This is a genomic window from Lentzea sp. NPDC004789, from assembly GCF_053601075.1.
In genome coordinates this window covers 1-57,447 of sequence record NZ_JBSGBE010000002.1, presented here as the reverse complement: position 1 = coordinate 57,447, position 57,447 = coordinate 1, and the positions used below count along the sequence as shown (strand labels likewise).

Annotated in this window: 47 protein-coding genes (1 of these 47 only partly in view); 15 read left to right on the top strand and 32 right to left on the bottom strand. The window is 70.1% G+C overall.

Annotated elements, in window-relative coordinates:
• The 4 genes in view from ACWEIJ_RS04585 to ACWEIJ_RS04570 are tightly spaced (at most 23 nt apart) and all read right to left on the bottom strand, a layout consistent with a single transcriptional unit that may run on beyond the window.
• Positions 1-673, bottom strand: the 5' portion of a protein-coding gene (locus tag ACWEIJ_RS04585; protein ID WP_449835791.1) for an SIS domain-containing protein. The gene continues 242 nt to the left of window position 1, outside the view; only the first 673 of its 915 coding nucleotides appear in the window; it begins with the start codon at positions 671-673; the stop codon falls past the left edge of the window.
• 23 nt (positions 674-696) lie between these two features.
• Positions 697-1,503 (bottom strand): carbohydrate ABC transporter permease, encoded by an 807-nt coding sequence (locus tag ACWEIJ_RS04580; RefSeq protein ID WP_449835790.1) that lies wholly within the window; start codon positions 1,501-1,503, stop codon positions 697-699.
• Positions 1,500-2,390, bottom strand: coding sequence for a carbohydrate ABC transporter permease (locus ACWEIJ_RS04575; protein WP_449835789.1), 891 nt, complete (start codon positions 2,388-2,390; stop codon positions 1,500-1,502). Before ACWEIJ_RS04575 ends, ACWEIJ_RS04580 begins: the two co-directional genes overlap by 4 nt.
• Complete coding sequence (locus ACWEIJ_RS04570) at positions 2,387-3,652, bottom strand: ABC transporter substrate-binding protein (protein WP_449835788.1); 1,266 nt, start codon at positions 3,650-3,652, stop codon at positions 2,387-2,389. Before ACWEIJ_RS04570 ends, ACWEIJ_RS04575 begins: the two co-directional genes overlap by 4 nt.
• Positions 3,653-3,826: 174 nt before the next feature.
• Between ACWEIJ_RS04570 and ACWEIJ_RS04565 the strand changes: the two genes are divergently transcribed.
• Entirely contained in the window at positions 3,827-4,675 is an 849-nt protein-coding gene (locus ACWEIJ_RS04565) for an endo alpha-1,4 polygalactosaminidase (protein ID WP_449835787.1), read from the top strand.
• 7 nt (positions 4,676-4,682) lie between these two features.
• On the opposite strand, the gene ACWEIJ_RS04560 is transcribed toward ACWEIJ_RS04565, so the two are convergent.
• From ACWEIJ_RS04560 to ACWEIJ_RS04545, 4 genes are read right to left on the bottom strand one after another with little or no spacing between them, the layout of a single operon-like run.
• Positions 4,683-5,729 (bottom strand): FecCD family ABC transporter permease, encoded by a 1,047-nt coding sequence (locus tag ACWEIJ_RS04560; RefSeq protein WP_449835786.1) that lies wholly within the window; start codon positions 5,727-5,729, stop codon positions 4,683-4,685.
• Entirely contained in the window at positions 5,726-6,778 is a 1,053-nt protein-coding gene (locus ACWEIJ_RS04555; RefSeq protein WP_449836341.1) for a FecCD family ABC transporter permease, read from the bottom strand. Before ACWEIJ_RS04555 ends, ACWEIJ_RS04560 begins: the two co-directional genes overlap by 4 nt.
• A 52-nt stretch (positions 6,779-6,830) precedes the next feature.
• On the bottom strand, positions 6,831-9,503 hold the full coding sequence (locus ACWEIJ_RS04550; RefSeq protein WP_449835785.1) for a BTAD domain-containing putative transcriptional regulator: 2,673 nt from the start codon (positions 9,501-9,503) through the stop codon (positions 6,831-6,833).
• A 53-nt stretch (positions 9,504-9,556) separates the two neighbouring features.
• Positions 9,557-9,943 (bottom strand): hypothetical protein, encoded by a 387-nt coding sequence (locus ACWEIJ_RS04545; protein WP_449835784.1) that lies wholly within the window; start codon positions 9,941-9,943, stop codon positions 9,557-9,559.
• Between the two features lie 80 nt (positions 9,944-10,023).
• Between ACWEIJ_RS04545 and ACWEIJ_RS04540 the strand changes: the two genes are divergently transcribed.
• The 3 genes from ACWEIJ_RS04540 (at position 10,024) to ACWEIJ_RS04530 (ending at position 12,997) form a co-directional block, all read left to right on the top strand.
• Positions 10,024-10,737: a GntR family transcriptional regulator gene (locus ACWEIJ_RS04540; RefSeq protein WP_449835783.1), complete on the top strand. Its 714-nt coding sequence runs from the start codon at positions 10,024-10,026 to the stop codon at positions 10,735-10,737.
• Positions 10,738-10,832: 95 nt separating this feature from the next.
• Positions 10,833-12,278 (top strand): NCS1 family nucleobase:cation symporter-1, encoded by a 1,446-nt coding sequence (locus ACWEIJ_RS04535; protein WP_449835782.1) that lies wholly within the window; start codon positions 10,833-10,835, stop codon positions 12,276-12,278.
• On the top strand, positions 12,275-12,997 hold the full coding sequence (locus tag ACWEIJ_RS04530) for an aspartate/glutamate racemase family protein (RefSeq protein WP_449835781.1): 723 nt from the start codon (positions 12,275-12,277) through the stop codon (positions 12,995-12,997). The genes ACWEIJ_RS04535 and ACWEIJ_RS04530 overlap by 4 nt, the downstream gene beginning before the upstream one ends.
• Before the next feature lie 70 nt (positions 12,998-13,067).
• Here the strand turns inward: ACWEIJ_RS04530 and ACWEIJ_RS04525 are convergent, their stop codons facing one another.
• The 5 genes from ACWEIJ_RS04525 to ACWEIJ_RS04505 form a co-directional block, all read right to left on the bottom strand.
• Entirely contained in the window at positions 13,068-14,333 is a 1,266-nt protein-coding gene (locus tag ACWEIJ_RS04525; RefSeq protein WP_449835780.1) for a YncE family protein, read from the bottom strand.
• Positions 14,334-14,552: 219 nt separating this feature from the next.
• A complete protein-coding gene (locus ACWEIJ_RS04520) occupies positions 14,553-15,740 on the bottom strand; it encodes an MFS transporter (protein ID WP_449835779.1) in 1,188 nt (395 codons plus the stop codon).
• A gap of 23 nt (positions 15,741-15,763) precedes the next feature.
• The gene (locus ACWEIJ_RS04515) at positions 15,764-16,546 is read right to left on the bottom strand and encodes an inositol monophosphatase family protein (RefSeq protein ID WP_449835778.1); all 783 of its coding nucleotides are present in this window, start codon (positions 16,544-16,546) and stop codon (positions 15,764-15,766) included.
• A complete protein-coding gene (locus ACWEIJ_RS04510; RefSeq protein ID WP_449835777.1) occupies positions 16,543-16,956 on the bottom strand; it encodes an NUDIX domain-containing protein in 414 nt (137 codons plus the stop codon). The genes ACWEIJ_RS04515 and ACWEIJ_RS04510 overlap by 4 nt, the downstream gene beginning before the upstream one ends.
• Before the next feature lie 13 nt (positions 16,957-16,969).
• The gene (locus ACWEIJ_RS04505; protein ID WP_449835776.1) at positions 16,970-19,129 is read right to left on the bottom strand and encodes an aminotransferase class I/II-fold pyridoxal phosphate-dependent enzyme; all 2,160 of its coding nucleotides are present in this window, start codon (positions 19,127-19,129) and stop codon (positions 16,970-16,972) included.
• 352 nt (positions 19,130-19,481) lie between these two features.
• Between ACWEIJ_RS04505 and ACWEIJ_RS04500 the strand changes: the two genes are divergently transcribed.
• Positions 19,482-20,153: a DUF1345 domain-containing protein gene (locus ACWEIJ_RS04500; RefSeq protein ID WP_449835775.1), complete on the top strand. Its 672-nt coding sequence runs from the start codon at positions 19,482-19,484 to the stop codon at positions 20,151-20,153.
• Positions 20,154-20,290: 137 nt separating this feature from the next.
• On the top strand, positions 20,291-23,413 hold the full coding sequence (locus ACWEIJ_RS04495; RefSeq protein ID WP_449835774.1) for a family 78 glycoside hydrolase catalytic domain: 3,123 nt from the start codon (positions 20,291-20,293) through the stop codon (positions 23,411-23,413).
• On the opposite strand, the gene ACWEIJ_RS04490 is transcribed toward ACWEIJ_RS04495, so the two are convergent.
• The 8 genes from ACWEIJ_RS04490 to ACWEIJ_RS04455 all read right to left on the bottom strand — a co-directional run bounded on the left by ACWEIJ_RS04490 (position 23,361) and on the right by ACWEIJ_RS04455 (position 32,819).
• Positions 23,361-24,659 carry a rhamnulokinase gene (locus tag ACWEIJ_RS04490; RefSeq protein ID WP_449835773.1) on the bottom strand — a complete coding sequence of 433 codons (1,299 nt, stop codon included), beginning with the start codon at positions 24,657-24,659 and terminating at the stop codon, positions 23,361-23,363. The two genes, ACWEIJ_RS04495 and ACWEIJ_RS04490, sit on opposite strands and share 53 nt — an antisense overlap.
• Entirely contained in the window at positions 24,656-26,680 is a 2,025-nt protein-coding gene (locus ACWEIJ_RS04485) for a bifunctional aldolase/short-chain dehydrogenase (RefSeq protein WP_449835772.1), read from the bottom strand. The genes ACWEIJ_RS04490 and ACWEIJ_RS04485 overlap by 4 nt, the downstream gene beginning before the upstream one ends.
• Entirely contained in the window at positions 26,680-27,834 is a 1,155-nt protein-coding gene (gene rhaI, locus ACWEIJ_RS04480) for an L-rhamnose isomerase (RefSeq protein ID WP_449835771.1), read from the bottom strand. The genes ACWEIJ_RS04485 and rhaI overlap by 1 nt, the downstream gene beginning before the upstream one ends.
• Before the next feature lie 29 nt (positions 27,835-27,863).
• Positions 27,864-28,175, bottom strand: coding sequence for an L-rhamnose mutarotase (locus ACWEIJ_RS04475; protein WP_449835770.1), 312 nt, complete (start codon positions 28,173-28,175; stop codon positions 27,864-27,866).
• Between the two features lie 2 nt (positions 28,176-28,177).
• Positions 28,178-29,239: a rhamnose ABC transporter substrate-binding protein gene (gene rhaS / locus ACWEIJ_RS04470; RefSeq protein ID WP_449835769.1), complete on the bottom strand. Its 1,062-nt coding sequence runs from the start codon at positions 29,237-29,239 to the stop codon at positions 28,178-28,180.
• The gene (locus ACWEIJ_RS04465; protein WP_449835768.1) at positions 29,236-30,186 is read right to left on the bottom strand and encodes an ABC transporter permease; all 951 of its coding nucleotides are present in this window, start codon (positions 30,184-30,186) and stop codon (positions 29,236-29,238) included. The genes rhaS and ACWEIJ_RS04465 overlap by 4 nt, the downstream gene beginning before the upstream one ends.
• Positions 30,179-31,225, bottom strand: a complete 1,047-nt coding sequence (locus tag ACWEIJ_RS04460; RefSeq protein WP_449835767.1) for an ABC transporter permease — start codon at positions 31,223-31,225, stop codon at positions 30,179-30,181. Before ACWEIJ_RS04460 ends, ACWEIJ_RS04465 begins: the two co-directional genes overlap by 8 nt.
• Before the next feature lie 79 nt (positions 31,226-31,304).
• Positions 31,305-32,819: a sugar ABC transporter ATP-binding protein gene (locus ACWEIJ_RS04455; protein WP_449836340.1), complete on the bottom strand. Its 1,515-nt coding sequence runs from the start codon at positions 32,817-32,819 to the stop codon at positions 31,305-31,307.
• Between the two features lie 108 nt (positions 32,820-32,927).
• Between ACWEIJ_RS04455 and ACWEIJ_RS04450 the strand changes: the two genes are divergently transcribed.
• Positions 32,928-33,926 carry a LacI family DNA-binding transcriptional regulator gene (locus ACWEIJ_RS04450; protein WP_449835766.1) on the top strand — a complete coding sequence of 333 codons (999 nt, stop codon included), beginning with the start codon at positions 32,928-32,930 and terminating at the stop codon, positions 33,924-33,926.
• 1 nt (position 33,927) lies between these two features.
• Here the strand turns inward: ACWEIJ_RS04450 and ACWEIJ_RS04445 are convergent, their stop codons facing one another.
• Positions 33,928-34,383, bottom strand: coding sequence for a hypothetical protein (locus ACWEIJ_RS04445; protein WP_449835765.1), 456 nt, complete (start codon positions 34,381-34,383; stop codon positions 33,928-33,930).
• 28 nt (positions 34,384-34,411) lie between these two features.
• The gene (locus ACWEIJ_RS04440; RefSeq protein ID WP_449836339.1) at positions 34,412-34,672 is read right to left on the bottom strand and encodes a winged helix-turn-helix transcriptional regulator; all 261 of its coding nucleotides are present in this window, start codon (positions 34,670-34,672) and stop codon (positions 34,412-34,414) included.
• Positions 34,673-34,807: 135 nt separating this feature from the next.
• On the opposite strand from ACWEIJ_RS04440, the gene ACWEIJ_RS04435 reads away from it, so the two are divergent.
• The gene (locus ACWEIJ_RS04435; RefSeq protein WP_449835764.1) at positions 34,808-35,881 is read left to right on the top strand and encodes a serine/threonine-protein kinase; all 1,074 of its coding nucleotides are present in this window, start codon (positions 34,808-34,810) and stop codon (positions 35,879-35,881) included.
• Here the strand turns inward: ACWEIJ_RS04435 and ACWEIJ_RS04430 are convergent, their stop codons facing one another.
• From ACWEIJ_RS04430 to ACWEIJ_RS04410, 5 genes are all read right to left on the bottom strand, one after another.
• On the bottom strand, positions 35,882-37,456 hold the full coding sequence (locus ACWEIJ_RS04430; protein WP_449835763.1) for a CocE/NonD family hydrolase: 1,575 nt from the start codon (positions 37,454-37,456) through the stop codon (positions 35,882-35,884).
• Entirely contained in the window at positions 37,453-38,031 is a 579-nt protein-coding gene (locus ACWEIJ_RS04425) for a TetR/AcrR family transcriptional regulator (RefSeq protein WP_449835762.1), read from the bottom strand. The genes ACWEIJ_RS04430 and ACWEIJ_RS04425 overlap by 4 nt, the downstream gene beginning before the upstream one ends.
• 52 nt (positions 38,032-38,083) lie before the next feature.
• Entirely contained in the window at positions 38,084-39,085 is a 1,002-nt protein-coding gene (locus ACWEIJ_RS04420; RefSeq protein WP_449835761.1) for a TerC/Alx family metal homeostasis membrane protein, read from the bottom strand.
• A gap of 83 nt (positions 39,086-39,168) precedes the next feature.
• Entirely contained in the window at positions 39,169-41,472 is a 2,304-nt protein-coding gene (locus ACWEIJ_RS04415; protein WP_449835760.1) for a beta-glucosidase, read from the bottom strand.
• Between the two features lie 14 nt (positions 41,473-41,486).
• On the bottom strand, positions 41,487-42,500 hold the full coding sequence (locus tag ACWEIJ_RS04410) for a LacI family DNA-binding transcriptional regulator (protein WP_449835759.1): 1,014 nt from the start codon (positions 42,498-42,500) through the stop codon (positions 41,487-41,489).
• Positions 42,501-42,631: 131 nt separating this feature from the next.
• On the opposite strand from ACWEIJ_RS04410, the gene ACWEIJ_RS04405 reads away from it, so the two are divergent.
• From ACWEIJ_RS04405 to ACWEIJ_RS04385, 5 genes are read left to right on the top strand one after another with little or no spacing between them, the layout of a single operon-like run.
• Positions 42,632-43,930: an extracellular solute-binding protein gene (locus ACWEIJ_RS04405; protein ID WP_449835758.1), complete on the top strand. Its 1,299-nt coding sequence runs from the start codon at positions 42,632-42,634 to the stop codon at positions 43,928-43,930.
• Complete coding sequence (locus tag ACWEIJ_RS04400) at positions 43,930-44,892, top strand: carbohydrate ABC transporter permease (RefSeq protein WP_449835757.1); 963 nt, start codon at positions 43,930-43,932, stop codon at positions 44,890-44,892. The genes ACWEIJ_RS04405 and ACWEIJ_RS04400 overlap by 1 nt, the downstream gene beginning before the upstream one ends.
• On the top strand, positions 44,892-45,704 hold the full coding sequence (locus tag ACWEIJ_RS04395; RefSeq protein WP_449835756.1) for a carbohydrate ABC transporter permease: 813 nt from the start codon (positions 44,892-44,894) through the stop codon (positions 45,702-45,704). Before ACWEIJ_RS04400 ends, ACWEIJ_RS04395 begins: the two co-directional genes overlap by 1 nt.
• Positions 45,705-45,727: 23 nt before the next feature.
• Positions 45,728-48,718, top strand: coding sequence for a glycosyl hydrolase 115 family protein (locus tag ACWEIJ_RS04390; protein WP_449835755.1), 2,991 nt, complete (start codon positions 45,728-45,730; stop codon positions 48,716-48,718).
• 19 nt (positions 48,719-48,737) lie between these two features.
• Positions 48,738-49,745: an endo-1,4-beta-xylanase gene (locus ACWEIJ_RS04385; protein ID WP_449835754.1), complete on the top strand. Its 1,008-nt coding sequence runs from the start codon at positions 48,738-48,740 to the stop codon at positions 49,743-49,745.
• A 67-nt stretch (positions 49,746-49,812) separates the two neighbouring features.
• Here the strand turns inward: ACWEIJ_RS04385 and ACWEIJ_RS04380 are convergent, their stop codons facing one another.
• The 3 genes from ACWEIJ_RS04380 to ACWEIJ_RS04370 all read right to left on the bottom strand — a co-directional run bounded on the left by ACWEIJ_RS04380 (position 49,813) and on the right by ACWEIJ_RS04370 (position 52,436).
• Entirely contained in the window at positions 49,813-51,060 is a 1,248-nt protein-coding gene (locus ACWEIJ_RS04380; protein ID WP_449835753.1) for an SGNH/GDSL hydrolase family protein, read from the bottom strand.
• A gap of 173 nt (positions 51,061-51,233) precedes the next feature.
• Positions 51,234-51,503: a GlsB/YeaQ/YmgE family stress response membrane protein gene (locus ACWEIJ_RS04375; protein ID WP_449835752.1), complete on the bottom strand. Its 270-nt coding sequence runs from the start codon at positions 51,501-51,503 to the stop codon at positions 51,234-51,236.
• Between the two features lie 30 nt (positions 51,504-51,533).
• On the bottom strand, positions 51,534-52,436 hold the full coding sequence (locus tag ACWEIJ_RS04370) for a sporulation protein (RefSeq protein ID WP_449835751.1): 903 nt from the start codon (positions 52,434-52,436) through the stop codon (positions 51,534-51,536).
• A gap of 204 nt (positions 52,437-52,640) precedes the next feature.
• Between ACWEIJ_RS04370 and ACWEIJ_RS04365 the strand changes: the two genes are divergently transcribed.
• Positions 52,641-54,152 carry a discoidin domain-containing protein gene (locus ACWEIJ_RS04365; RefSeq protein ID WP_449835750.1) on the top strand — a complete coding sequence of 504 codons (1,512 nt, stop codon included), beginning with the start codon at positions 52,641-52,643 and terminating at the stop codon, positions 54,150-54,152.
• A 216-nt stretch (positions 54,153-54,368) separates the two neighbouring features.
• Positions 54,369-55,745 (top strand): glycoside hydrolase family 43 protein, encoded by a 1,377-nt coding sequence (locus tag ACWEIJ_RS04360; protein WP_449835749.1) that lies wholly within the window; start codon positions 54,369-54,371, stop codon positions 55,743-55,745.
• A 2-nt stretch (positions 55,746-55,747) separates the two neighbouring features.
• Here ACWEIJ_RS04360 and ACWEIJ_RS04355 read toward each other — a convergent pair whose 3' ends face one another.
• Positions 55,748-57,184, bottom strand: coding sequence for a family 43 glycosylhydrolase (locus ACWEIJ_RS04355; protein ID WP_449835748.1), 1,437 nt, complete (start codon positions 57,182-57,184; stop codon positions 55,748-55,750).
• Positions 57,185-57,447 lie beyond the last annotated feature (263 nt).

The window sequence follows — 57,447 nt, the reverse complement described above, 5'->3', positions numbered from 1 at the left end:
GGTACTCGGCGGCCGGGTAGGACTCGGTCCAGCTCAGCGACGCCTCGCGCATCTTCAGCGCGGCCTCCGCCGCGAGGCCGGTGGTCCAGGGCGCGCCACCGAGGAACGTGAACTGGCTGCGCACCACCAGGTCGGCGGGCAGCGGATCGGCGAGCGCCCGTTCCGCGTCGAGCACCGCGTGCTCCAGCCGTTCGCCGAGGTGGGCGCGCAGCAGCACGAGCGCCGTCGTCGCGAACCGCGTCTGCACGACCGAGCGTTCGTCCGCGAACTCCAGCACGACCACCTGGTCGGTCAGCTCGGTCACGGGCGTGCCGGGAGCACCGACGACGGCCGTCGTGGGCACCTTCGACCGCAGCCGCTCCAGCACCTCGGCCACCTCGGTCGTCGTACCGGACCGGCTCAGCGCGAGCACGCGGTCGTACCGGCGGCTGAAGGGGAACTCGGAGGCGGGGAACGCGTCGGTCTCGCCCAGTCCCTCGTCCTCCCGCAACCGGGCGTAGGCCTGGGCCATGAACAGCGACGTGCCGCAGCCGACCACCGCCACGCGCTCACCGGGGGAGGGCAGGGCGGAGGTGACCTCCGGCTGCGCGGCGAGCGCGATCGCCCGGCGCCAGCAGGCCGGCTGGGACGCGATCTCGGCGGCGGTGTGGAGCTGCGCGGAACTGGTGTGCATGGCGGATTCCTTTGGTAGATCAGTCACTTGATGCCCGCTGCGGCCACCGACCGCACGAAGAACCGCTGGGCGAAGAAGAAGACGAGCAGGACGGGCAGCTGGCTCAGCACCGTGCCGGCCATGAGCTTCGGCCAGTTCGTCGTGTGCGCGCCCTGGAAGCTCTGCAGCCCGATCTGGACGGTCATCACGCCTGGGCTCTGCACGGCGATCAGCGGCCAGAGAAAGTCGTTCCAGGTCTGCAGGAACGTGAGCACGGCCAGGGTCGCGAGCGTGGGCCGCATCAACGGCAGCAGCACCCCGAACAACGTCCGCAGCCTGCTCGCGCCGTCGATCCGCGCGGCCTCCTCCAGCTCCCTGGGCAGCGTCGTGAAGAACTGCCGCATCAGGAACACGCCGAACGCGGTGGCGAGGTTCGGGGCGATCAGCGCGCCGAGCGTGTCGACCAGTCCCAGCGACCGCATCATGATCAGCAGCGGCAGCATGACGATCTGGAACGGCACCATCAGCGTCGCGAGCACGAGGAAGAAGGCGAGTCTGCTGCCGATGAACCGGATCCGCGCGAAGGCGTAGCCGGCCAGCGAACAGAGCAGCAGGTTGCCTGCCACGCAGACGATGGACACGACGAAGCTGTTGACCAGCCACGATCCCAGCGGTGCGTCCCGCAGCGCCGCGAGGTAGTTCTCCCACTCGATCCCGCTCGGCAGACCGGGAGGGAACCGCCGCGACTCGGCCTGGGTGGACACCGACACGAGCACCATCCACGCCAGCGGGGTCACCATGACGACGGAGAGCGGCAGCAGTATCAGGTGCAGCGCGCTGGGCCTTCTCATCGGACCTCGAAGTGGGACGTGCGGCGGTTGAACCGCAGCTGGAGGAGGGTGAACGCGCCGATCAGCAGGAACACCGCGCAGCCGATCGCGGCCGCGTAGCCGCCGTCGAAGCTCACGAACGCCTCGTTGTAGAGGTGGTAGACGAGCACGGTGGTCGCGCGCAGCGGACCGCCCTTGGTCGTCACGTAGACGGCGTCGAAGAGCTGCAGACCGTTGATCGTGAGCCACACCAGGAGAAAGCCGGTGGCCGGCGCCACCAGCGGCAGCTCGACGTGCCAGAACGACCCCGCCCGGCCGCAACCGTCCAAAGAGGACGCCTCGATCAGGTCCTTCGGCACGTTCTGCAGCGCCGCCAGGTAGATGATGACCGCGAAGCCGAGCCAGCCCCACACCGTCATCGCCACCACGACGTACAACGCCTGGCCCGGATCGGTGAAGAAGCCCTGCTTGGGCAGGCCGATCGCGTCCAGTGCCGCGTTGACCGGCCCGAACTGCGGGTTCGCCAGCCAGTTGAACATGATGCCGGTCGCGACCGTCGAGGTCACCAGCGGCACGGACACGGCCAGCCGGTACAGCACGACACCGCGGATCTTCTGGTTGAGCATCACCGCGATCGGCAGCGCGAGCACGAGCGTGATCGGCACGAACAGCACGACGTAGACGAGCGTGCGCCCGGCCGCGTCCCAGAACAGCGGGTCGGCGACGAGCTTCGCGTAGTTGTCGCCGCCCGCGAACGTCCCCGGCGAGGTGAGGTCGGTGTGCTGGAACGACAGCACGAACGACCACACCACCGGGGCGAGGCCGAACACGCCGATGAGGATCACCGCGGGGGCGGCGAACCCCCACCCCGCGGTGTGGTCGGCGAGCTTGCGCCTGTCCAGCGTCATGAACCCGCCAGCGCCCGATCGACCTCGTTGCGCGCCTGACCGAGTGCGGCCTCCGGCTCCGCCATGCCGAGCAGGACTGACTGCACGGCGGCGCCGAGGGACTTCGAGATCTGCGGGTACTGCGGGATGTTCGGCCGTGACTTCGTCACGTTCTTCGCCAAGTTGTCCACGAATACGTTGGTACCCGGGTACTTCGCCTCGAACTCCGCGTAGCCCGCCAGGTCCACTTCGGACTGCCGGATCGGCAGGTGGCCGGTGTTCATCGCGAACTCCAGGTGGACCTCCGGGGAAAGCAGCCACTTCAGGAACGGCAGCCCGTCCTTGCGACCCTTCTCCCCGAACACCACGAACATGTCCGGTCCCGCGATCGTCGCGTGGGTGACCTTGCCCGGCAGGATCTGCACGCCGTAGGACACGTCCTTGTTGAGGTTCCCAAGGTCCCATGGTCCCGTCCACAGCATCCCGATTCGTCCGGAGTTGAAGAGGTTGAGGTACTGCTGGTCGCCTTGGTCCAGGTACACCGACTTGTCCGTCACGGACATGTCCCACAACAGCTGCACGGCCTGCTTGCCCGCCTCCGAGGCGAACGCGGCCTTCTTGCCGTCCTTCGAGAGGAGATCGCCGCCCGCCTGCCAGAGCAGGGCGAGGAACCGCCACACCGTGTCCTCGCTGCCATCGTTGACATAGGCCCAGCCGAACCGTCCGTCCGCGGTGAGCTTCTTCGCGGCCGACCGGAAGTCCTCCCACGTCCACGTGGCGGTCGGATAGGAGATCTTGGCTTCGTCGAACAGCTTCTTGTTGTAGACCAGCGACAGGTTGTCCACGAGCGCCGGGACGCCGTAGATCTTCCCGTTCACCGTCGCGGCCTCACGTCCTGCGGCGAACAGGTCGTCCCAGTCGAAGTCCTTGTCACCGCGCAAGACGTCGGTGAGGTCCTGCGTCTGCGGACGGTCGATCAACCCCGTGATCGAAGAGCCGTACTGATAGGCGACCTCGGGTGGGTTGCCCGACGCGAACGACGCCAGCGTCTTCTGCAGCGCGTTGTCGTTGCCGCCGTTGAACACCAGCTCGACCTGCTGCTGCGGATGTGTGGAGTTCCAGCGCGCGGCGAGCTTGTCGAGTGCGGCGGCTTCGTCTGCGGTGTAGCCGTGCCACACCTTCACCTTGCCGTCCGCGCCGGAACCTGTGCCGCAGGCGGCCGTCATGACGAGCGCGGCGCCCATCGTGAGCACCGTGCGGCGACTCGGTCTGCCGTGCGCCATGTCGAGACTCCCTTGCGTGATGACTGCGGCTGTGAGCCGGAACCCTAGGAGAGAATCGCTCAAACAAGCAAGAGTCATGACCGATTGAGATTGTTTGGTGGCCGATATGACGGGATCCACGCTACAGTCGCTCACTCAATCACCACTTCTGAGCGTTCAAGGAGCTTGGCGCCTATGACCTCCCCTGCCCGCGCCCTCACCGCCACCGTGCTCGCCGTGCTCGCCGCGGCGGCCTGCGCCACCGGAGGACTGACCCCGGCGAGCCAGGCGGACGACCTCTCGGCCGCCGCGGTGCAGCTGCCGCCCGTCGGCGCGGTCCTCGACTACCAGCTCGGTGCCGCGTACACGCCGCCCAAGGGCGTGAACCTGGTGACCCGCGACAGCACGGCGTCTCCCGCGCCCGGCATCTACAACATCTGCTACGTCAACGGGTTCCAGACGCAGCCGGCGGACCGCACCACCTGGCTGAACCAGCGCAGCCACCTGCTGCTCAAGGACTCGTCCGGCAAGCCCGTCGTCGACCCGAACTGGCCGGACGAGTTCCTGCTGGACACCTCGACCGCGGCCAAGCGCACCGAGCTCGCCTCGATCATGAGCACGACCATCGACCAGTGCGCGACCAAGGGCTTCAAAGCCGTCGAGGTCGACAACCTGGACTCCTACTCGCGCTCCGGCGGCCGGTTGAGCGTGAGCAACAACCTCGCCTACGCGAAGCTGCTCGCCGACCGCACGCACAACCGCAACCTCGCGATCGGCCAGAAGAACTCCTCCGAGCAGGCCTCACGCGCCCGCACCGAGGTCGGTTTCGACTTCGCGGTCTCCGAGGAATGCCACCGCTGGGAGGAGTGCTCGTCCTACTCCGACGTGTACGGCAAGCACGTGATGGACATCGAGTACACCGACAACCTCCGCGGGACGTTCAAGGACGTGTGCGCCGACCCCGACACTCCGGCCACCACGACGTTGCGCGACCGCTTCCTCGTCGGGCCCGGCGACAGCGCCTACGCGTTCGACCACTGCTGAGGGCTGATCAGGCCGCTCGCTTCAGGTTCGCCCGCACCAGCAGGTAGACGAGGAACGGCCCGCCGATGATCGCCGTGACGATGCCGACGGGCAGGTCGTTGGGCAGCACGGTCCGTGCGATGAGATCAGACCCGATGAGCAGCAACGCGCCGAACAGCCCGGAGGCGATCAACGGCGGGACGGGCGTGCGCAGCAGCCGCATGGTGATCTGCGGCGCGACCAGGGCGACGAACGGCACCGGGCCCGCTGCCGACACCGCGACGCCGGCGAGCAGTACCGCGCACAGCAGCAGTACTGCTCGCACGGCGGAGTAGCGGACCCCGAGCCCGGCCGCGACGTCGTCGCCGAAGTGCATCGGCCGGAACTGGAAGGAGATCGCCAGCACGACCAGCACCAGCGCGACCGTGACCCACAGCGTCGTCCACACCTCGGTCCACGACCGCGAGTCGAGCGACCCGACCAGCCACGACTGCGCGCGGGCGACGTCGCGGATGTCGGCCAGCACCAGCAGCCAGGTGGTGAGCGCCTGCATGACGGCGCTCACCGAGACGCCGATGAGGATCAGCCGGAACCCGTCGATGCCCCGGCGCCACGCCAGGAAGTAGACGAGCAGACCGGTCAGCAGACCGCCGGTCAACGCCGCCGCGGGCAGCCCGACCGCGCCGGTGATCGCCGAGCCGCCAGCCGTCACGAGGAAGACCGCGGTGGCACTGGCGCCGCCGGTGATGCCCAGGACGTCGGGGCTGGCCAGCGGGTTGCGCGCGATGGACTGGGTCAGCGCGCCGGAGATGCCGAGCGCCACGCCGACGATCAGGCCGACGAGCGCACGCGGCATCCGCAGGTCCATGATCACGAACTCGTCGACGCGCTCGCCCTGACCGAAGATCGTCCGGATCACCGCGGGCAGCTCGATCGTGAAGTCGCCGACCGAGATCGACACGCAGAAGACGAGGAACGTCAGCGCGGCCAGGGCCAGGGTGACGAGCACGAGCCACGGCCGCCAGACCCAGGACCAGCCGCCCACGCGGACACCGGCGTGCATCTCAGTGCTCATGCCTGCCTGAACTTCCCGAGCCAGACCAGCGCCGCGAAGAACGGTGCGCCGATGAGGGCGATGACGATGCCCGCCGCCAGTTCGGCCGGGCGGACGACGAGCCGTCCGGCGATGTCGCCGGCGAGCAGCACGAGGGCGCCGAGCAACCCGGCGTACGGCACCAGCCACCGGTAGTCCGGGCCGGTGATCCACCGCGCGATGTGCGCGACCATCAGCCCGAGGAACGCGATCGGCCCGCACGCCGCCGTGGCCGCACCCGCCAGCAACGTGACCGCCACGACCCCGATGGTCCGTCCCGCCGCGATGTTCACGCCGAGCCCGCGCGCCACGTCGTCGCCGAGGTTGAGCAGGTTGATCGCGGGCAGGTTGACCAGCGCGACGACCAGCCCGACGGCCACGAAGACCGCGGTCACGCCGATGACGTTCCACCCGGCACCCTGCACCGAGCCCGCGTTCCAGAACCGCAGCACGTCGAGGGTCTGCTTGTCGGACAAGGCGACCGCGGTGGTCATCGCGGCGAGGAACACCGTGACGCCCTGCCCGGCCAGGGCGAGCGTGAGCGGGTTGCCCGCCCCTCGCCCGAGGCTCGACAGCCCGAACACGAGCACCCCGGCGGCCGCGGCCCCGGCGAACGCGAACCACAGGTACTGGACCGGGTTGTGCAGCCCGAACACCGAGACCGCGAGCACCACGGCGAACGACGCCCCGGAGTTGACGCCGAGCAGGCCGGTGTCCGCGATGGGGTTGCGGGTGTGCCCCTGGATCAACGCGCCCGCGACCCCGAGCGCGAGACCCGCCACGATCGCGAGGACGGTCCTGGGCACGCGCAGGGTCTGCACGATGAGCGTGATCTCGGTGAGCCGCTGGTCGGTGCCGGGGTCGCCGAACAGGCCCTGCCACACCTCGGCCGGGCTGAGTGACCGGGCGCCGACCACCAGCGACAACACCGCCGTGACGGCGAGCAGCACCACCAGCACCGCGAGGCCGCGCAGCCGCCGCGGGCTCGCTTCGGCCGGTGCGGGGCCCGGCCCGCGTCGCTCCACCACCATGCTCACGACGGGCTACGTTAGCCGTCGCCCTCTCGGTCGACCTAGGGCACCCTTACCTAACTGCTTCCGGCCCTGAGGTCACGTGGACGGCCGCCAGCTGCTTGCGCACGCGGTCGGCCTCGTCGTCGCGGCCCTGCTGCTCCAGCATGCGCAGCGCCTGCTGCCAGACCTCCTCCGCCCGCTCGCGCCGTTCGAGCGCGAGGAGCGGTTGGCCGAGGCCGACGAGCACGTTGGCGGTGGTGTAGTCGTCGTTCTCGGCCCGGTAGAGCTCCGCCGCGTACTCGTAGAGCTCGACGGCCTCGGCGTGGTCGCCGACCTGGTGGGCGATGCGGGCGAGCGTGTCGACGGCGTGGGCCTCGCCCTGCCGATCGCCCAGCTCGTGCAGCAGCCTGCGGGCGTTCTCGGCGTGCTCACGGCCGCGGGCGGTGTCGCCGATCTCCGCCGCACAGCAGCCGAAGTTGTTGTGCGCCAACGCGATGAGCACCTGGTTGCCGGTCCGGCGGTAGTGCTCCAGTGCGGCGTGGGCGTGGTCGAACGCCAGCTGGTACTCCTCCCGCATGCCCCACAGCCACGTCAACGCGCCGTGCGCGTCGGCGAGGGGGAGTGGCTCGCCGGTCTGCTCGGCCAGTGCGAGGGCCTCGTCGAGGTGGTGTTGTGCCTCGTCGTAGCGCTGCACCTGGCCGAGGCTGGTGCCCATGACCCGGTGCGCGACGCCTCGTTCCCTCGGGTCGTCGGCGGCGTGGATCGCCGTGCCCCACAACGCCAGCTCGTCGTCGAGATGACCTCGGTGCTGGTTGTACGCGTGCGAGATGCGGGCCAGCAGCACCACGAGGTCCTTCCAGCCGCGCTGGGCAGCGACCTGCTGGGCGGCCTGGCGGGTGCCGCGTTCGGCGTCGAACCACGCCAGCGCGCCCGCCTTGTCCGCGGCCGGGGTGACGAGGACGTCGGTGGGGGCGAGCGCGATCAACGGACGGTGCGGGTCGATCAGCCGGTCGTTGGCGTGGGCGGTGTGCACGTAGTGGTCGACGAGCCTGCGCAGCGCCTCGGTACTGCCGGTGTGCCGCGCCTGTTCGGTCGCGTAGGCCCGGACGAGGTCGTGCATCCGCGCCCGGAAACCGTCGCCGATCGAGATCAGGGACGCCTGCTCCAACGACCGCAGCGTCGTGCGTGCGTCCTCAATGGACACTCCGGCCAGCGCGGCGGCCGCCGGCAGCCCCACGTCCTCGCCCGGCGCGATGCCGAGCAGGGCGAACATCTCCTTCTGCCGGTCGGTCAGCGCCCGGTACGACCAGGAGAGCACGACCGGCACGCTGACGCTGGGATCGGCGTCGAGCGCGCCGAGCCCGAGCTGTTCCAGCTGGCGGGCGATGGCGGCGAGCGAGAGGTCCGGTTCGGTGAGGACGCGGGCGCCGACGATGCTCAACGCCAGCGGCAGCCCGCCGCACAGGTCGATCAGCCGCGCGGCGGCCAGCGGCTCGGCGGTCAGCCTGGCCGCGCCGATCCTGGTGGCCAGCAGCGAGCTCGCGTCGGAGTCGGCGAGCACGTCGAGCCCGAGCGGGGTGGCGCGGCCGGTCAGCCGGTTGCGGCTGGTCACGAGCACGCGGCAGGTGTCGCCGCCGGGCAGCAGCGGGGCGACCTGGGCGGCGTCGACGGCGTTGTCGATCACGACGAGCATGCGCCGTCTCGCGATCAGGCCGCGGAACAGCGCGGCCCTGGCCTGCGCGGTGTGCGGCACGGCGCTCGCGTCGAGGCCGAGCGCGTGCAGGAACCCGCGGATCGCGACGTCCGCGTCCATCGGCGTCTCGTCGGGGCTGAACCCGCGCAGGTCGACGAACAGCTGACCGTCCGGGAAGCGGTGCAGGTTGCGGTGCGCCCAGTGCAGCGCGAGCCACGTCTTGCCCATGCCGCCCGCGCCCGCGATCGCCGCCACCCCCGTGCGCACGGCCTCGTCCAGCTCGGCCAGGTCCTCCTGCCTGCCGACGAACTGCGTGGGCGCGGACGGCAGCTGGCGCGGGACCACGACGGGTGACGGCCCCTCGCCCAGGAGCAGCTCCTCGTGCAGCCGCTTCAGCTCCGGGCCCGGTTCGGTGCCCAGCTCCTCCACCAGGCGGGCGCGGACGGCCAGGAACTGTTCGAGCGCCTCGGAAACGCGGCCCGCCTGCGCGAGCGCCCGCAGGTGCTGCGCCGCCACGCGTTCGTCGAACGGCCGGGCCGCGGCGAGCGCGGCCGTCGTCGCGAGCAGCTCGCGGCCCCGGCCGAGCCGCAGCCGTGCGTCGATCAGGTCGAGCTCGGCGGCGTCGCGTTCCCCACCGAGCTGGTCGCGGGTCCGCGCGGCCCAGTCGCCGCCGATGCCGGTCAGCGGTTCGCCCCGCCACAACGCGACGGCCTCGCCGAGGGTGTCCGCGTCCCGGCGGAGCCTGCGGAACCGCAGCAGGTCCACACTGGACTCGTCGGCGAGCAGCACGTACCCGGTGGGGCGGGTGGCCAGCTCGATCCCGGCCTGCCGCAGCCGGGAGAGGTAGCTGTGCAGCGTCGCCCGTGCGCGTGGTGGCGGCTCGTCACCCCACACGCGTTCGATCAGCTGAGAGACCGGCACGACCTTGTTGACGTCGATCGCCAGCGCCGCGAGCACACACCGCTGACGCGCGGGCCCCAGTTCGACGGGATGGCCGTCGACCCGCGCGCTCACCTCTCCGAGCAGGTCGATCTCGACCGTCAACCGCACCGAACCTCCTGTCGCGCCACGTCGAGCCTAGTCGGCGCTCGTGCGGAACGCGGTCAGCGACCCTTTTCCGCCGTGATGAGCGAAATGACCGCGAGCCCGGTGTTGATCGCGGAGATCAGCACGGTCAGCTTCGCGGCCTTGGCGGGAAGTTCACGGCGCCGGGCCGCGTAGAGCGCGGCGGCCGTGTCCGTGCCGTGGATGAGCACGGCCTGCCGCAGCACCCGCGGTGCCGACGGGTCGTCGGCCTTGAGCATCAGCAGGTCCACCCCGAGAACGAGCGTGCGGATGCCGAACATGCGCGCCGGGTAGACGAACCGGCGGTCGTCGCCCAGCTCGCCGCCGAGGCTCTTCGCCATCCTCCCGGCCGCGAACAACCCCAGCGCGCCGTTGAAGATCCGCACGCACGCCAGTGCGGTCCTCGTGACATCGCCCAGCTTCATCAAGCCACCTCGTTTCGTCGGTGCAGTCTAGGCCGCGAGATGCGTCCACTCAGGCCGTCCGGGTGGCATAGGCTGCCCGTGTGGCGGGCCCGCGCAAGCGTTCTGCGTTGATCGCCCGGCTGGTGAGCGACCAGCCGGGCGGGTCCCAGGGCGCGATCCTCGACGAGCTGCGCCGGTGCCTGCTGGACGGCGGCGTGCCGCCCGGCACCCCGATCCCGCCGGACGAGGTCGCGCAGGTGTTCGGGGTGAGCCGCATCCCCGTGCGCGAGGCGCTCAAGACCCTGATCGGCGAGGGTCTCGTCGAGCACCGGCCCAACCTCGGCTACCACGTCGCCCGGCTGACGACCCGTGAGCTGCACGAGTTGTACGTGGTGCGGGAGGTGCTGGAGGTGGCCGCGCTGACGGCCGCGGTCGCGGCGGCCACCGAGCAGGACGACGCGGAGGCGACCGCCACGCACGAGGCGCTCGGCCGGGCGATCGCGACGCAGGACGTGCGCGCCTACCACCGCGACAGCAGGCGGTTCCACCTGGCGCTGGTCCGCCCGTGCGGCATGCACCGGCTGCTGGCCATGCTGGAGTCGGCGTGGAACACCACGGAACCGGTGCAGCCCATGGCGCACGTGTCCGACGGCGCGAAAGTCGTGCTGCACCAGGACCACCAGGAGATGCTCGCGGCGTTCCTCGCGCGGGACGTGGACACGCTCGTCGCGGCGGCACGGGCGCACCACGGCAGGCTGCGGGCCTCACTGGCCGAGCTGCCCCGGCACACCGGGCTCTTCGTCGACTCCGACTGACGGGGTCCCGGGAAAATATACGGTTCGCGTCATGGGGGCGTAACACGGCGGGACCAGGCTGCTCGCACCACATCCGAGGGCACGAGGAGTTGGTGATGACGGATACAGTCTCCCGCCCGGCGACCGCCGCCGCCCCGCAGTACGACCCGCGTCTGACGAACGCCGACCTGGCACCCCTGGAGAAGCAGACCTGGGGCTCCTACAACATCTTCGCGTTCTGGATGTCCGATGTGCACAGTGTCGGCGGCTACGTGACCGCGGGCAGCCTGTTCATGCTCGGCCTGTCCAGCTGGCAGGTGCTGCTCGCGCTGCTCATCGGCATCGGGATCGTGAACGTCTTCTGCAACCTGGTGGCGAAGCCGAGCCAGGTGACCGGTGTGCCGTACCCGGTGATCTGCCGGGCGTCCTTCGGTGTGCTGGGCGCGAACGTCCCCGCGATCATCCGCGGCCTCATCGCGGTGGCGTGGTACGGCATCCAGACCTACCTCGCGTCCGCGGCGCTGAACGTGGTGCTGCTCAAGCTCTTCCCGGCGTTGATGCCGTACGCGGACGTGCAGCGGTACGGGTTCCTCGGGCTGCCGTTGCTCGGCTGGGGCTCGTTCGCCCTGCTGTGGTTCGTGCAGGCGGCGGTGTTCTGGACCGGCATGGAGACGATCCGCCGGTTCATCGACTTCTGCGGCCCCGCCGTCTACGTGGTGATGTTCCTGCTCACCGGCTACCTGATCTACCGGGCCGGCTGGGGCGCGATCGACCTGAACCTCGGCGAGGTCCGGCTCACCGGCCTCGCGTCGATCCCGGTGATGCTCGGCGCGATCGCGCTGGTGGTGTCGTACTTCTCCGGCCCGATGCTGAACTTCGGCGACTTCTCGCGCTACGGGCGTTCGTTCGCCGCGGTCAAGCGCGGCAACGTGCTCGGCCTGCCGGTGAACTTCCTGGTGTTCTCGGTGCTGGTGGTCGTGACCACGTCGCTGACCCTGCCGGTGTTCGGCCAGCTCATCACCGACCCGGTCGAGACGGTCGCGCGGGTCGACAGCACGCTGGCGATCGTGCTGGGCGCGTTGACGTTCAGCATCGCGACGATCGGCATCAACATCGTCGCGAACTTCATCTCGCCCGCGTTCGACTTCTCCAACGTCAGCCCGCAACGGATCAGCTGGCGCGCGGGCGGCATGATCGCCGCCGTCGGCTCGGTGCTCATCACGCCGTGGAACCTCTACAACAGCCCGGAGGTCATCCACTACACGCTGGAGGTGCTCGGCGCGTTCATCGGCCCGCTGTTCGGCGTGCTGATCGCGGACTACTACCTGGTGCGCAAGCAGAAGGTGGTGGTGGACGACCTGTTCACGCTGTCGCCGGAAGGGCGTTACCACTACCGCAACGGCTACAACCCGAAGGCGATCGCCGCGACGGTGGTCGGCGCGGTCGTCGCGGTGGTCCCGGTCCTGGTGTCCGCGCTCGCTCCCGCCGCGCAGTACAGCTGGTTCGTCGGCATGGGGGTGGGCCTCGCGGTGTACACGCTCCTGTCCCGGCGGGGTCGATGATCGTCAAGGTGGTGAACCCCAACACCAGCGCGGAGATGACCGCGCTGGTGGAGCGGTCGGCCAAGGCCGTCGCGGCGCCGGGCACGACCGTGGTGGCGGTCAGCCCGGCGATGGGGCCCGCGTCGATCGAGAGCCACTACGACGAGGCGCTGAGCGTGCCCGGGCTGCTGGCCGAGATCGCCGCGGGCGAACAGTCCGGTGTGGACGGTTACGTCGTGGCGTGCTTCGGCGACCCGGGGCTCGACGCCGCGCGGGAACTGGCGGCCGGCCCGGTCGTGGGCATCGCCGAGGCGGCCATGCGCACGGCCGCCTACCTGGGCCGGGGTTTCACGGTGGTGACGACGTTGTCGCGCACCCGCGGCCGGGCGTGGGACCTCGCCGAGCGGTACGGGCTGCGCGGGCTGTGCCGGGGTGTGCACGCCTGCGACATCCCGGTGCTGGAGCTGGATGACGCCGCGCTGGACGTGGTCACGGCCGCCTGCGCCCGCGCCGTCGAGTCCGACGGCGCGGACGCGGTCGTGCTCGGCTGCGCGGGCATGACGGACTGGGCGGCGCCGATCTCCGCGGCGATCGGCGTGCCCGTGGTCGACGGCGTCCAGTCCGCCGTCCTCGCGGTGCAGGCGCTGGTGGAGATGGGCCTGCGCACCGGCAAGCGGGACGAGTTCGCCGTCCCGCCGCCGAAGCGGTACGCGGGGTTGCTGCGCGACTTCGGGTCGTGACGGGCGCGCCGGGTTCGGTCCGTTCGTCGGCGTCCGGGTCGTGGGCGTCCGCCCCGCGACCCGGTGCCGATCAGCTCGCCGGGCCGGTCCAGTCGGCGGCGACGTGGCCGATGCGCACGCGCTGCGGGTGGTCGCCGACGGGCACGGAGACGGTCTTCTGGCCGGTGCCGAAGTCGATCGCGGTGATCTGGTCGGCGCCGCTCTCGGAGATGACGCACTGGCGGCCGTCACCGCTGATGGTGGCCCAGTACGGCTTGGAGGCCTTGACGAGCGGGCCCTGCTGCAGGGTGGCGCGGTCGACGACGGTGGCGTAGTCGTCCATGGTCCCGGCGACGCACAGCTTGCTGCCGTCCGGGTTGATGGACAGGCCGTGGTGGCGCGAGTCGTTGACGAACGTGGTGCGGTCGTCGTTCGTGTCCGGGTTCTTCGGCAGCGTCTTCACCTGCGTGATCTGGTCGGTGGCGACGTCGTACTCGAGGAAGCCGTTGAAGAACGACACCTGGAAGTACAGCTTGGAGAAGTCGGGGGAGAACACCGCGGGCCGCACGGCGTTGGACAGGTCGCCGCGGCCGAAGGCGTTGAGCCGGCTGCGCATGTCGATGGTCCGGACGACCTGGTAGGTCGAGGCGTCGACGATCGTGATGTGCCGATCGCCTTTGAGCCAGTCCTGGTCAGGGGCGTCGAAGTTGTTGTTCACCTCGCCGATCGACATGTTCCAGAGGTACCTGCCGCCGTTGGTGAAGATGTTCTCGTGCGGCTTGTCCCCGGTCTTGAACGAGCCGAGCTGCCGGCCGGTGTTGATGTCCAGCACGTGCACGGTGTTCGAGGTCGACGCCGAGACCGCGATCTTGCCACCGTCCGGGGAGACGGCCATGTGGTCGGAACGGAAGCCCGACACCGGGAACCGCCACTTGATCTGCCCGGTGGCGAGGTCGAGCGAGACGACGTCGGCGAAGCTGGGCCGCGAGACGACCACGGCCGAACCGTCGGGGGTGGTGTACATGTCGTCGACGAACTGGTCGTGCCCCTCACCGGGACCGGACCGGATGCCGAGGAAGAACGCCAGCTTGATGGGGTTGAGGTAGATCTCGGTCAGCCGCTGGTTCTTGTCCGGGATGACGTTGAGGCGGCCGATCTTCGCGAAGTCGCCGGTGGACTTGACGACGTCGGCGGTGCCGTCCCAGTTGTTGCCGACGAACATCACCTCGCGCAGCTGGGGCGCGGCGTCGGCGGAGGCGGTGACGCAGGCGGCGAGGACGGTCGCGGCCGCGGCGGCCGTGGTCAGCCGACGGGTGAGAGCGCTCCCGGTGGGAGCTTTCCGGGCAGGGTCGGACATGGCTTTCATCGGTGCTTCTCCGGGTCAGGTAGGCGCCCTGCGACAGGCGCGGACGTGGGAGCACGCCACGTCCGGGCGACGGTCGCAGGGTCTCCGCACGGGCACGTCCCAAGAAGGAGCGCCGAACTTGGCCGGGTCCGGCTCCTACCTACTGGATAGTAGGCTCGCGTGACGCCCGCCACAAGATCGAGGGGGAGTCCCGGTACGGACGTGCTCGACTCACCCGTTCGCGGGCAGGTGGCGGGCCCGGCGCTGCACCAGCACCACGGCCACCACCACCGGCACGGTGAGCAGCGCCGCACCGAGCATGCCGGCCCGCAACCCCACCGCGTTCGCGACCAGACCCATCAGCGGCGGATACAACACCGAGCCCGAGACGCCCGCCGCGGACAGCGCCCCGCTCATCCGGTTCAGCCGGTCCGGGAAGAGGCCGCCGCCGAGCGCCATGATCATCGGGTAGATCGGGCCGTAGCACACGCCCACCAGTCCGAAGAGGACGATCCGCTCGACGGTCCCGGTCATCGCGAGTGCCACCAGCAGCGTCACGCCGGAGGAGACCACGCAGAGGTAGGTGAAGGTGTAGTAGCTCATCCGCTCCACGAACCAGTCCGCGCCCAGCCTGCCGATCGCGAGCCCGGCCCAGTACACCGCCAGCACCAGCGTGGCCTCGGCCACCGTGGTGGTGTCCAGCAGCCGCACCACCCAGTTCGACACCGCGAGCTCCGCCGCGACGTACAGGTTGATGGCGACCGCCAGGCCCGCGAACGGGATGAGGCTGCCCGCGATGCGCAGCCCGCGTGCCTCCCGTTCGGTGGACGCACCGGAGTCGCGGCCCTTGCCCGACGGCATCGACCCGGTGAGCACCACCGCGGCGACACCCGCGCTCACCACCGCCGTGCCGAGGAGGACCGGACGCCAGCCGATGTCCACAAGGGACAGACCGCCCACGGCGAGCGGGCCGGTGAACGCGCCCAGCGCCACGTACAGGTGCAACCGGTTCATCGCCCGGCCCGGCTCGTCGCGGTGCAGGTCCAGGAAAAGACCGTTGATACCGCCCTCCAGCACGCCGGTGGCCCAGTAGCTCGGCGCCGCGGCGACCACGAGCAGCGTCCAGTCCTGGCAGGCCGCCATCAGCGCGAGACTCACCGGATAGGCGACCAGCGCGGAACCCAGCACGACCTGCCTGCCGAACCGGTCCACCAGGTAGCCGCTGGTGACCGCGCCGAGCGTGTACAGCAGCGCGCCGGCCAGCAGCAACACCCCGAAGTCCGCGTCGCCGCGCCCGAAGTCGGTCAGCAGCGACCGGACCAGCGACGGCAGCAGGACGAGGTTCCAGCCCACCAGGAAGAAGACCGCGTACACCGCCACCCGGAGCCTTCCCCGGCGCGGCGGCGCGGTGCTCGTCATCGTGTCCTCCACCGGATTTCCCTTCATCGGTTCCTCCGGACCCGGCCGGCGAGACCGGCCAGCTCCGCGTGCAGGTCCGCGCTCGCCGCGGCGAGGACCGTCCTGCTGGTGTGGTCGAGCGCGGCACCGTCCACTGTGGTCGCCACCCCGCCGGCCTCCCGCACGGCCAGTGCTCCCGCCGCGTAGTCCCACGGCCCGCCGTCGATCTCCACGAACCCGGCCAGGCCGCCGGCCGCGACGGACGCCAGTGCCGCGGCGCCGCACCCCTGCATGCGGATTTCGGCGCCGTGGTCCCAAATGGCGTGCAACAGCTCCCGGGCCTCGTCGCGCAACGGTGGCGCGGAAGCGCTGAGCCCGACCGCCGGAGCGGCCACCGGTGCCTGGCCGCCGAGCGAGAGCCGCCGCCCGTCCGACCACGCGCCGCCACCGCGTTCGGCGATGACCGCGGTGCCCGCCAACGGATCGTGGAAGCCCCCCGCGACCACCGCACCGCGCTCCACGAGCGCTATCGTCACGCCCCACGGCCGCAGCCCGCGCACGTAGTTGCCCGTGCCGTCCAACGGATCGACCAGCCACACCCGGTCCGGGTCACCGGCGAGCGCGCCGGACTCCTCGGCGAGCACCGTGTCCCCGGGCCAGCGGCCGCGCAGCGCGCGCAGGATGAGCGACTCCGACGCGTGGTCGGCGGCGGTGACCAGGTCGGTGCCCTGCTTGCGCACCACCGACGAGGCGCTGCCGGCCTGCAGGTCCAGCAGCACCCGGCCCGCCTCGTGCAGCACCTCGTCGATGAAGTCGGTCACGCTCATACCGGCAGTGCGTCCCGGTCCCGGCGCTCGAAGAAGTCCGCGAGGATCGCGTTGTCCTCGTAGCCCAGCTCGTGCGCGCCGATCTCGGCCCTGGTGAACCACTTCAGGCGTTGTCCCTCGGTCAGGACGACCTGGTCGAGGTTCAAGTCGATCTCGGTCCAGAAGGTGTGCTCGACGCCGTACGCGCGGGTGGCCGAGACCAGGGGACGCACCGCGTCCCGGTCCAGCACGACCCCCATCTCCTCCTCGATCTCGCGCCGGATGCACTCGTGGGGCTTCTCGCCGGTTTCGAGGTAGCCGCCCGGCAGGCACCACGTGTTCGGGAACTTGATGGTCGGCTTGTCGTCGCGCAGGTACAGCAGCACCTCCCCGGCCGAGTTGATCATCACGATGTTGGTGCCCTCGTCCATGTGCGGTTTCCTGTCAGGCGGCTTGTGCGGTGTAGGCGAGCGTTACCTTGCGGACGGCGCTGATGACGTCCTCGACGTCCTGGCCGGTCATCTTCGGGTACAGCGGCAGCGAGACGATCCGCTCGGAGACGTCCGCCGCCACCGGCAGGTCCTCCGGCTTCATGCCCAGCCGGTCGCGGTAGTACGGCTGCAGGTGCATGGACCTGAAGTGCACCCCCGTGCCGATGCCCTCCTCGCGCAGGGCGATCATGAACTCGTCCCTGGTCACGTCGAGCAGGCCGAGGTCGAGCCGCACGACGTACAGGTGGTGCGAGTGCGTGCCGAAACCCCTGTGCGCCAACGGGCGCAGCGCGGGGAGCCCGGCGAACGCCGCGTCGTACCTGGCCGCGTACCGGGCGCGGACCTCGCGGAAGGCGTCGAGCTTCGTGAGCTGGTGCAGACCGAGGGAGGCCTGCACGTCGGTCATGTTGTACTTGTAGCCGGGTTCGATGAGCTCCCAGTGCAGCGAGGCGTCGGGTGCGTAGCGCTTCCAGGCGTCCCGCGAGATGCCGTGCAGGCTCAGCACCCTGGCCCGGTCCGCGATCTCGTCGTCGTCGGTGACCAGCAGCCCGCCCTCGGCGGTCGTCAGGTTCTTCGTGGGGTAGAAGCTGAACGCCGCCGCGGTGCTCAGCCCGCCGACCTTGCGGTCGCCGTGCGTCGCGCCCATGGCGTGCGCGGCGTCCTCGAACACCGGCAGGCCGTGCCGCTCGGCGATGGCCAGCAGCGCGTCCATGTCGCAGGTCTGCCCGGCGATGTGCACGGGCAGGATCGCCTTCGTCCGCGGGGTGATGGCCTGCTCGACCTTCGCGGGATCGATGTTCAGCGTGTCCGGCTCGACGTCGACGAACACCGGGGTGGCGCCCAGGTGCAGCACGACGTTCGCGGTGGCGGGCCACGACACCGGCGTGGTGATGACCTCGTCACCGGGCCCGATGCCCAGCGCGGCGAGACCGACGTGCAGCGCGCCGGTGCACGAGTTCATCGCGATCGCGTGGCGCACACCGAGGTATTCGGCGCACCGAGCCTCGAACCGCTTCGTCTTGGGTCCCGTGGTGAGCCATCCGGACCGCAGCGTGTCCAGGACCTCCTGCTCCTCCTCGCGCCCGATCAGCGGCAACGCGAACGGCAGGAAGGCGCGGCGCACCTGTTCGCCGCCCTCGCGCGCAGGTGTCGCCACCACCGCCTTCAACGAGGCCACGGTGGAGAACCGGGGGTCGTCCGTCTCGACGGCTTCGACGCTCAACGCCCGCCGCAGCTCGTCGACGCCGCGCTCGACGGTCATCTCGGGCACGAACCCGGTGAGCTTCTCGAAACCGGCCTGGCTCACCCGGTAGCTGCGCTGGTCCAGGCCGCCTTCCCGCACGTCCAGCAGCACGCCGCCGATCCGTTCGCCGATCCGCTCGGCGAGCTCGCCGACCGTGACGTTCTCGCCGACGACGTTGAACGCCCCGCCCACCGGGACGTCCTCGAGCGGCATGTTCACGCAGTGCAGGTAGGCCGCCGCGGCGTCGCGCACGTGCAGCAGGGGCCGCCACTGGCCGCCGCCGTTGACCTGGATGGGGTTGCCGGAGACCGCGTGCGAGACCATCCGGTTCACCACCAGGTCCAGGCGCATCCTCGGCGAGACGCCGAACAACGTCGCCATGCGCAACGAGATCACCCGGAACTCGTCCGTGGCGAGCTCGTTCAGCGCCTGCTCGGTCGCCTGCTTCGTGGACGCGTAGACGGTGAGCGGGCGCTGTTCCGACGACTCGTCCAGCACGGTGTCGTCGCTCGCGCCGTAGACGCTGCACGACGAGGCGAACACGAACCTGCTCACCCCTTCGTCGGCGGCGAGCTCGGCCAGCCTGATGGTGGCGTCCTGGTTGATCTCCACCGTCCAGTTCGGAGCGAGGTCGCCCGCCGGGTCGTTGCTGATCGCGGCGAGCGAGATGACCGTGTCCACGCCGGCCAGGTCCGCGGCGGTGACGTCGCGGACGTCGCAGTGCCTGATCTCCAGGCCGGGAGCCTTCGCGACCTTCCGCAAGGGCTGGTCGCCGAAGTAGAACTTGTCGACCGCCACCACGCGGTGACCGGCCTTCAACAGGACGGGCAACAGCACCGAGCCCAAATAGCCCGCGGCGCCCGTGACCATGATTTTCCTGCTTTCCAGCACTGATTCTCCCCCAAGGAAAAAGGTGATGAACAGGGGTGGGCTCTTTCGCGCGCCGTGAAGTGATCGCGGCGCCGATTCCGCCCCCAGCCGCTGCCGCTTATGTCCCCTTGGTCCCGATGTTAGCGGTCACCTGAACAACCGTAAAGAGCGAATGTATCTCTGTGTGGCGGCCCGACTACCGACTGTTCATGCATCTGTCAAGGAACTTCCGCGGAATTCCCCGAAATTGTGCGAACGTCTCGATTCGACCTGTATTCGACTCGAATTCGCTCGAAATGAACGGGGCACCGGCGGAAGCGCCGCGGGTGCACCTGGCGTATCTTCCTGCCTCATGCCGGCCGATCTTCCCGCCCGTCCGTTGCCCGATGAGGGGTTCGTCCTGACCAGGACCAAGGTCGCGACCGTGCTCGCCGCGGGTGTCGTCGCCGGGGCCGCGGTGTCCCTCGCCGGGTACCTGGAGTTCGGGCCGCTCGTCGGGTGGGACGTGGCGACGCTGGTCTACCTCACGTGGGTGTGGGTGCTGATCTGGCCGATGAACGCCGAGGAGACCGCCCAGCACGCCGTCCGCAACGATCCGACGCGCACCGGCGGCGAACTGGTGCTGCTCTGCGCGGCGATCGCCAGCCTGGTGTCGGTGGGGTTCGTGCTCGCCCGCGCCGCGCACACCACCGGCACGCCGGAGCTGCTGCGGGTCGGGCTGGGCGTGCTGTCCGTGGTGCTGTCGTGGACGGTGGTGCACACGATCTTCACGTTGCGCTACGCCCGGCTGTACTACGTCGACGACGACGGCGGCATCGACTTCAACCAGAAGCAGCCGCCGGACTACGGCGACTTCGCCTACATCGCCTTCAGCATCGGCATGACGTTCCAGGTGTCCGACACCTCGTTGTCCGCCAGGGACATCCGCCGCACGGTGTTGCGGCACTCGCTGCTGTCGTACCTGTTCGGCACCGGCGTGCTCGCCACGACCATCAACCTCGTCGCGAGCATCAGCAGCACCTGACCGCCGGACGAATTTAAACGATTCACAAGCCGTGTCCGGTTTCGGACACGTGCCTTGACACGCTCTCACGCACCGAACAGGCTGGCTCTCGCGGCCGCGATTGAAACGTTTCATCCAGCGATGAAGGTGGAGGCGACGTGCGCAGACGGGAGTTCCTGAGGACCTCGGCGGTCGGGTTGTCGGTGACCGCGCTGCCGGTCGGCGTGGCACGGGCCGAACCGGGCAGGGCGGGTGGGATGCGGGTCGAGCGCACCGCGGTCGAGTACGCGGAAACGTTGCTGGGCACCGATGTCGCGGCACCGCGGCTGAGCTGGGTGCTCGCCGCGAGCGGCACCGGCGCCCGGCAGACGGCCTACGAGGTCGAGGTCGGCACCGCGCCCGGTTGTGCCGACGTGTGGCGGTCCGGCCGGGTGGTCTCGGACCGGACCACCGGAATTCCGTTCGGTGGCAAGGAGTTGCGGCCGCGCACGCGGTACCACTGGCGGGTGCGGGTGTGGGACGGCGCGAACCGGGTGTCGGCGTGGAGCGCGAACAGCTGGTGGGAGACGGCGTTGCTCGGCACGGCGTGGCAGGCGCGGTGGATCGGCGCGCCGGACACCTCGATCGGCTTCACCGGGGCCTCGTGGATCTGGTCGGCCACCACGCCACCGGAGAGCCGGTGGTTCCGTGCTGGCCTCGACCTGCCGGCGGACGCGGTCAGGGCCCGGCTCGTCGCGACCGCGGACGACGATTTCACGTTGTACGTCAACGGTTCCGAGGTGCTCCACGTGCCGGAGGAGACCGATGTCTGGAAGATCGGCCAGCGCGCCGACGTGACGCGGCTGGCGGGCCGGCGGATCGTGCTGGCCGCGCGGGCGACGAACCGGTCGCCCGGTCCGGCCGGACTCCTGCTGCGGTTGCTCGTCGACCTGCCGGACGGGCAGCGCGAGCTCGTCACCGGTCCCGGCTGGAAGGTCGCCGACACCGAGCAACCCGGCTGGCAGACACCGGGCTTCGACGACTCGGCGTGGCTGCCCGCGACCGTGTACGACCCGTACGGGCAGGGGCCGTGGGGCGCGAACGTCACCGTGAAGGAACAGCCGGCGCCGTTGCTGCGCAAGGAGTTCACCGTCGGCAAGCCGGTGCGGCGCGCCCGCCTGTACATGAGCGGCCTGGCCTACCACGAGACCGAGATCAACGGCCGCCGCGTCGGCGACCGGGTGCTCGATCCCGGCTTCACCGACTACGACAAGACCGTCCTGTACGCGACGCACGACGTCACCGAGCTGGTTCGCGGCGGGCGCAACGCGATCGGCGTGACGCTGGGCCGCGGCTTCTACGGCATGAGGACGCCGAACGTGTGGCGGTGGGAGCAACCTCCGTGGCACGACGAGCCGAAACTGCTGGCACAGCTGGAGATCGACCACCCCGACGGCACCCGCACGACGATCGCGTCGGACGGATCGTGGCGCCTGACCGACGGCCCGACGGTCTCGAACTCCCTCTACACCGGCGAGTCCTACGACGCCCGGCTCGCTCCCCGGGACTGGACGAAACCCGGCTTCGACGACTCGAAGTGGCAGACCGCACCGGTCCGGCCCGCGCCGAAGGGCACGCTGAAAGCCCAGGAGCACGAACCGATCCGCGTGGTCGAGACCGTCACTCCGGTGGTCAGCTCACCGAAACCGGGCGTGTTCGTGGCGGACATGGGCCGCACGATGTCGGGCTGGACCCAGCTCACCGCGACCGCGCCCGCGGGCACGGTGGTCCGGCTCAAGCACGGGGAGACGCTGAACGCCGACGGCACGGTGCACATGGAGAACGGCCATGTGACCGGTAACCGGATCCAGCTCGACGAGTACGTCTGCGCCGGTCGGCAGGAGACCTGGGAGCCGAAGTTCTCCTACAAGGGCTTCCGGTACGTCGAGGTGACCGGGCTGACCGCGGCACCGAAGCTCCTCGGCCGGGTCGTGCACACGGATGTGCGGCGCGCCAGCACGTTCCGGTGCTCCGAGCCGTTGTTCGAGCAGTACGACGCGGCGATGCGCCGGACCGTCACGAACAACCTGCACGGCATCCCGACCGACACCCCGACGTACGAGAAGAACGGCTGGACGGGCGACGCACAGGTCGGCACGCCGTCGATGCTCGCCGAGTTCGGCATGGCGAAGTTCTTCACCAAGTGGCTCGGCGACCTCGCCGACAGCCAGGACGCCGCCGGTCAGCTGCCGGTGATCGTGCCCAGCGGCGGCTGGGGCTACCGGGAGCTCGCACCGGCACCGGAGTGGACGACGGTGTACCCGTTCGTGCTGCGCGAGATGTACCGGACCTACGGCGACGACCGGTTGCCCGCTCAGCACTGGCCGGTGCTCACCCGGTACCTGGACTGGGAGATCGGCCGGCTGCGCGACGGCCTCGCGGTCACCGCGCTCGGCGACTACCTGGCACCCGGCACCGGCGGCCTGCCGCCGGAGGACACCCGGCTCACCGCGACCGCCTACCTGTACCGGGCCCTGCTGCACACCGCCGAGCTCGGTGACGCGATCGGCACCCCGGTGCCGCGCTACCGCGAGGTCGCCGCGAACCTGTTGTCCGCGTTCAACCGCGCGTTCCTCGACGGCGACCACTACCGCACGGCCAAGGACCCGGACTACCGGCAGACGTCCAACGCCGTCCCGCTGGCGTTCGGCATGGTGCCCGCCGGGTCGGTGCAGGCGGTCGCGGACCGGCTCGCGGCCGAGGTGAAGGCCAACGGCAACCACGTGAACGTGGGCTGTCTCGGCGCGAGCGTGCTGCTGAAGGCCTTGAGCGACAACGGACACGCGGACGTGGCGCAGGCCATGGCGGTGGAACGCTCGTACCCGAGCTGGGGCTACTGGTTCGCGAACGGCGCGGACACCATGTGGGAGATGTGGGACGCCGGCACCCGGTCCCGCAACCACTACTTCAAGGGCACGGTCGCGCAGTGGCTCTACGAGCACGTCGCCGGGTTGCGCCCCGGTGACGCGGGCTACCGCACGTTCCAGGTGCGGCCGAACGCCACGGCCGGGGTGTCCTGGGCACAGCTGGAGTTCGACAGCGTGCGCGGGCGGATCGGCGTGGCGTGGACCCGGGTGGACGGGGTGCTGAGGCTGACCGTCGAGGTGCCGGTGGGCTCCACCGCCGAGGTGCACGTGCCGCACGCGCGTGGTGTCGCGGTGGTGCACGTGCCGCACGGGCGGTGGAGGTTCAACGGGGGAGGTAGCGCCGCAACGGCTGCGACGCCCGAACCAGCTTCCTGAGGTCGGCGAGCGTGCCGTGGGCCGCGCCCGCGGCACGTGCCTGCACCAGGACGTTGCCGAGTGCGGTGGCTTCTGCCGGTCCGGCCACCACGGGCAACCCGCACGCGTCGGCGGTGAGCTGGCACAGCAGCTCGTTGTGCGAGCCACCGCCGACGATGTGCACGACGTCGACCTCCTTGCCGGACAACCGTTGCGCGTCGTTGATCGCGTCGCGGTGGGCCAGCGCGAGACTGTCCAGAACGGACCGGACGATCTCGGCGCGTGACATCGGCCTGCCGCACCACCGCTCGATGCGTGCGGGCATGTCGCCGGGAGGGAGGAACACCGGGTCGTTGGGGTCGAACACCGAACCGGTCGCGTCTTCGGCTTCTCGCAGCAGAGGTGCGAGGCCGGCGTGCCAGCAGCGCAGGCACTCCTGCAGCAGCCAGAGGCCCATCACGTTGCGCAGGTAGCGGATGGTGCCGTCGACGCCGCCCTCGTTGGTGAAGTTCGCGGCCTGGCTTTCCGCGGTGAGCACCGGTGCGGCCAGCTCGACGCCGACCAGCGACCACGTGCCGCACGAGATGTAGGCGAACCGCTCGTTCTCGGCGGGTACGGCGACGACGGCGGACGCGGTGTCGTGCGAGCCGACGGCGGTGACCGGGACGCCGTTCCACGTTCCGGCGGGGTCGCCGGGGTGCCGGAGCGCCGGCAGCAGGCCGGGCGGGAGGTCGCGGGTCAGCTCGGGCGACCACCGTCGGGTCCGGACGTCGATCAGCCCGGTCGTGGTGGCGTTGGTGTACTCGGCGCCGCGCTGCCCGGTCAGCCAGTAGGAGAGCAGGTCGGGGATCAGCAGGAGCTGGGAGGCCCAGGGCAGCAGCGGTTCGGCCATCAGCTGGAACATCGTGTTGAACGGCTGGAACTGCAGCCCGTTGATCGCGTACAGCCCGTCCGGTGGCGTGATGCCCTCGGTGCGGGCGTCGCGGTAGTGCACCGGGTTGCCGAGCAGCTCGCCGTCCGCGTCGAGCAGGCCGTAGTCGACCGCCCAGCTGTCGATGCCGACGCTGTCGACCTCGCCCGCCCGGTGCAGCCCGGCCAGCACCTCGCGGTGCAGGCCCGGCAGGTCCCAGTGCAGCCGGTCGCCCAGGTGCACCGGGCCGTTCGGGAACCGGTGCACCTCCTCGATCCGCACGTCGTCCCCGGTGACGACGCCGCGCACCACGCGGCCGCTGGACGCGCCGAGGTCGACCGCCGCGACCGCGGTCATCGCAGGAAGGCCGCGGCCACGCCGGCGTCGACCGGCACGTGCAGGCCCGTGGTGAGCGACAGGTCGCCCGCGGTCAGCGCCACCACCGCCGCGGCCACGTGCTCCGGCAGCACCTCGCGCTTGAGCAGGGTGCGCTGGGCGTAGAACTCACCCAGCTTCTCCTCCGGCACGCCGTAGACCGCGGCGCGCTGGGCACCCCAGCCGCCCGCGAAGATGCCGGAACCGCGGACCACGCCGTCCGGGTTGATGCCGTTGACCCGGATGCCGTCCCCGCCCAGCTCCGCCGCCAGCAACCGGACCTGGTGCGCCTGATCCGCCTTCGCGGCACCGTAGGCGACGTTGTTGGGCCCCGCGAAGACCGCGTTCTTGCTGGAGATGTAGATGATGTCGCCGCCCATGCCTTGGGCGCGCATGACCTTCGCCGCCTGCTGCGACACCAGGAACGAGCCCTTGGCCATCACGTCGTGCTGCAGGTCCCAGTCGGCCTCGGTCGTCTCCTCCAGCGGTTTGGAGATCGACAGTCCGGCGTTGTTGACCACCAGGTCGACGCCGCCGAACGCCAGCACCGCTGCCCGGAACGCCTGCGCGATGCCCGCGCTGTCGGTGACGTCGACGGTCACCGCGACCGCCACGTCCGACGAGCCGATGCCTTCGGCGACCTCCCGTGCGGCGTCACCGTTGCGGTCGGCGACCACCACGCACGCGCCCTCGGCGGCCAGCCGTTGCGCGATCGCCCGGCCGATGCCCGAACCACCGCCGGTGACGAGCGCGACGCGGGTGGCGAGCGGCTTGGGCTTCGGCATGCGTCGCAGCTTGGCCTCTTCGAGCGCCCAGTACTCGATGCGGAACTTCTCGCGTTCCTCGATCGGCGCGTACCGGGAGACCGACTCGGCGCCGCGCATGACGTTGACGGCGTTGACGTAGAACTCGCCCGCCACCCGCGCGGTCTGCTTGTTCCTGCCGAAGCTGAACATGCCGACGCCCGGCACGAGCACGATCGCCGGGTCCGCGCCGCGCATCGGCGGGCTGTCCGGCTCCGCATGCCTTTCGTAGTAAGCCCGGTAGTCGGCGCGATAGGCCTCGTGCAGCTGCCTCAGTCGTGCCACGACGTCGTCCAGCGGCGCGGTCGGCGGCAGGTCGAGCACCAGCGGCCGGACCTTGGTGCGCAGGAAGTGGTCGGGGCACGAGGTGCCGAGCGCGGCCAGTTCGGGATGCCGTTCGCGGGCGAGGAAGTCCAGCACGACGCCGGTGTCGGTGAAGTGCCCGACCTGCGGCGAGTCCGTGGACGCGAGCCCGCGGACCACCGGCGCCAGCTCGGCGGCCCTGAGCCGGCGTTCGTCCTGGGGGAGCGGCTCGTGGACGACCGGCCCGAACGGTTCGGGGCGGCCGTGTTCGTCGAGGTAGCGCTGGGCGGTGGCGATGATGTCGAGCGAGTTGGCCTCGCACTCCTCGCTCGTCGCACCCCACGCGGTGATGCCGTGCCCGCCTAGGATCACGCCGACGGCCTGCGGGTTCTCGCGCTTGACGGCCGCGATGTCCAGTCCCAGCTGGAAACCGGGCCGCCGCCACGGCACCCACACGACCTTGTCGCCGAAGCACGCTTTGACCAGCGCCTCACCGTCCGCCGCCGTGGCGAACGCGATGCCCGCGTCCGGGTGCAGGTGGTCGACGTGGGCCGCGTCCACCAGGCCGTGCATGGCCGTGTCGATCGACGGCGCCGCGCCGCCCTTGCCGTGCAGGCAGAAGTCGAACGCGGCGACCATCTCGTCCTCCCGCTCGACACCGGGGTAGACGGACGTCAACGCGCGCAACCGGTCCAGCCGCAGGACCGCGAGCCCGGCCTCGGTCAGCGTGCCGAGATCGCCACCGGATCCCTTGACCCACAGCAGTTCCACCGGCTGCCCGGTGACCGGGTCGGTCTGCGAGCCCTTGGCCGAGGTGTTGCCGCCCGCGTAGTTGGTGTTGCGCGGATCCGCACCGAGCCGGTTGCTCCGCCCCAGCAGCGCTTCGACCTGGTTCATCACGCACCCCATCCGGCGGCCTCGCCGCCGACTCGTTCACGGACGATCTGCTCGGCGTACCCGGACCGCCGGTACGCGGCCATCGGGTCGGGGTCGAGGCCCATCTCCTCGCGGAGCTCCCGCAGCAACGGGCGGACGTCGGTGTTGTAGGCGTCCATCAGCGCGGCGTTCGCGCCGAGCACGTCACCCGCCTGTTGTGCTTGGGCGAGTGCCTCGTGGTCGACCAGCAGGGCCTTCGCCGTGGCCTCCTGGACGTTGAGCACCGAGCGGATGATCGCCGGGATCTTCGGCTCCAGGTTGTGGCACTGGTCGAGCATGAACGCGATGCCCGCGGCCGGCTTGAGCGCGTCGGCCAGCACGATCTCGTGCATGATCCGGAACAGCTGGAACGGGTCCGCCGCGCCCACCATCAGGTCGTCGTCGGCGTAGAAGCGCGAGTTGAAGTCGAACGCGCCGAGCTTGTCGGCCCGCAACAGGAACGACACGATGAACTCGATGTTCGTGCCTGGCGCGTGGTGGCCGGTGTCGATCACGACCTGCGCCTTGTCGCCCAGCTGCAGGCAGTGCGCGTACGCCGTGCCCCAGTCCGGCACGTCGGTGGTGTAGAACGCGGGCTCGAAGAGCTTGTACTCCAGCAACATCCGCTGATCGGCGCCGAGCCGCTCGTAGGTCTCCCGCAGAGCCTCGGCGAGCCGGTCCTGGCGGGCGCGGATGTTGTCCTGGCCGGGGTAGTTGAGGCCGTCGGCGAACCACAGCTTGAGATCGCGCGAGCCGGTGGCGTCCATGATGTCGACGCACTCCAGCAGGTGCCCGATCGCCTTGCGCCGCACCGCCGCGTCCGGGTGGCAGACGCTGCCGAGCTTGTAGTCGTCGTCCTGGAAGACGTTGGAGTTGATGGCCCCCAACGCGATGCCGCGGTCGCGTGCGTAGGACGCGAGCTTGCCGTAGTCGTCGACCTTGTCCCACGGGATGTGCAACGCGACCGTCGGCGCGACGCCGGTGAGCCGGTGCACCACCGCCGCGTCGTCGATCTTCTCGTACGGCGTGCGCGGAACCCCCTGCTGCGCGAACACCTTGAACCGGGTGCCCGAGTTGCCGTACGCCCACGACGGCGTCTCGATCCGCTGCTCCCGCAACGCGTCCTTCACGCTCATCAGTTTCTCCATGAGCTCAGTCCCAGAAATCAGGCAAGGTGGAAGACCTCGTCGAGCGGCCGCATCCGTTCGTCGGCGTTGCCGTCACCGACGAAGAACTCCGCCATCTCGGCTTGCCAGCGGGCGTTCACCTCGGTGCGCGCCATCTCGGCGAGCGCCGCGTCGAAGTCGTCGCATTCGAGGTAGCCGATCAGCAGGCCGTCCCCGGCGAGGAAGAGGGAGTAGTTGCGCCATCCCGCCTCGCTGAGGGCGGCCCGCATCTCGGGCCACACCTCGCGGTGCCGCGCCCGGTACTCGTCGATGCGATCCGGCCGGACCTTGAGGGTGAAGCAGATCCGCATGGTCAGAAGTCGAACTGGTCGATGTTGTCCTTGGTGAACACGGTCGGCGGGCCGAGCACGACCTCGCCCTTGGCGCCGATCGTGTAGTCGCCGAGGTCACCGGCCTTGAACTTCTCGCCCTCCGCACCGGTGATCTGCCCGGACGCCAGTGCCGCCGCGGCGTACGTGGCGAGGTAGCCGAGCTTGCTCGGGTCCCACAGCGCGAACGACTTCACCGTGCCGTCCTGGACGAACTTGCGCATCTGGTTCGGCGTGCCGAGACCGGTGAGCTGGACCTTGCCCTTGTACTCGCTGGAGCTGAGGTAGCGGGCGGCGGCCGCGACACCGACGGTGGTCGGCGAGATGATGCCCTTGAGGTTCGGGTGCGCCTGCAGCAGACCCTGGGTCTTCTGGAACGACGTCTGGTCGTCGTCGTTGCCGTACGCGGTCTCCACGAGCTTGAGGCCCGCGTACTCGGGCTTCGCCAGCTCGGTCTTCATGACCTCGATCCACGCGTTCTGGTTGGTGGCGTTCGGGGTTGCGGACAGGATCGCGATCTCACCGCTGCCGCCGATCGCGTCGGAGATCAGCTTCACCTGGCCGGCCGCGATGTCGTTCGAGCGGGCCTGGTTGATGAACACGTCCCTGGCGTCCGGTGCCGCGTCGGAGTCGAAGGTGACGACCTTGACCCCCTGCGAGCGCGCGGACTTGAGCGCGGGCGCGACGGCGTTGGCGTCGTTCGCGGAGATCACCAGCGCGTTCTGCTTCTGCTGCGCGGCGGTGTTGATGTAGGTGACCTGCGAGCTGGCCGCGGCGTCGGACGGGCCGGTGGCCTTGACCTCGGCCTTGAGCGCCGTACCCGCCTGCTCGGCACCCTTCTGGGCCACCGTGAAGTACGGGTTGTTGACCTGCTTGGGCAGGAACGTGATCTTCAGGCCTTCCTTCAGCGGCGCGTTCGGGTCGGCTTTGGCGGCGTTGGTGGCGCCCGCGGTCTGCTGGCTCGAACTGTCCTTCGTGGTGCCGCCGCAGGCGGTGAGCGCGACGGCCCCGGACACCACCAGGGCGAGCACGAGACGTGTGTTCATGTCGTTGCCTTTCGGAGCGATCGGGTGATCGAAGGAGCGAGCACGCTCACCAGCAGCAGGAGCCCGGTGACGATGGTGAGGACCTCGGTGGAGGTGTCCTGCAGGATCAGCAGGTTGCGCAGACCGCCCAGCAGCAGCACGCCCGCGAGCACGCCGAAGAGCGATCCCCTGCCGCCGAAGATGGACACGCCGCCGAGCAGCACGGCGGCGACGACGGCCAGTTCGAGCCCGACGCCGTTGTCCGCGCGGGCGCTGGAGAAGCGGAACGTGTAGACGATGCCGGCGACCGCGGCCACCGCACCGGCCAGCACGAAGAGGATCAGCTTGATCCGCTTGACCCGGATGCCGGAGAACCGCGCGCCCTCCTCGTTGGCGCCGATCGCGTAGACGGACCGGCCGAACGAGCTGGCGTGCAGCGCGATCCCGAAGAGCACGGCCAGGATCGCGGCGAGCGCGATCGGGTACGGGATGTTCGTGCCCGGCACCGGAGTCGTGCCGAACGACGTGTAGCTCGCCGGGAAGTCCGCGACCGCCGTGTCGCCCAGCACCACCAGCGCCAGCCCGCGGTAGAGCGCGAGCGTGCCGATGGTGACCGCGAGGCTGGGCAGGCCGAGCCGGGTGACGAGCAGCCCGTTGACCGCGCCGCAGACCGCGCCGACGACGATGACGACCGGCAGGATCGTTTCGAGCGGCCAGCCCGCGTTCCACAGCCAGCCGACCAGCGCGCTGGACAGGCCGAGCACCGACGCGACGGACAGGTCGATCTCGCCCGCGACGATCACCAGCGTGAGCGGGAGGGCGATCAGCGCGATCTCGCCGATGTCGAGGCCGAGGTAGAAGAGGTTGCCGCCGTCGAGGAACGAGCCGTTCGTGCTGATCTGGCCGGTCAGGGCGACGACGATCAGCAGGAACACCAACGCGGTCTCCCACCGCAGGAGGCTACGCATGGCTGGTTCCTTCCGCGGTGCGCAGGGCCTTGGCCAGCCGCAGCGCGAGCAGCCGGTCGACGGTGATGGCGCTCAGCAGCAGCGCACCCGCGATCGCCTGCTGCCAGAACGCGGGGATCCGCAGCACCACCAGGCAACTCGTGATCGTGCCGAGGAGAAGCGCACCCAGCGCGGCACCGGCCACCGTGCCCGAGCCGCCGAAGATCGCGACGCCGCCGACCACCACGGCGGCCACGACCTGCAGTTCGAGCCCGGTGCCCGCGGCCGCGTCGACCGTGCCGTAACGGGCCACCCAGAGCGCGCCCGCCAGGCCCGCGACCAGTCCGGAGAGGACGAACGTGGTGAGCGTGCGCTTGGCGACCGGGATGCCGGCGAGCTTGGCGGCCTCCGGGTTGGAACCGAGCGCGTACAGCTCGCGGCCGGAGCGGTACGAACGCAGGTAGACGGCGGCCACGGCTACGGTCGCGAGCGTGACGAGGACGAGGACCGGGATGCCGAGGACCCGGCTGCTGCCCAGGTCGAGCAGCGCGTCCGGGAGGTCGGCGGCGTTGACCTGCCTGCCGTGGGCGAGGGCGTAGTCGATGCCGCGGAACACGTAGAGCGTGCCGAGCGTGACCACGAGGCTGGGGACGTTGCCCAGTGCCACCAGCAGGCCGTTGAGCAGGCCGCACGCCAGTCCGATGCCGAGGCCGAACCCGATACCCGCCAGGACCGGCGTGCCGGGGTGGTCGGCGAACTGCTGTGCGGTCAGGAAAGCGGACAGGCCGAGGACCGAGCCCACGGACAGGTCGACGTTGCGGGTGATGACGACCATGGTCTGGCCGACGGCCAGCAGGGCGACGATGGAGGCGTTGAGGAGGAGGTCGCGCAGGCTCTGGGGCTGGACGAACCTCGGGTTCACGATCGCCGTCGGGATGACGACCAGGGCCAGGGCGACGACGATGCCGAGCTCGCGGACGCGGCCGACGCGGGTGGAGAGGCGGCGGGCGGCGGTGCGCGGGGTGGCCGGGGTCGCGGCGGTGTCGAGCTGGGCGGTCATCGCGCCACCTCGCTGTGGTTGCGGCTGGCTGGTCGCGCGACCTCGCTGCGGCTGGCGGCGGCCGACGGCGTTGCCCGGCTCATCGCGCCACCTGCCCGGCCGCCGCCAGCGCCACCCGCTCCTCGGTCGCCTCGGCCCGCGCGAGTTCCTCCACCAGCCGCCCCTCGTGCATCACGAGCACGCGGTCGGCCATCCCGAGCACCTCCGGCAGCTCCGACGAGATCATCAGCACCCCGACCCCCTGCCCGGCCAGCTCCGACAGCAGCCGGTGCACCTCGGCCTTCGTCCCGACGTCGATGCCGCGCGTCGGCTCGTCCACGATCAGCACGGAAGGCTTGCGCGCCAGCCACTTCGCGAGCACGACCTTCTGCTGGTTGCCTCCCGACAGCACGCCGACCGGGTCGCTGAGCCGGGCGAACTTCAGCCGCAGCTTGACCGCCCAGTCCTGCGCCAGCGCGCGTTCGGAACGGCGGCGCAGCAACCCGAACGTCGACAGCCGGCCCAGTGAGGCCAGCGCGGCGTTGCGTTCGATGGACGCGTCCATCACGAGTCCCTGCTGGCGGCGGTCCTCCGGCACGAACCCGATGCCCGCGGCCATCGCGGCGGTGGGGGAGCCGTACTTCAGCCGGCGGCCGCGCACGACGACCGCGCCGCCGTCGGGGCGGTCGATGCCGAAGATCGCCCGGGCGACCTCGCTGCGGCCGGCGCCGACCAGGCCGGACAGGGCCACGATCTCGCCTGCCCGCACGTCGAACGACACGTCGGTGAACACGCCCTCGCGGGTCAGCCGTCGCACCGAGAGCAGGACCTCGCCCGCGGTCGTCTCCTGCTTGGGGAACAGCTGCGACAGCTCGCGTCCGACCATGCGGCGCACCAGGGAGTCCGGAGTCTCGCCGGACAGCTCGCCGGACCAGACGAACTCGCCGTCGCGCAGCACCGTGGCCCGCTGGCACAGCTCGAACACCTCGTCGAGCCGGTGCGACACGAACAGCACGGCGGCGTCCTGGGCGCGCAACGCCTGCACCACACCGAAAAGCCGTTGGACCTCGTGCGCGGACAGAGCCGCGGTCGGCTCGTCCATCACGATCACGCGGGCGTCGAACGACAGCGCCTTCGCGATCTCGACGAGCTGCTGGTCCGCAATGGACAGTCCGCGGGCCGGACGGGCCGGGTCGAGCCGGACGCCCAGGCGGGAGAACAGCTCAGAGGTGCGGGCGTGCATCTCGGCGACGTCGATGCGCCGGCCGAGGCCGAGCGGCTGGCGGCCCATGAAGACGTTCTCGGCCACCGACAGGTCACCGAAGAGCGTCGGTTCCTGGTAGATGATCGCGATGCCCGCGGCCAGCGCGTCGGCGGGGCCGGAGAACCGTTGCGGGGCACCGTCGACGAGCACCTGGCCGGTGTCCGGGCGGTGCACCCCGGCGAGGGTCTTGATCAGCGTCGACTTGCCGGCCCCGTTCTCCCCGAGCAGCGCGTGGGCCTCGCCGGGCAGCAGTTGCAGCGACACGCCGGACAACGCGCGGACGGCGCCGAAGGACTTGCTCACCTCGTCCAGTGCCACCACGGGAGGTCGGTCCACGTCCGTCTCCTCGATGTTGAAACGTTTTAACGGCTGAGTTACGTGCACTCTGGGGGCGTTACGGCCACATGTCAAGGGACAGGCGGTACAGTCGCTTGTCACGTTTCAACAAAGGAGTCGCCGGTGAAGCCGTCAGTGGGCATCCGCGAGGTCGCGCGGCACGCCGGCGTGTCGAACGCGACCGTGTCGAACGTGCTGAACCGGCCGGACGTCGTCGCGCCCGCCACCCGGCAGCGGGTGCTCGCCGCGATCGAGGAGCTCGGGTTCGTCCGCAACGAGTCCGCGCGACAGCTCAGAGCGGGCAGCAGCCGGGTGATCGCCTACGTCGTGCTCGACGCGGCGAACCCGTTCTTCACCGACGTGGCCCGCGGCGTGGAGGACGCGGCACGGGAGGCGGGGCTCGCGCTGTTCCTGTGCAACAGCGCGTCCGACGACGGCCGCGAACGCGAGTACCTGGAGCTGCTGCACGAGCAGCGCGTCGAGGGCATCCTGATCACCCCGGTCGACGCGGAACGGCTCACCGACCGCGGCACGCCGGTGGTGCTGGTCGACCGCGAGTCGAACGGCACCTACTGCTCGGTGGCGGTCGACGACGTGCTCGGCGGGGAGCTGGCGGTGACCCACCTGATCGAGAACGGCCACCGGCGCATCGCCATGGTCGGCGGCCCGCTGTCGATCCAGCAGGTGCGCGACCGGCGCGAGGGGGCCGTGCGCGCGCTGGCGAACGCGGGGCTGCCGGCCGACGCGCTCACGTTCCTGGAGACGAGGAGCCTGCAGGTGGCGGAGGGCCGCGGCGCGGGGGAGCGGCTGGTGGGCCTGCCCGCGTCACGGCGCCCCACGGCGGCGTTCTGCGCCAACGACCTGCTCGCGCTGGGCCTGCTGCAGTCGATGACGCAGCAGGGTCTCAAGGTGCCGGACGACCTCGCCGTCGTGGGTTACGACGACATCGAGTTCGCCGCGGCCGCCGCCGTGCCGCTGACGTCGGTGCGGCAGCCGCGCGAGCAGCTGGGCCGCACCGCCGCGACGTTGCTGCTGGCCGAGAACGAGCCGGACCACGAGCACCGGCACGTGAAGTTCCAGCCGGAGCTCGTGGTCCGCGCGTCCAGCGCCGTCAAACGGTGAATTACCTGACAAGCATCATTTCGCGCTCTTCTTCGACCGTGTTCGAATTGTCCGGCGGCAGGTAGACGTTCAACGACGCCGACGCGAATGCCACGCCCTGCCGGAAAGCTTTCGTGCGGGACACCACCGTCACGTCGATCCTGTGGTATTCGCCGGTGCACGGAACGCTCGACGTGTACTTCTCGCCGATCGCGAGCTCACCGCGCACGTTCTGCGTGACCTGCACCCACAACGACGCGGTGGCGCCGTTCTGGCACATCACCCGCGTCGGCACGGTCACCGCCGCGCCACGTGCCTCCAGCCGTCCCTGGGGCTGGAGGGTCACGGCGGCGTTCACCGGTGCCGCTGCCGCCGGGAGCGCGGTGGCCACTATCGCGGCTGCCGTCAGCAGGAAAGTCGGAATTGCACGCACGGTTTTCACCTCGTTTTTGTCGATGGCTGTTCGCGGCCGCGCCACGACATTAACCACGGGCTGATCAACCGAGCTAGGGGCCAAATGAGATCAATCGTCGCCGAACATCGCGGTGCGCACGGTGTCGCCCGGCGGTCGTCAGCGAGTACTCGACGCGCGGAGGGGCCTCGGCGTACCGGCGGCGTTCGACGAGCGCCATGGTCGCCATGCGGCGCAACGTCTGCGTGAGCATCTTCTGACTGATGTGACCGATGGCCGACCGCAGCTCGCCCGGCCGCATCGGGCCGTTGCGCAACGTGTAAACGATCACCATCAGCCACGAGTCGCCGAACAGGTCGACGGCGATCCTGGCCGGGCAGTCGGCCTCGAAGTCGCCGGCCGACGCCCGTGCGGTGCTGCCGCCGCTGGAGGCCGCGTTCGCCGTCCCCGACTGACGGTTAGGGCGTCTGGCGGGCGGGAATCCCCTGCCATGCCGGACAGAGGTCTTCTCGCCGACCGCTACCTGGTGGGCGAGCTGCTGGGGACGGGTGGCGTGGCGGAGGTGCGCCGGGCCAGGGACGTCGTGCTGGCCAGGGACGTCGCCATCAAGCTGTTCCAGCCGGGGGACACGGCCGAACTGCGCCGGTTCGACAACGAGGTCCGCACGCTCGCGGCGCTGTCGCATCCGGGGCTGGTGCCGGTGTACGACGCGGACTCGTCCGGTGACACCCCGTTCATGGTGCTGGAGCTGGTCGAGGGCCGCACGTTGCGCGACCGCATCGCGAACGGGCCGATGGACGTGGCCGAGGTGCGCGGGCTGGGGGCCGCGCTGGCCGAGGCACTGGCCTACGTGCACTCCCGCGGGCTCATCCACCGCGACGTCAAACCGTCCAACATCCTGCTGGACTCCGACGGCGCGCCGCGGCTCGCCGACTTCGGCCTCGCGCGCCTCGTGGACGGAGCCCGGCTCACGCGAGCCGACCAGGTCGTCGGCACCGCGGCCTACCTGGCGCCGGAACAGGTGCGCGGCGGGCGGATCACCGCCGCGGTGGACGTCTACGCGCTGGGGCTCGTGCTGCTGGAGTGCCTGACCGGGCGCCGCGAGTACGAAGGCGCGGAGATCGAGGCGGCGGTGGCACGGCTGCACCGGCCGCCGGTGGTGCCGGACGATCTGCCGTTCGGCCTCGTCCGGCTGCTGTCGTTGATGACGTCCCTGTCCGCGGAGCGCCGGCCGACCGCGCGGGAGTGCGCCGACGCCCTGCTCGCCGCGGACCCGCCGACTCGGGTCGCACCGGTTGCGCGGCGGCGGTCACCAGGGGTGCTCGCCGCCGCGTCGGCCGCCGTGCTGATGGCCGCCATCGGAACCGGGGTCGTCCTGCACGACCGAGCCACCCCGGTGGAGTCCGCACCGCCCGCGTCGACACCTTCGAGCACCGCCCAGCGCACTCCGGTGCCGGTCGTCGAGCAACCGGTCGTCGTCGAGACCACCACCGTGCCGCAGCCGGTCCAGGAGCCCCCGAAGGCCGACAAGGGCAAGGGCAAGGCCAAAGGCAAGAAGAAGTGATCAGCGCACCGGGAGGATGACCGCCGATCGTCCGCAGTGGACGGTCTGGTCGGCGGCGAGCAACGTCGTGGCGGTGGCCCGCGGCTCGCCGGTGCCCGGATTGCGGGCGTAGCGCGGGAAAGCACCGCTCGACACCTGCACCCGGATGCGGTGGCCGCGCCGGAAGCGGTACGCGGTCGGCCACAACCGGACGGTGGCGCACTGCGGTTCCTCCGCACCGGTGAGGCTCACCAGGCCGTCGCAGACGTTCCACGACTTCCCGCCGGGATCGACGTCGCAGAGCCGCACGAACACGTCGGCGTGGGGAAGGCTGGAGGAGAACCAGATCTCGGCGCTCACCTCGCCGACCACCTCGACGTCCTCGTCCAGCACGGGCGTGGTGTACGTCAGCACGTCCGGCCGGGCCTCCAGCTCGGTGTTGTCGACGCGCCCGCCCTTCGCCAGGCGCACACCGCCCGCGGTCGGCGTGGGATCGGCCGGGTCGTAGCGGTAGGTGTCCACAGAGGACTCCGAAGGCGCGGGGCCGAGGACGCCACCGGGGCCGAGGTGGTAGCGCCGCGGGGTGTAGCCGGGCGGCGGCCACGACGGGAAGTCGCGCCACGCCTCCTCGCCCATCACGAACAGCCGCACGGGCGGGCGGTCCGGTGGCTGCTCGCCGCGGGCCAGAGCGAGACCGAACCCGACGGCCTCGTCGATCGGTGTGGAGGTGAACTCGGCGTGCGTCCACGGCCCGACGGTCAGCCGCGCCGGAAGTCCCTTGTTCTGCAACACCCGGAAGTCGCGCAGCTGACCGGGCAGGAAGATGTCGTACCAGCCGCCGATCGAGCTGACCGGTACCGACACGTCCGCGACCCGGTGGCTGTGGTCCAACCCCTCCCACCGCGCCGAGCCGGCATCGTGGGTGAGGATGTCCTGGACGTAGGCGGAACGTTCGCCGAGCGCCGCGATGTCGGCGTCCCGCAACGGAAGCGTGTGCAGCGCCCGTGCGGTCTTCTTGTCCTGGAACGGTTTGCGCAGCATCGCCAGCGGGCGTTCCTGGGTGCCGACGAGCACGCCCCACTCGAACGGCGTCTCCAGCGACATGCCGTCCGCGCGCAGGAACTCCAGCGTCAGCGCCGACTCCGTCACCACCGGGATCATCGCCTTGACCTGCGGCGGCAGCCGGTCGGCGACCGCCCACTGCACGTGGCCCAGGTAGCTCAGCCCGTAGAGCACGATCGCGTCGCTCCACGGCTGCCGCACGAGCCAGTCGAGCGTCGCGAGGCCGTCCTCGCGTTCCTGCCGCATCGGGTCGAACGTGCCGCCGGAACCGAACCCGCCGCGCACGCTCTGGATCAGCACCTGGTAGCCGCGCTCGGCCAGCGGCCGCGCGATCAGCTGCCCGAACATGCCGCGGCCGTAGGGGGTGCGGATCAGCGCGGTGGGCAGCCCGTCGCCGCCGGAGCGCGGCAGCCACCGGTCCGCGAGCAGCTCCACGCCGTCGGGCATCGGCACGCGCAGATCGCGCTGCACCACGACCTTGCGGGTCAGCGGCGGTGAGAGCTTGAGCCTGCGTTCGACGAGACGGCTGATCATGGGGACTCCAGGAAGAGGGAGACGACGGCGATCAACCGGTCGGTGAACGCCTCGGGATCGTGCGCGCCGTCGATCACCCAGGCCGTCACGAACGACCCGACGCCACCGGTGATGAAGGCGGTGAGGTCGTCGACGGCCGCACCGCTGACCCGGTCCCCGAACAGGTGCTCGACCCCCTGCCGGTTGACCGGGATCATCAGTCTGATCAACCCGCGGTCCAGCGCGTAGGCGCAGGAGCCGGTCAACAGCGCGCGGTAGAACACCTTGTGCTCGGCGAAGTGCCGCGCCATGGCGAGAGTTTCCTCGCGGGGGTCCACCGGTTGCCGCAGGGCGGTGAGGCGCGGCAGCAACTCGCGCCGCGCGAGGTCGAGCCCGGCCTCCAGCAGCACCGTGTCGAGGTCACCGAAGTGCTGGTAGACGACCCGCCGGCTGACGTCGGCGGCCTCGGCGATCTCGGACAGCGCGACCGCCGCCGTGCCGCGCGCGCTGACCAGGTCGATCGCGGCCTGCAGCACGGCGGCGCGGGTACGACGGACGCGGCGATCGCGCGCAGGCTCGACCACGTGCAGATCCATGCCGCAGATCGTGCACAGCTGTTACCAAGTGGTCAAGTGTTACTTTAAGTGCTCACTCCGCTTCGGGCTCGTCCTGATGTCCGCGCAGCGAGCCGGGGTGGGCCTTGGCGGACGGGTCGTTGCGGGTCTTGATCAGGCTCGCCACCGTGACGACCACGAGAATCGCGATGATCACGCCGAGGCTGAGCGGGGTCGGCACCTCCGGGACCGAGGCCGAGATGTCGACGTGAGCCCAGTGCAGGATCAGCTTCACGCCGATGAACGCGAGGATGACCGCGAGGCCGGCCGACAGGTACACCAGCCGGTCGAGCAGCCCCTTGACGAGGAAGAACAACGCGCGCAGGCCGAGCAGCGCGAACGCGTTGGCGGTGAACACGATGTAGGGCTCCTCGGTCACGCCGAACACCGCGGGGATCGAGTCGAGCGCGAACAGCAGGTCGACCCCGCCGATGGCCACCAGCACGACGAACAGGGGAGTGGCCAGCCGCTTGCCGTCGACCCGCGCGAAGATCTTGCCGCCGACGTAGTCGTCCGTGACGGGCAGGAGCTTGCGGGCGGCCTTCACCACGACGTTGTTCTCGACGTCCGGGTCCTCGTCGCGGTGCCGGAACAGCTGCACGGCCGTGAAGATCAGCAGCAGGCCGAACAGCAGGAACATGAACGAGAACAACGACAGCAGCGTCGCGCCGACCGCGATGAAGATGCCCCGCATGATCAGCGCGAGCACGATGCCGAACGTCAGCACCTTGTGCTGGTGCTCCTCCGGCACCAGGAACGTCGTCATGATGATCACGAAGACGAACAGGTTGTCGACGGAAAGGCTCTTCTCGACGATGTAGCCGGCGAAGTACTCGGCACCGAACTCGCCGCCGTGCGCCATGGCGAACCACACGCCGAACCCGACCGCGACCAGGATGTAGAACACCGACCACAGGGTGGCCTCGCGGAAGCCGATCCGGTGCGGCCGCCACGCCGCGAGGACGAGGTCGACCGCCAGCAGCAGCACGATCACCCCGATCGTGATCGCCCACGTCAGCCCGCTGATCTGAAGCACAAGACACCCCTTCGACAGCCCGGTCCGTCCCTTAAGGACATTACCGGGCCGTCGAAAGCGGTGTCACCGACCTGATGCCGAGGTCACGGGGTCACGGTGAAGTCGGCCGTCATGGTGCGGTCGAAGCCGACCTCGCGGCGCGGTCCGGTCAGGGTGAGCCGCAGGGTGGAGTGGATGACCGCGCTCGACGTGCCGACGTGCAGCTCGACCTCGCCGGGGTCGACCTGGCGGTGGCCCGCCCTGCCGGTGTAGGCGGTGAGGTCGGCGTGCAGCTCGGCGCTGACCGTGCGGGTCTCGCCGGACGCGAGGTCGACCTTGAGCGCGCCGATCAGCTGCCGGACCGGCCGTCCGACCTCGGCCACCGGGTCGTGCAGGTAGATCTGGACGACGTCGGTGGTCGGGACCTCGTGGTCGTTGCGCAGCACCACGTGCACCCGGCAGGTGCCGTCGGTCGGCCACTCCCGCGTCTCGCAGCCCGCCGTCACCCAGGTCGCCGGCGCGTAGGAGAGCCCGTGGCCGAACGGGAACAGCGGCGTCGGGTCGACGCTGCTGACCTCGGTGCGCGCGCCGAGCGCCGCGGTGAGGTAGGTCCACGGCTGGCTGGTGCCGGCACCGGGGAAGCTCACCGGCAGCCGGCCGGACGGGTTCGTCCGTCCACTGAGGATGTTCGCGACCGCGGTCGCGCCCTCCACACCGGGGAAGAACCCGCAGACGACGGCGGCCAGGCGGTCGATCTGCCGGTGCAGCTCGTACGGCCTGCCCGACAGCAGCACCAGCACGACCGGGGCACCCGTCGCGAGCACCGCTTCGAGCAGCTCCTCCTGCCTGCCGGGCAGCTTGAGGTCGGTGACGTCGCAGCCCTCGCCGGACGTGCCCGCGCCGAACAGACCGGCCTGGTCGCCGAGCACGACGACGCAGACGTCCGCGTCGCGGGCGGCCTCGGCCGCGGCCTGGATCTCCTCGTCGGTGCCGCCCAGCACCGGGCAGCCCAGTTCGAACACGACGTCGTGGTCGGCCCGCAGCGCCTCCAGCACCGTGGGCACCTCGATGCCCATCGGCACGTCCGGGTGGTGCACGCCGACGTGCAACGGGAACGAGTAGCAGCCCATCACCGCGCCGGCGTCGTTCGCCCGCGGACCGACCACCGCGACCCGCCGCCTGCCGGCCAGCGGCAGCAGACCGTCGTTGTGCAGCAACACGATCGAACGCTCGGCGAGCCGCAGGGCCACCGCGCGGGACTCCTCGTCGTCGAGGTCGATCTCCTCGCCGGAGACGTCCGGGCTGTAGTCCGGGTCGAGCAGGCCGAGCTCCAGCTTCTGCCGCAGCACGCGTTCCAGCGCGCGGTCGACCAGCGCCTCGTCCACCGTGCCCGCGTCGAGCGCGGCCAGCAGCGGTTCGCCGTAACAGTCCACAGTGGGCAGTTCGACGTCGATGCCCGCGGTGAGCGACTGGATCCCGGCGTCCTCGCGGTCGGCGGCCACGCCGTGCAGCCTGTGCAGGAACGGGATGGAGAAGTAGTCGGCGACCACGGTCCCGGTGAAGCCGTACCGCTCACGCAGCCGTTCGGTCAGCAGCCCCACGTCGGCGGCGGCCGGCATGCCGTCGTTGGTGGTGTAGGAGTTCATCACCGACCGCGCGCCCGCGCGCAGCGCCATCTCGAACGGCGGCAGCATCACGTCCGCGAACTCGCGCGGCCCGATCGACGACGGCGCGAGGTTGCGCCCGGCGCGCGAGCCCGAGTGGCCGGCGAAGTGCTTGAGCGTCGCGACGATGCCCGCGGACTCCAGCCCGGCGACGTACGCGCTGCTGATCAGGCCGACCAGGTGCGGGTCCTCGCCGATCGACTCCTCGACCCGGCCCCAGCGCAGGTCGCGCGTCACGTCGAGCACCGGTGCGAGGCCCTGGTGCACGCCGAGCCGGCGCATCGACCGGCCGATCTGCTCGGTCATCCGCCGCACCAGGTCCGGCTCGAAGCTCGCGCCCCAGCACAGCGGGGACGGGAACACGGTGGCCTGCCAGGCGGCGAGCCCGGTGAGGCACTCCTCGTGCACCACCGCGGGAATGCCGAACCGGCTGCGCGTGATGATCTCCCGCTGGGTGCGGGCGAGGCTGCGCACGCCGACGTCGGGTGCGATCGGACGGGTGCCGAACACGCGGGTGAGCTGGCCGAGGCCGTACTGCACCAGCTCGTCGAAGTCCAGCGGCACGGCGAGATCGTGCTGGTGCGGCGCCACTTCTCCGCCGGACTCGATGCCGACCCAGATGCCGTAGAGCTGCGCGACCTTCTCGCGTGTGGTCATCCGGCTGATCAGGTCCTGCACGCGATCGGCCGGTTCGGCCTGCGGATCGCGCCAGAGCTCGCCGGCCGTGGTGGCGTCGGTCGTCACAGATCCTCCAGTGCTCAGGATGGCAACGCGCGCGTCGACTGCCGGACGACGAGCTCGGTGCCGAGCGTGATGTGCGTGTCTGCCGGTTCTTCACCGTTGATGAGCCACACCAGCAACGTGACGGCGCGGCGGCCCATCTCCCGGATCGGTTGCTGCACCGTCGTGAGCGGCGGTGTGCACAGCGCCGATTCGGGGATGTTGTCGAAGCCGACCACCGAGAGGTCCTCCGGCACCCGCAGCCCGAGCTCGCGGGCCGTCTCGATGGTGGCGATGGCGGTGATGTCGTTGGCGGCGAACACGGCCGTCGGCCGGTCCGGTGCGGTCAACAGCTCGCGGGCGGACGCGGCGGCGACGTCCGCGTCGTAGTCACCGCGGCGGATCAGGCTCTCGTCCACCGGCACGCCCGCGCTGGCCAGCGCCCCGCGGTAGCCGGTTTCGCGCTGCTGCGCGGACTTCAGGTCGGGACGGCCGGTGAGCAGCGCGATCCTGCGGTGCCCGCGCGCGAGCAGGTGCTCGGTCGCGAGCCGGCCGCCGTGCAGGTTGTCGGAGTCCACTGTGGGCAGTGCCGCGCGCCCGGTGTGCGGGTCGACGGCGACGACGGGCGTGCCGGGCAGGCCTTCGAGGTCGACGGCGGGCGTGACGAGCACGGCCCCGTCGACCAGCGTGCCGCTCAACCTGGTCAGGTAGCGCTGTTCCCAGCCCTCCGGGTCACCGGTGCGCCCGCCCGCCGAGTACACGACGAGCTCGAAACCGGTGCCGCGGATGGCATCGGCGGCGCCCTTGAGCAGTTCGGTGCTGAACGGCTCTATGTCGGCGACCAGGATCCCGATCACGTTGGTGCGGTGGTTGCGCAGGCTCTGCGCGACCAGGCTCGCCTCGTAGCCGAGCTCCTTGATCACGGCCGTGACCTTCGCGAACGTGTCCGCAGCGACCCCGTAGCGCTGGTTGAGGACCTTGGAGACGGTGGCGACCGAGACGCCTGCCGCGGCGGCGACGTCACGGATCGTGACACGGGAGCGAGGGGGCACGGCGCTCAGGCTAGCCGTGTAAAACGTTATCGACAACGATTGACACGGCGCGTTCGAGCGTGGATTCTCACTAGCCGTCGCGCATCGATCACGCCCCGTCCAACTCGGCCGACGTCGTCAGGAGTGGACCAATGCGTTCCGCAACCATGCATTCAAGGCGGAAGTTGTCCGTCGCCCTCGCCGCCGCGGCGACCCTCCTGCTCGCCGCGTGCAGCGGCTCGGGTGGCGACGCCTCGGCCAACGGGCCGGTCACCCTCACGTGGTGGCACAACCGGACCACCGAACCCATGAAGTCGATCTGGCAGGGAGTGGCCGACGACTTCCACAAGACCCACCCGGACGTCTCGTTCACCATCGAGCCGCTGCAGAACGAGCAGTTCCAGACCAAGGTGCCGCTCGCACTGCAGGGCAACACACCGCCGGACATCTTCCAGCAGTGGGGCGGTGGCTCACTCGTCTCGCAGCTGAGCTCCGGCAAGCTCGCGGACATCACGCAGGCGTCGCAGAGCTGGATCGGCCCGCTCGGCCAGGCGGCCAAGGGCTGGCAGTCCGGCGGCAAGCAGTACGGCGTGCCGTACCAGATGCACGCCGTGGGCTTCTGGTACCGCAAGGACGTCTTCGCGAACGCCGGTGTGACCAGCACCCCGACCACGCTGGACGAGCTGAACGCCGCGGTGGCCAAGCTGAAGGCCGCGAACATCGTGCCGATCGCGGTCGGTGGCAAGGACCGCTGGCCGGACGCGTTCTACTACAACTACTTCGCGATCCGCCAGTGCTCGGTCGACTCGCTGAAGACCGCGATCGACAAGAAGGACTTCTCCGACCCGTGCTTCACCAAGGCGGGCGAGAACCTCAAGGCGTTCATCGACACCAAGCCGTTCCAGGACGGGTTCGTCGGCACTCCGGCCCAGCAGGGCGCGGGCAGCTCGGCGGGCCTGCTCGCGACCGGCAAGGCGGCCATGGAGCTGCAGGGCGACTGGAACCCGGACGTGATGCAGTCGCTGACCGAGGACAAGGACCTGGACTCGAAGCTCGGCTGGTTCCCGTTCCCGGCGGTGCCGGGCGGGCAGGGCGACCCGAACTCCGTGCTCGGCGGCGGTGACGGCTTCTCCTGCACCACGCGTGCGGCCAAGGCGTGCGCGGACTTCCTCGGCTACCTCGTCGGCGAGGAGGTGCAGAAGAAGCTCGCCGCGACCGGATCCGGCCTGCCCGTGCACCCGGCCGCGGTGGCGTCGCTGAAGACCGAGACGCACAAGAAGATCTCGGAGTACGTGTCGAAGGCTCCGCACCTGCAGTTCTACTTCGACATCGCCATGCCGACCAACGTCGGCCAGGCGCTCAACGACGCGATCGCGAACTTCTTCGCCGGGCAGGGCGGGCCGGACACGATCGTGAAGTCGGTGAGCCAGGCGGCCGCCGGGAACAAATGATGAGCACCGCGACCAGTTCGCGGCCGTTGACCGCCCCCAGTCCGCACGCGCCAGCGGCTGGGGGCGCCCGGCGGCGGTCCCGCACGCGCACAAGACTCGAGCTCGCGCTCCTGCTGGCACCGGGTCTGGTGCTGTTCGCCGGGTTCGTGCTGGTGCCGATCTTCGTGGCCGTCTACTACAGCCTCTACTCGTGGAACGGCTTCGGCCCGCTGACGGACTTCGTCGGTCTGGACAACTACGTCGACGCGTTCTCCGGTGACGTGTTCCGCGGCTCGATCGGGCACAACCTGATCATCGCCGCGCTGTCGATCATCGTGCAGCTGCCGTTGAGCATCGGTCTCGCGCTGTTGCTCAACCGGAAACTGCGCGGCCGGACGTTCCTGCGGATGGTGGTCTTCGCGCCGTACGTGCTGTCCGAGGCCGTGACCGCGGTGATCTGGCTGCTCATGCTGCAGCCGGGCGGGTTCGTTGACGAGGTGCTGCGCGGCGTCGGCCTCGACTGGCTCGTGCAGCAGTGGCTGGCCGACCAGCGGATCGTGCTCTACACGCTGTTCGTCGTGATCACCTGGAAGTACATCGGGTTCGGCGTGATCCTGCTGCTCGCCGGGCTGCAGGGCATCCCGGCCGAGCTGCGCGAGGCCGCCGCGCTGGACGGCGCGACGAGCTGGCAGGCCACCCGGCACGTCGTGCTGCCGCTGCTGGGTCCGACGATCCGGGTGTGGATCTTCCTGTCGGTGATCGGGTCGCTGCAGCTGTTCGACCTGGTCTGGATCATGACCCTGGGCGGGCCCGCCAACGCGTCGTCGACCATGGCGACCTACCTGATCGACCACGGCTTCAAGCGCTACGAGTTCGGGTTCGGCAGCGCGGTCGCGGTGATCCTGTTCCTCATCTGCTTCCTGTTCGCGTTGCTGTACCAGCGGTACGCGCTGCGCCGGGACACCGAAGGGGCGGTGGGCTGATGCGCCGCAACGCTGTCGGCTACCTCACGGCGTTCGCCGTCGTCGGCGTCACGGTCGTGCCGTTGCTGTTCGTGCTGCTGGGCGGGTTCCGCACCACGGCGCAGATCAACTCCTCGCCCGCAGGGCTGCCCGGCCCGTGGGTGTGGGACAACTACCGGGACGTGCTGAGCTCGCCGGTGTTCTGGCGGCTGCTCGGCAACAGCGCGTTCATCGCGGTGATCGCGACGACGCTCGCGGTCGTGCTGGGCTCGATGGCGGCCTTCGCGTTGTCCCGTTACGTGTTCAGGGGCCGGGAGGCGTTCTACACGCTGTTCACGCTCGGCCTGCTGTTCCCGCTCGGCGTCGCGACGCTGCCGCTGTACCTGTGGCTGCGCCAGCTCGGCCTGCTGGAGAACCCGCTCGGCGTCGCGATTCCCGAGGCCGCGTTCTCGCTGCCGATCACGATCGTGATCCTGCGGCCGTTCATGCACGCCATCCCCCGCGAGCTGGAGGACGCCGCGCTGCTCGACGGCGCGGCCAAGCTCGGGTTCTTCTGGCGGATCCTGCTGCCGCTGTCGAGGCCCGCTCTGGCCACGGTGTCCGTGCTCGCGTTCGTCAGCAGCTGGAACTTCTTCCTGCTGCCACTGCTCGTGTTCAACGACTCCACCCACTTCACGCTCCCGCTCGGCGTGGCGATGTTCCAGTCCGAGCACACCCAGGACACCGCGAAGGTGCTCGCGTTCACCGCGTTGTCCATGATCCCGGCGCTCACGTTCTTCGTGCTCGCCGAACGCCGCATGGTCGGCGGACTCACCGGTTCGGTGAAGGGCTGACCTTCGCCAGGAGGAGCTCAACGATGATCTCGTCCCTCGCCCGGCGGAACTTCCTGCAACTGATGGCCGCGCTCGCGGTCAGCGAGTACGTGTCCACCCGAGGTGGTTCGGGGAGCTTTCCCCTGGTGTCCAAGGGGAAAGCCACCACCCTCGTGGTCAGCGACGCCGACCATCCCGGTGTCGTGCGGGTCGCGGGCGACCTCCAGTCGGACGTCGAACGCGTCACCGGCGTCAAACCCGCGCTGGTGAACGCGCTGCCGGTGGACGGCGACGTGGTGCTGATCGGGTCGCTCGGCCGCAGCCCGCTGGTGGACTCGCTCGTGACGTCCGGGCAGTTGGACGTCAAGGGGATCGCGGGCAAGTGGGAGACCTCCCTGACCGAGACCGTGCGGACGGGCGGCCGGCGCGTGCTGGTGATCACCGGCAGCGACCCGCGCGGCACGATCTACGGCACCTACGACCTCTCCCGCAACATCGGCGTCTCGCCCTGGTACTGGTGGGACGACGTGCCCGTGGAGCACCACGACGAACTGCACGTGCGGGCAGGACGGCACAGCCTGGGCACGCCGTTCGTCAAGTACCGCGGCATCTTCGTCAACGACGAGAACCCGGCGCTGGGCACGTGGGCGCCGCGGTACTTCGGTCCCGGCAAGGCACCCGGCTACCCCGGCGGCTTCAACCACCTCTTCTGGGAGAAGGTCTTCGAGACCGTCCTGCGCCTGAAGGGGAACTACGTGTGGCCCGCGGTGTGGGGCCGCGCGTTCGCCGAGGACGACCCGCTCAACCACGCCACCGCCAAGCGCTACGGCGTCGTCATGGGCACCTCGCACGAGGCGCCGATGATGCGCGGCATCGAGGAGTGGAACCGCCACGCCAAAGCGGGCCAGGACCCGTACGGCGGCACGGGGGAGTGGAGCTTCCGCCGCAACCCCGACGCGATCAGGGCGTACTGGGCCGACGGCATCAAACGCATGATGGACGAGGACTTCGAGGGCGTCGTCACCGTCGGCATGCGCGGCAACGGCGACACCCAGCTGCCCGACGGCGACAGCATCGAGCTGATGCAGTCGATCCTGACCGCCGAGCAGGAGGTGCTGGCCCGCGTCACCGGCCGTGACCCGGCGTCGATCCCGCAGGTGTGGACGCTCTACAAGGAGGTCCTGCGGTACTGGGACAAGGGGCTGCGGCCGCCCGACCACGTCACCGTCGTGTTCCCGGACGACAACTGGGGCAACCTGTGCCGGCTGCCGGACCGTTCGCTGCCGCCCCGCGCCGGCGGCTACGGCCTGTACTACCACTTCGACTACGTCGGTGGCGGCCGCTGCTACAAGTGGGTCGACACGGCCGCGCTCGCCAACGTGTGGGAGCAGCTCGACCAGGCCGCGCAGTACGGCATCTCACGGCTGTGGGTGGCGAACGTCGGTGACTTCAAGGGCAACGAGCTGCCCGTGCAGTTCTTCCTCGACCAGGCCTGGCGGCCGATGCCGCTGGAGCGGGTGACCGAGTGGGAACGCGACTACGCGGCGCAGAACTTCGGCCGGCGGCTCGCCGCGGAGATCGCCGAGGTGCTGCACACCTACGGCACGCTGCAGGCACGGCGCAAGCCCGAGCTGCTCAACCGCAGGATCACCGGTGAGGGCACCGCGATCGTCTACGACGACAAGATGACCCCGTTCAGCCTGATCCACTACCGCGAGCTGGACCGCGTGACGGAGGAGTGGCGGCGGCTGGGCGAGCGCGCCTCGCGGCTCGCCACTCGGGTACCTCGGTCCTATCAGGACGCCTTCTTCCAACTGGTGCTGTACCCGGTGAAGGCGACCGCGAACCTGTACGAGCTGCGGCACGCGGAGTTCACGAACCTCTTCCACGCGCAGCAAGGCCGTGCGTCGGCCAACGATCTCGCCGCGACGACCGAGGCGCGGTTCGCCGACGACCTCGCGCTGGCCGAGCGGTACAACACCGGGATCGCGGGCGGCAAGTGGCAGGGTTTCCAGACCCAGCCGCACATCGACTACGGCGACGTGGACCGCTACGGCCCGAACGCGCCGTGGCAGCAGCCCGAGAAGGACAACGTGGCGCTGCCCGACGTGATCTTCCCCGCGGTGCGGCGGATCACGCCGGTCTCCGGCGCCGAGATGGGCGTGGCGATCGACGGTTCCGAGCAGTGGTGGCCGTCCTCTTCGGACAGTCCGGTGCTGCCGGAGCTCAGCCCGTTCTCCAGCCAGCCCGCGCCGTTCGTCGACGTCTTCAACCGCGGCACCGAGCCGTTCGGCTGCACGCTGCGCGCCGGGGTGCCCTGGCTGGTGGTGCGGCCGTCGTCCGGCCGGGTCGAGAAGCAGCTGCGGGCGACGGTCTCGGTCGACTGGTCACGGGCACCGAAGGGCACGACGAGCGTGCCGATCGTCGTGTCCGGCGCGGGCCGCACGGTCACCGTGGAGGCGGTGGTCCGCAACCCCGACGTGCCGCGTGCGTGGCGGCAGGGGTTCATGGAGGCCAACGGCTACGTCTCGATCGAGGCGGAACACCACAGCGCGAACATCGGCGTGGGTGGTGTGCAATGGCGGCGGATTCCCGGCATCGGCCGGACCGGGGCGGGCATGAAACCGTTCCCCGTCACCGCCGCGCGGCAGGAGGCCGGTCGCGGGCCGCGGCTGGAGTACCGGATGACGCTGTTCACCTCCGGCGAGGTGACGGTGTGGGCGTACCTCTCGCCCCGTGCCGGCGTCCTGCCCACACCGGGTCTGCGGTACGCGGTGTCGTTCGACGACGAGGCACCTCAGGTCGTCGACGTGATCAAGGCGTCCGGCGCCGACCACTCGCTGATGAACCGGCAGTGGGAGCGGATCACCTCCGACAACGTCAACCGCATGGCCACCAGGCACGTGCTCACCCCCGGACCGCACGTGCTCCGGTTCTGGATGGTCGATCCGACCGTCGTCGTGCAGAAGCTCGTCGTGGACACCGGCGGACTGCGACCGAGCTACCTCGGACCGCCGGAGAGCACAAGGTTGTAGCCAACCACAAGGAGCGACAATGAAGTTGCGCTTACCACAGGTTCTCGCGATCACGGCGGCGGCGGCCGTGATGGCGACGAGCCAGGCGGTTCCCGCGTCGGCGGCGGGACCGTTGAAGAGCATCACCAGCAGGGTCGTCGGTAGTGCGGTAGCTGCCCAGAACCTCAACGAGGCCGACTTCAAGTCGGTGCTGACACGCGAGTTCGGCAACATCACGCCCGAGAACGAGATGAAGTGGGCGAGCGTCGAGCCGAACCGCGGCCAGTACAACTGGGGCGGTGCCGACGCGATCGTCAACTTCGCCCAGCAGAACCGCATGACCGTGCGCGGGCACACGCTGGTGTGGCACAGCCAGTACCCGAACTACCTGAACAACCTCAGCTCCGCGGAGCTGCGCAGCGTGACCCAGCAGCACATCAACACCGAGATGGGCCGCTACAAGGGCAAGATCCGCGCGTGGGACGTCGTCAACGAGATGTTCAACGAGGACGGTTCGCGCCGGCAGTCGATCTTCCAGCAGAAGCTCGGCGACGGGTACGTGGCGGACGCGTTCCGCTGGGCCCGTGCCGCGGACCCGTCGGCCAAGCTCTACATCAACGACTACAACACCGAAGGCATCAACGCCAAGAGCACCGGCCTGTACAACATGGTGAAGGCGCTCAAGCAGCAGGGCGTGCCGATCGACGGCATCGGCATCCAGACGCACCTGGCGACCAAGTACGCCTTCCCGTCGAGCTTCCGCCAGAACATGGAGCGGTTCGCCGCGCTGGGACTCGACATCGCGATCACCGAGGCCGACGTGCGCGTCCCGCTGCCGGCCGACGCGGCGAAGCTCAACACCCAGGCGAGCTACTACAAGCAGATCTGGGACGCGTGCCACGCCGTCTCGCGGTGCGTGGAGTTCACGACGTGGGGTTACACCGATCGCCACTCGTGGATCCCGGGGACGTTCCCCGGTGAGGGGGCCGCGTGCCTCTTCGACACGAACCTGCGGCCGAAGCCGGCGTACCAGCGCATCAACCCCTGAGATTCAACCCTGAGATGAGGCCGTGAGCGGTTCCGGCCGACCAGGGATGGCCGGAACCGCTCACGCACTACCGGCGGAAGAGCCGCGTGGGGACCGCCTCCGCCAGGACCCGGTAACCCGCCGGGTTCAGGTGGAGGTGGTCGCCCACGTCGACCGCGGGCAGCAGCTGCCGGGGCGCGGCCGGATCGCGCACGGCGGCGTCGAAGTCGATGACGGCGTCGAAGCGGCGGCTCGTGCGGATCCACCGGTTCACGGTCTGCCTGGCCGTCTCGCGGAAACCACCGGGGTCGTCGTAGAAGCTGCCGCCGAACGGGAGCAGCGTCGCGCCGAACACCGCCAGGTCGTGCGCGTGGGCCCGGTCGAGGATCTGCTCGTACCCGGCGAGCAGGTCCTCGGCGACCTTCTTCTGGGAGCTCTCGTCGGGAGCCGCCGTGCCGATGTCGTTGATGCCCTCGAACAGCAGCAGCCACGCGACACCGCTCTGCGCCAGCAGATCCCGGTCGAGCCGGGCCAGCACGCTGGGCCCGAGGCCGTCGTGCAGCACCCGGTTGCCGCCGGCGGCCTGGTTGAGCACCGCGACCCCGCGCCGTTCGGCCTGCAGCCGGTCGAAGAGCCGGTCGGGCCAGCGGTCGTTGCCGTTGGTCGTGGACCCGCGGCCGTCGGTCAGCGAGTCGCCGATCACCACCACCGCGGCCGCCTCGGCGACGACCTCGATGCCGCTGAAGAAGTACCAGTGGTCGGTCGTCGTGGCGCCGGACAGGTCGTCCGCCTCGACGTGGTTGCCCGCCAGGAGGTGGGACGTGGTGCGGGAACCGGGATGCGCGGTGATCGAGCTGGACGCCTGCCCGTCGGCGAGGTACACGCTCACCGTGACGTTCGTGCCGGGCTTGAGCGCGAAGTCCAGCGGGTCGGACACGGCCAGTGCACCGACCGGGATGTCCACAGAGGACCTGCGGTTGAACGTGACCCTTCGCACCGTTCCGGGCACGACCGCACTGCCACCGGCTTTGGTCGCGAGCGCGACGGTGACCGCCGTGATGGGGAGGTTCGCGCCGCCGAAGGCGTTGGAGAAGCGCAACCGCATCCGCCGGCCGCCGATGGTGACCCGGACGGTCTGGCGCAACGTCGCGTTCGCCAGCACGAGGTTGTCCTGGGTGAACGGTGGTGGCGGCATGTTGCCCGGCTCGCACAGCTGCGGCATGGACACCCAGGTGTTGACCCAGCGAGCCCCTGCCTTGCCGTCCGCGACCGCCGTTTTGGTGCCGGACAGCGCGACCGTCGCGACGGCCGCGCCGAGGAGTGAACGTCTGCGCATGATCCCCCGCCTTTCCGGAAATACTCCCGAAATCGCAACGTAGGGGAGGGTCGCAGGGCCGTCAATCACCCGTGTGAAAGCGCTTTCCTCTCGCCAGGCGTGTGGTCGTCTGGCGGTTTTGGGCTGTGCGGCAGGAGGGAGGCATCTCCTGCCGCACAGGTTCTTGGGGCCGGTTAGACCTTCTCGCGGCGGTACAGTCCCGCCGCGAGGCTCACCCCGCCGGCCGCGAGCGCGATCTGGATGAGCAGCTCGATCCAGTCGATGCCGCGGGTGTGCGCGACGCCGAGCTTGGTGGCGGCGAACGTGCCGATCAACGCCGCGCCGATGCCGATGCCGATGGTCAGCCAGAGCGGGATGCGTTGCCTGCCCGGCACGACCAGTCTGCCTAGTGCGCCGATGATCAGGCCGATGATCAGTGCGCTGAAGATTCCGGAAATGGCCACTGGGTGCTCCTCGGGTGACTCGGGCGGGGATCAGTCTTCGTCGCCGAAGAAGTCGTCGGCCATCTCGCTCAGGACCATGCCGCCGACGACGCCCGCGGCACCGGCGGCGAGCATGCCGCCCATGCCGGGACCCGTACGTCGGCCGGGCTGCTGGGGCTGGCTGAGTTGACCGAACTGGCCGGGCTGGCCGAACTGGCCGGGCTGGCCGGAGTGGTCGAACTGGCTGGGCTGACCGGCGAACACGGGGTTCGCGCCGCCGCGCTCGGCCACCTGGACGAGCCAGCCGCTGATCGCCGACGCCCAGTCGGTGACCAGCGCCTCCTGGTGCGAGACCCGGAAACGCCCGAACAGCTCACCGCCGCGCCGATCGGCCTCCAGCAGGACCTGCAGCTCCTGCGCGTCCGTGACGAACGTCAGCTCGACCTGGCCGATCCGGCCGGCGAACTGGGCGGGCGGGAGGAACGAGAGCTTCTGCGGCACCTCGGCGTCGGTGCCGCGGAAGGAGAAACCGAGCAGGCCGACGGCGTCCAGCACCTTGTCCTGCGAGGGCAACGGGGTGATGGCCACCGGGTCGAGATCGCCCCTGTCCGGCGCGCCCGCGATCAGCAGCTCGGTCCGCACGCCCACGGTCACGCCGCCCAGCTGGGCGCCGCCGGCCGCGGTGATCGGGGTCTCCCACGGGATCGGCAGCTGGAACGGGATCGACACCAGCTGCCCGGCCGGCACCCGCACGTTCTGCTGCACGACCACCCGGAAGTGCTCGGCGTGCGGGACGAGCGACAGCACGACCTGGCCGATCTCGGCGTCCGCGCTGCCGCCCTGGACGCGCACCTGTCCGGTGACGAGCTGGCCTGGCATGGCGTGGGGTGAGTCCAGCACGGTGTCGACGGACGGGCCGCCTACACCGAAGGCACTCAGCATCCGCTTGAACATCGCGCCGTCTCCTCGTGTGGGGTGGGTCTGCACCGAAGTCTTCCGGCGCGCGGCCGGTCCTCCCAGCTGCCGGACGTCCGGAACCCCTCGGCTACCCGGCTGGAACCGACCCCGCCGGGTGGCGGTCCGGTCCACTGTGGACGCGCGGTCGGCAGACGAACGGCTCTACCGCGCACCGGCACGTGCTCGGCAGCATCGGCACGCATGACGGTTCAGCTGAAGGCGGCCCGGGCGATCGCGTCGTCGGGCCTGCTCATCACATCCCTGCTCGTCATCCCACCACCCGCGACCGCGGCCACCAACCTGGCCCTGAACAGGCCGGCGACCGGTTCCGCCGCCTGTGCGAGCACCGAAGGCCCGGAGAAGGCGGTCAACGGCAGCACCAGCGGTGGCAACAGCGACAAGTGGTGCTCGGCGGCGTCGGCCAGGTACCTGCAGGTCGACCTCGGGGTCTCGGCGTCGGTCACCGGTTTCGCCATCGCGCACGCCGGTGCCGGTGGTGAGCCGGCCGCCTACAACACCAAGGCGTTCACCATCCAGTTGTCCACCGACGGCACCACCTGGACCACCGCGGTGACGGTCACGAACAACACCGCGAACACGACGACCCACCCGATCACCGCGACCAACGCCCGCTACGCCAAGCTCGTCGTCACCACGCCGACCCAGAGCGCCGACCAGGCCGCGCGGATCTACGAGTTCGAGGTGCTCGGCACCAGCACCGGCGACCCCGGCGGCGGCAGCATCGCGGTGTTCGACCACATCCCGCAGTTCGGCATCTACACCAGCGAGGACCCGGCCGGCTACACCCCGCCCGCGGGCGTGCTGATGTGGAACCGGGGCACCGAGTTCGCGAGGAGGCTGACCGACGCGGAGAAGGCGTTGATCGGCGACGACCTGCGGGCGCGGGTCAGCTATCACGCGCAGTGCGACAACTACGACCGGATCGGCACGGTCTTCTACGTCGCCGTGCCGAAGGGCACCACGCCGACCGCGACCACGCCGAGAGTGACGCTGCAGGACTTCATCACCCCCTTCAGCAACTACTGGCGCGGCACCAAGGCGAACTACACCTTCCCGGACGCCGACCTCGGCCCGTACGCCGGTGCGCTCGCGGACCCGGACAAGGACGTCTACCTCGGCATCGGCGGCGGTTCGAACCCGTACCGCGGTGACCCGTGCGACTCTCACAGCGAGCTCACCCCCGAGTTCAAGGCGATCGGCTTCAAGTACTCGCTGTCGCTGATCTCCTCCTCGTGGCTCACCGCGCGCGACCACGACGTCACCGGGATGATCTCCGGTGTCCGCGAGACCACGAACTCGATCACCGCGGGTCCGGTGCGGCACACCGCGACCGGCAACCGCGGCGACATCGCGCTGGTGATCGCGGGCTACGGCTCGGCGGCGGGCGGTGAGGAGTACTCCAACACGACGGTCACCGTGTCGGTGAACGGCACCCGCGCCGGCTCGTTCTCCACCGCGGTGGACTGCGCGAACCTGGAGCAGTACAGCCCCGACGGCAATCCTGGCATCTTCCGCAACAACACCACGAGCAACCCGCGCAGCTGGTGCCCCGGCGGGGTGATCCCGAGCCGCTACTTCCCGACCGGTGACATCGCCGGGAAGGACGTCGCCGTCACCATCGGCATCGCCCGCCAGGTGCCGTACGTCGGCGACTCCGGCTATCGGACCAGCGTCTCCCTGCTGGAGCGCTGAACAACTGGGTGAGCGCTAACAAGCGTCGGGTGCAACTGTGATCGATGAAACCGGTGAGCCGCATCTTGATGTACGCGGCTCACCGGCCTCATACTGCGTCCCGGCCCGCAGAAGCGGCCACTCACCCCGACACCGGAGCACCGCGCTGCCCAAGGTGAGCGTTAACACCGCGAGGGCGGAAGGTTCCGGCTGCTCGGCTGACGGGACGGGTTGACGATGATCGGTCGACGAGGACTGCTCGCAGGTGCGGCGGGAGCCGCGGTCGCCGGTGCCCTCGGCACCAGGTTCGCCCAGGCCCAGGCCACCTACTCGGGCTACGTCATGGCGTACTTCACCGAGTCGCCATCGATGGCCGCCGCCGACTACGGCCTGCACCTGGCCGTCAGCTCCGACGGCCTCGACTGGATGCCGCTGAACCAGAACAAGCCGGTGGTGACACCGACCGCGGGCACCGGCGGCCTGCGCGACCCGTTCGTCCTGCGCCTGCGCAACGGCGCGTTCGTGGTGATCGCGACCGACCTCAAGGGCACGGACTGGTCGCAGCAGAACCAGTACGTCCACGTCTGGGACTCGGCGGACCTGCGCGCGTTCACCGGCTACCGCAGGGTCAAGCTGCACTCGATGCCCACGCACAGCTGGGCGCCGGAGGCCTTCTGGGACCCGTCGCGCAACCAGTACGCGATCATCTACTCGGCGGTCTACGGCGGCCACGACGTCATCATGGTCAACTACACCACCGACTTCGTGAACGTCGGCCCGGCCCAGGTCTTCTACGACCCGGGCCACGCCACCATCGACGGCAACGTCGTGACCGTCAACGGCGTCAATTACCTCTACGTCAAGAACAACACGAACAGCACGCTCGTCGGCGCGCGCTCGTCCTCGCTCAACCCCGGCAGCTTCACCACCTACCAGACCGGCATCTCACCGGGACGTGGCGTCGAGGCACCGCAGATCGTCAAGTCGCTGACGCAGAACCGCTGGTACATGTGGGGCGACACGTGGAGCCCGAACGGCAGGTTCTTCTGCTGGCAGACCACCGATCTCGCGAGCGGCGGCTGGGCCCTGCTCAGCGACCGCGACTACACGCAACCCCTGAACTCCAAGCACCTCGGCATCACCCCGATCACGGCCGCCGAGCTGTCGGGCCTCACCTCCCGGTGGGGGACTCCCGCGTGGCGGCGCATCAAGTCCTACAACTACCCCGACCGCTACGTGCGGCACGCGGACAACGTCGGCCGGATCGACGCCTACCCGTTCGACCCGTACGCCGACCAGCTGTGGAAACTGGTGCCGGGACTCGCGGACTCCTCCGGCGTCTCCTTCGAGTCGGTCAACTTCCCGGGTTCCTACCTGCGGCACTTCGACTACGCGCTCCGGCTCGCGCCCGACGACGGTTCCGCGACGTTCCGCGCGGACGCGACGTTCCGCCAGATGCCGGGACTCGCCGACGCGAGCTGGACGTCGTTCCGGTCGTTCAACTACCCGGACCGCTACCTGCGGCACTACAACTCGTTGCTGCGCATCGACCCGATCAGCAGCTCCTCCTCCACAGTGGACAAGCTCGACGCGACCTTCCGCGTCACGTACTGACCTCACTCCAGCACGAACGTCGCGTCCGCCCGCGCCTGCGCGTCACCTGCTGCCTGCAGGTGCAGCAGTCCGTTGCTGTGCCTCAGGTACAGGCCGGGGAAGTTCACCGACTCGAACGACACCGCCGAGCCGTCGGCGAGGCCCGCGCGTTGCGAGAAGCTGGCGTCGTTGCGGAACAGCGTGCTGTTGTCGCTGCGCTCGACCCACAGCTCGTTGTCGCGGTGGCGCAGGTAGTAGCCGGGGAAGTTCACCGACTCCAGCGACACCGTGCCGGAGCCGGTCAGCCCGGCCACCACCCTGAACTGGGAGTCGGCCAGCGGCGCCACGTCGGCCTCCAGCTTCGCGCGGAAGTCCCAGTGCCGCACGAACTTCTCGGGCACGTTGTACGACCTGAGCCGGACCGGCGTGGGGCCGTCGGGCACCGGGACGCCGAAGTCCGGTGTGCCGTCGGCCTTGTAGTAGACCTTCTGCACGCGCGTGCGGCGGTTCGGGTCGTTGAGCGGGTCACCGTTGATGTCGCGGTAGTTGCGGTCGTGGTAGACCATGACGTCGCTGCGGCCGTCCTCGGACACCGTGAACGAGTTGTGGCCCGGCCCGTACTGACCGGTCGTGCTGTTGGTGGTGAACACCGGTTCGGCGCTCTTGGTCCACGAGGCGGCGTTGAGCAGGTCGGCCGACGCCGGCGCGGTCAGCATGCCGAGGCAGTAGTTCGCGTCGGTGGCGCTGGCCGAGTAGGTCAGGAAGATCCTCCCGTTGCGCTGCAGGACCGTCGGGCCTTCCGCCACCTTGTACCCGCGGGTCTCCCAGGGCAGCGTCGGCACCGTCAGCCGCGTGACCGTGCCGGTGATCGTCCACGGGTCCGCGCCCGTGCGCGCGATGTAGAGGTTCGAGTTCGTGGCGATGCCGGGTTCCTGCTGCGCCCAGATCAGGTACCGCACACCGTTGTTGACGAACGTCGAGGCGTCGAGCGAGAAGGTGTCCCACGGGGTCGTGATGCGGCCGCGTTCGGTCCAGGTTCCGGTCAACGGGTCGGCGCTGGAGCTCTCCAGCACCCACATCCGGATGCGCCAGATGTCGTCACTGCGTCCCGCGGCGAAGTACACGTACCACTTGCCGTTGATGAAGTGGATCTCCGGCGCCCAGATGTGGGCGGCCATGTCACCGCTGGAGTGCTTGCGCCAGATCACGGTCTCCGGCGCCGTGGCGAGGCCCTGGATCGTGGTGGCGCGGCGCAGGACGATCCGGTCGTACTCCGGCACGGTCGCGGTGAAGTAGTAGAAACCGTCGCTGTGCTTGAAGATGTGCGGGTCGGCGCGCCGTTCCGCGATCGGGTTGGTGTACCGCACCGCGGGTGTCGCGCCCGCCTGCGTCACGGGCATCCCGGCCAGGCAGGCGACGGCCGCCAGTGCCAGCACGGCCAGGCGGAAGGTCTTGTTCATCGTCTGTCCCTAAGGTTGAGGTTGTTCGGGGTGAGTGCTCCGGATGCCCAGTGCGATGGGGTGTGGCTTATCGGTTGTCGGCCGCACGGTGGCTCGAAAGGAATGGCCGCCCCGTCGTTCTGGACGCCCTGGCCACTGATTCAGATCTGGTGCGGACCGTCGCTGTTTAGGGACCTGTAGGCGGGGCTGTCCATGGGGTTTACCTGCGGTATCAGGAGTACGTACGTGACGGATCGGCCACTGGTCTGGGTCGGTGTCGACGT

What these genes read in the sequence shown, in the direction of transcription:
- ACWEIJ_RS04380 (WP_449835753.1), bottom strand. Translation starts at nt 51,060, where the DNA reads ATGCGCAGACGTTCACTCCTCGGCGCGGCCGTCGCGACGGTCGCGCTG.
- ACWEIJ_RS04570 (WP_449835788.1), bottom strand. Translation starts at nt 3,652, where the DNA reads ATGGCGCACGGCAGACCGAGTCGCCGCACGGTGCTCACGATGGGCGCC.
- ACWEIJ_RS04500 (WP_449835775.1), top strand. Translation starts at nt 19,482, where the DNA reads ATGCCGGCCGATCTTCCCGCCCGTCCGTTGCCCGATGAGGGGTTCGTC.
- ACWEIJ_RS04580 (WP_449835790.1), bottom strand. Translation starts at nt 1,503, where the DNA reads ATGAGAAGGCCCAGCGCGCTGCACCTGATACTGCTGCCGCTCTCCGTC.
- ACWEIJ_RS04525 (WP_449835780.1), bottom strand. Translation starts at nt 14,333, where the DNA reads ATGTCCGACCCTGCCCGGAAAGCTCCCACCGGGAGCGCTCTCACCCGT.
- ACWEIJ_RS04485 (WP_449835772.1), bottom strand. Translation starts at nt 26,680, where the DNA reads ATGAACCAGGTCGAAGCGCTGCTGGGGCGGAGCAACCGGCTCGGTGCG.
- ACWEIJ_RS04425 (WP_449835762.1), bottom strand. Translation starts at nt 38,031, where the DNA reads ATGGATCTGCACGTGGTCGAGCCTGCGCGCGATCGCCGCGTCCGTCGT.
- ACWEIJ_RS04355 (WP_449835748.1), bottom strand. Translation starts at nt 57,184, where the DNA reads ATGAACAAGACCTTCCGCCTGGCCGTGCTGGCACTGGCGGCCGTCGCC.
- ACWEIJ_RS04490 (WP_449835773.1), bottom strand. Translation starts at nt 24,659, where the DNA reads ATGACCGCGGTCGCGGCGGTCGACCTCGGCGCGTCCAGCGGCCGCGTG.
- ACWEIJ_RS04405 (WP_449835758.1), top strand. Translation starts at nt 42,632, where the DNA reads ATGCGTTCCGCAACCATGCATTCAAGGCGGAAGTTGTCCGTCGCCCTC.
- ACWEIJ_RS04510 (WP_449835777.1), bottom strand. Translation starts at nt 16,956, where the DNA reads ATGGACGAGGGCACCAACATCGTGATGATCAACTCGGCCGGGGAGGTG.
- rhaI (WP_449835771.1), bottom strand. Translation starts at nt 27,834, where the DNA reads ATGAGCGTGAAGGACGCGTTGCGGGAGCAGCGGATCGAGACGCCGTCG.
- ACWEIJ_RS04460 (WP_449835767.1), bottom strand. Translation starts at nt 31,225, where the DNA reads ATGACCGCCCAGCTCGACACCGCCGCGACCCCGGCCACCCCGCGCACC.
- ACWEIJ_RS04465 (WP_449835768.1), bottom strand. Translation starts at nt 30,186, where the DNA reads ATGCGTAGCCTCCTGCGGTGGGAGACCGCGTTGGTGTTCCTGCTGATC.
- ACWEIJ_RS04360 (WP_449835749.1), top strand. Translation starts at nt 54,369, where the DNA reads ATGATCGGTCGACGAGGACTGCTCGCAGGTGCGGCGGGAGCCGCGGTC.
- ACWEIJ_RS04530 (WP_449835781.1), top strand. Translation starts at nt 12,275, where the DNA reads ATGATCGTCAAGGTGGTGAACCCCAACACCAGCGCGGAGATGACCGCG.
- ACWEIJ_RS04475 (WP_449835770.1), bottom strand. Translation starts at nt 28,175, where the DNA reads ATGCGGATCTGCTTCACCCTCAAGGTCCGGCCGGATCGCATCGACGAG.
- ACWEIJ_RS04385 (WP_449835754.1), top strand. Translation starts at nt 48,738, where the DNA reads ATGAAGTTGCGCTTACCACAGGTTCTCGCGATCACGGCGGCGGCGGCC.
- ACWEIJ_RS04575 (WP_449835789.1), bottom strand. Translation starts at nt 2,390, where the DNA reads ATGACGCTGGACAGGCGCAAGCTCGCCGACCACACCGCGGGGTGGGGG.
- ACWEIJ_RS04365 (WP_449835750.1), top strand. Translation starts at nt 52,641, where the DNA reads ATGACGGTTCAGCTGAAGGCGGCCCGGGCGATCGCGTCGTCGGGCCTG.
- ACWEIJ_RS04515 (WP_449835778.1), bottom strand. Translation starts at nt 16,546, where the DNA reads ATGAGCGTGACCGACTTCATCGACGAGGTGCTGCACGAGGCGGGCCGG.
- ACWEIJ_RS04565 (WP_449835787.1), top strand. Translation starts at nt 3,827, where the DNA reads ATGACCTCCCCTGCCCGCGCCCTCACCGCCACCGTGCTCGCCGTGCTC.
- ACWEIJ_RS04555 (WP_449836341.1), bottom strand. Translation starts at nt 6,778, where the DNA reads ATGGTGGTGGAGCGACGCGGGCCGGGCCCCGCACCGGCCGAAGCGAGC.
- ACWEIJ_RS04520 (WP_449835779.1), bottom strand. Translation starts at nt 15,740, where the DNA reads ATGACGAGCACCGCGCCGCCGCGCCGGGGAAGGCTCCGGGTGGCGGTG.
- ACWEIJ_RS04560 (WP_449835786.1), bottom strand. Translation starts at nt 5,729, where the DNA reads ATGAGCACTGAGATGCACGCCGGTGTCCGCGTGGGCGGCTGGTCCTGG.
- ACWEIJ_RS04390 (WP_449835755.1), top strand. Translation starts at nt 45,728, where the DNA reads ATGATCTCGTCCCTCGCCCGGCGGAACTTCCTGCAACTGATGGCCGCG.
- ACWEIJ_RS04370 (WP_449835751.1), bottom strand. Translation starts at nt 52,436, where the DNA reads ATGTTCAAGCGGATGCTGAGTGCCTTCGGTGTAGGCGGCCCGTCCGTC.
- ACWEIJ_RS04400 (WP_449835757.1), top strand. Translation starts at nt 43,930, where the DNA reads ATGAGCACCGCGACCAGTTCGCGGCCGTTGACCGCCCCCAGTCCGCAC.
- ACWEIJ_RS04505 (WP_449835776.1), bottom strand. Translation starts at nt 19,129, where the DNA reads ATGGTCACGGGCGCCGCGGGCTATTTGGGCTCGGTGCTGTTGCCCGTC.
- rhaS (WP_449835769.1), bottom strand. Translation starts at nt 29,239, where the DNA reads ATGAACACACGTCTCGTGCTCGCCCTGGTGGTGTCCGGGGCCGTCGCG.
- ACWEIJ_RS04535 (WP_449835782.1), top strand. Translation starts at nt 10,833, where the DNA reads ATGACGGATACAGTCTCCCGCCCGGCGACCGCCGCCGCCCCGCAGTAC.
- ACWEIJ_RS04545 (WP_449835784.1), bottom strand. Translation starts at nt 9,943, where the DNA reads ATGAAGCTGGGCGATGTCACGAGGACCGCACTGGCGTGCGTGCGGATC.
- ACWEIJ_RS04430 (WP_449835763.1), bottom strand. Translation starts at nt 37,456, where the DNA reads ATGATCAGCCGTCTCGTCGAACGCAGGCTCAAGCTCTCACCGCCGCTG.
- ACWEIJ_RS04395 (WP_449835756.1), top strand. Translation starts at nt 44,892, where the DNA reads ATGCGCCGCAACGCTGTCGGCTACCTCACGGCGTTCGCCGTCGTCGGC.
- ACWEIJ_RS04435 (WP_449835764.1), top strand. Translation starts at nt 34,808, where the DNA reads ATGCCGGACAGAGGTCTTCTCGCCGACCGCTACCTGGTGGGCGAGCTG.